The sequence below is a fragment of the Saccharopolyspora indica genome (assembly GCF_027853965.1).
GTDB classification, from domain to species: Bacteria; Actinomycetota; Actinomycetes; order Mycobacteriales; family Pseudonocardiaceae; genus Saccharopolyspora; species Saccharopolyspora indica.
Genome location: NZ_JAQGLB010000025.1, coordinates 57,672 through 110,362 on the forward strand (window position 1 = coordinate 57,672; position 52,691 = coordinate 110,362).

The 52,691-nt window shown below is 71.9% G+C and carries 51 protein-coding genes (1 of these 51 only partly in view); 12 read left to right on the top strand and 39 right to left on the bottom strand.

Going from position 1 to position 52,691, the window contains the following annotated elements; genetic code table 11:
* The 7 genes from OU416_RS35150 to OU416_RS35180 form a co-directional block, all read right to left on the bottom strand.
* Positions 1-194 carry the start of a potassium channel family protein gene (locus OU416_RS35150; protein ID WP_270931395.1) on the bottom strand. It extends 475 nt beyond the left edge of the window, so the window shows 194 of its 669 coding nt (coding positions 1-194); the start codon lies at positions 192-194; its stop codon lies off the left edge, out of view.
* Positions 187-1,548: a TrkH family potassium uptake protein gene (locus tag OU416_RS35155; protein ID WP_270931396.1), complete on the bottom strand. Its 1,362-nt coding sequence runs from the start codon at positions 1,546-1,548 to the stop codon at positions 187-189. The genes OU416_RS35150 and OU416_RS35155 overlap by 8 nt, the downstream gene beginning before the upstream one ends.
* Positions 1,549-1,573: 25 nt before the next feature.
* Positions 1,574-2,047 carry a ribonuclease E activity regulator RraA gene (gene rraA, locus OU416_RS35160; protein WP_270931397.1) on the bottom strand — a complete coding sequence of 158 codons (474 nt, stop codon included), beginning with the start codon at positions 2,045-2,047 and terminating at the stop codon, positions 1,574-1,576.
* A gap of 98 nt (positions 2,048-2,145) precedes the next feature.
* Positions 2,146-3,396 carry an RNA polymerase sigma factor gene (locus OU416_RS35165; protein WP_270931398.1) on the bottom strand — a complete coding sequence of 417 codons (1,251 nt, stop codon included), beginning with the start codon at positions 3,394-3,396 and terminating at the stop codon, positions 2,146-2,148.
* A gap of 22 nt (positions 3,397-3,418) precedes the next feature.
* Positions 3,419-3,832 (bottom strand): YciI family protein, encoded by a 414-nt coding sequence (locus OU416_RS35170; protein ID WP_270931441.1) that lies wholly within the window; start codon positions 3,830-3,832, stop codon positions 3,419-3,421.
* Positions 3,833-3,904: 72 nt separating this feature from the next.
* Positions 3,905-4,297, bottom strand: a complete 393-nt coding sequence (locus OU416_RS35175) for a YciI family protein (RefSeq protein ID WP_270931399.1) — start codon at positions 4,295-4,297, stop codon at positions 3,905-3,907.
* Between the two features lie 103 nt (positions 4,298-4,400).
* Positions 4,401-5,204 (bottom strand): alpha/beta fold hydrolase, encoded by an 804-nt coding sequence (locus OU416_RS35180; RefSeq protein ID WP_270931400.1) that lies wholly within the window; start codon positions 5,202-5,204, stop codon positions 4,401-4,403.
* 26 nt (positions 5,205-5,230) lie between these two features.
* On the opposite strand from OU416_RS35180, the gene OU416_RS35185 reads away from it, so the two are divergent.
* Positions 5,231-5,713, top strand: coding sequence for a MarR family winged helix-turn-helix transcriptional regulator (locus tag OU416_RS35185; RefSeq protein ID WP_270931401.1), 483 nt, complete (start codon positions 5,231-5,233; stop codon positions 5,711-5,713).
* A 53-nt stretch (positions 5,714-5,766) separates the two neighbouring features.
* Here OU416_RS35185 and OU416_RS35190 read toward each other — a convergent pair whose 3' ends face one another.
* From OU416_RS35190 to uvrC, 9 genes are all read right to left on the bottom strand, one after another.
* Positions 5,767-6,111 (bottom strand): RNA polymerase-binding protein RbpA, encoded by a 345-nt coding sequence (locus OU416_RS35190; RefSeq protein WP_093155466.1) that lies wholly within the window; start codon positions 6,109-6,111, stop codon positions 5,767-5,769.
* A 55-nt stretch (positions 6,112-6,166) separates the two neighbouring features.
* On the bottom strand, positions 6,167-6,400 hold the full coding sequence (gene secG, locus OU416_RS35195; RefSeq protein WP_093155681.1) for a preprotein translocase subunit SecG: 234 nt from the start codon (positions 6,398-6,400) through the stop codon (positions 6,167-6,169).
* Between the two features lie 192 nt (positions 6,401-6,592).
* Complete coding sequence (gene tpiA / locus OU416_RS35200; protein ID WP_270931402.1) at positions 6,593-7,378, bottom strand: triose-phosphate isomerase; 786 nt, start codon at positions 7,376-7,378, stop codon at positions 6,593-6,595.
* A gap of 2 nt (positions 7,379-7,380) precedes the next feature.
* Positions 7,381-8,583: a phosphoglycerate kinase gene (locus tag OU416_RS35205; protein ID WP_270931403.1), complete on the bottom strand. Its 1,203-nt coding sequence runs from the start codon at positions 8,581-8,583 to the stop codon at positions 7,381-7,383.
* A gap of 78 nt (positions 8,584-8,661) precedes the next feature.
* Positions 8,662-9,672: a type I glyceraldehyde-3-phosphate dehydrogenase gene (gene gap, locus OU416_RS35210; RefSeq protein WP_270931404.1), complete on the bottom strand. Its 1,011-nt coding sequence runs from the start codon at positions 9,670-9,672 to the stop codon at positions 8,662-8,664.
* A gap of 316 nt (positions 9,673-9,988) precedes the next feature.
* Entirely contained in the window at positions 9,989-10,975 is a 987-nt protein-coding gene (gene whiA / locus OU416_RS35215) for a DNA-binding protein WhiA (RefSeq protein ID WP_270931405.1), read from the bottom strand.
* The gene (locus OU416_RS35220) at positions 10,966-11,934 is read right to left on the bottom strand and encodes a gluconeogenesis factor YvcK family protein (protein WP_270931406.1); all 969 of its coding nucleotides are present in this window, start codon (positions 11,932-11,934) and stop codon (positions 10,966-10,968) included. Before OU416_RS35220 ends, whiA begins: the two co-directional genes overlap by 10 nt.
* Positions 11,931-12,806, bottom strand: a complete 876-nt coding sequence (gene rapZ, locus OU416_RS35225) for an RNase adapter RapZ (protein ID WP_093345882.1) — start codon at positions 12,804-12,806, stop codon at positions 11,931-11,933. The genes OU416_RS35220 and rapZ overlap by 4 nt, the downstream gene beginning before the upstream one ends.
* Positions 12,799-14,778, bottom strand: coding sequence for an excinuclease ABC subunit UvrC (gene uvrC, locus OU416_RS35230; RefSeq protein WP_270931407.1), 1,980 nt, complete (start codon positions 14,776-14,778; stop codon positions 12,799-12,801). Before uvrC ends, rapZ begins: the two co-directional genes overlap by 8 nt.
* Before the next feature lie 148 nt (positions 14,779-14,926).
* Between uvrC and OU416_RS35235 the strand changes: the two genes are divergently transcribed.
* Positions 14,927-15,865, top strand: coding sequence for an MBL fold metallo-hydrolase (locus OU416_RS35235; protein WP_270931408.1), 939 nt, complete (start codon positions 14,927-14,929; stop codon positions 15,863-15,865).
* 208 nt (positions 15,866-16,073) lie between these two features.
* On the opposite strand, the gene OU416_RS35240 is transcribed toward OU416_RS35235, so the two are convergent.
* The 4 genes from OU416_RS35240 to OU416_RS35255 all read right to left on the bottom strand — a co-directional run bounded on the left by OU416_RS35240 (position 16,074) and on the right by OU416_RS35255 (position 20,812).
* Entirely contained in the window at positions 16,074-17,153 is a 1,080-nt protein-coding gene (locus tag OU416_RS35240; RefSeq protein ID WP_270931409.1) for a glycoside hydrolase family 172 protein, read from the bottom strand.
* A gap of 98 nt (positions 17,154-17,251) precedes the next feature.
* On the bottom strand, positions 17,252-18,739 hold the full coding sequence (locus OU416_RS35245; protein WP_270931410.1) for a hypothetical protein: 1,488 nt from the start codon (positions 18,737-18,739) through the stop codon (positions 17,252-17,254).
* Positions 18,740-18,832: 93 nt separating this feature from the next.
* On the bottom strand, positions 18,833-19,660 hold the full coding sequence (locus OU416_RS35250; protein ID WP_270931411.1) for a hypothetical protein: 828 nt from the start codon (positions 19,658-19,660) through the stop codon (positions 18,833-18,835).
* A 162-nt stretch (positions 19,661-19,822) separates the two neighbouring features.
* Positions 19,823-20,812 carry a beta/alpha barrel domain-containing protein gene (locus OU416_RS35255; protein ID WP_270931412.1) on the bottom strand — a complete coding sequence of 330 codons (990 nt, stop codon included), beginning with the start codon at positions 20,810-20,812 and terminating at the stop codon, positions 19,823-19,825.
* Positions 20,813-20,993: 181 nt separating this feature from the next.
* On the opposite strand from OU416_RS35255, the gene OU416_RS35260 reads away from it, so the two are divergent.
* Both OU416_RS35260 and OU416_RS35265 read left to right on the top strand, forming a co-directional pair.
* Entirely contained in the window at positions 20,994-21,749 is a 756-nt protein-coding gene (locus OU416_RS35260) for a DeoR/GlpR family DNA-binding transcription regulator (protein WP_270931413.1), read from the top strand.
* Positions 21,742-22,893 carry an MFS transporter gene (locus OU416_RS35265; RefSeq protein ID WP_270931414.1) on the top strand — a complete coding sequence of 384 codons (1,152 nt, stop codon included), beginning with the start codon at positions 21,742-21,744 and terminating at the stop codon, positions 22,891-22,893. Before OU416_RS35260 ends, OU416_RS35265 begins: the two co-directional genes overlap by 8 nt.
* Before the next feature lie 55 nt (positions 22,894-22,948).
* Here OU416_RS35265 and OU416_RS35270 read toward each other — a convergent pair whose 3' ends face one another.
* Both OU416_RS35270 and OU416_RS35275 read right to left on the bottom strand, forming a co-directional pair.
* Positions 22,949-23,704, bottom strand: a complete 756-nt coding sequence (locus tag OU416_RS35270) for a nucleotidyltransferase domain-containing protein (protein ID WP_270931442.1) — start codon at positions 23,702-23,704, stop codon at positions 22,949-22,951.
* Between the two features lie 98 nt (positions 23,705-23,802).
* Entirely contained in the window at positions 23,803-24,717 is a 915-nt protein-coding gene (locus OU416_RS35275; RefSeq protein WP_270931415.1) for a branched-chain amino acid transaminase, read from the bottom strand.
* A gap of 127 nt (positions 24,718-24,844) precedes the next feature.
* On the opposite strand from OU416_RS35275, the gene OU416_RS35280 reads away from it, so the two are divergent.
* Positions 24,845-26,176 (top strand): aminotransferase-like domain-containing protein, encoded by a 1,332-nt coding sequence (locus OU416_RS35280; RefSeq protein ID WP_270931416.1) that lies wholly within the window; start codon positions 24,845-24,847, stop codon positions 26,174-26,176.
* 80 nt (positions 26,177-26,256) lie between these two features.
* Positions 26,257-26,631 carry an FKBP-type peptidyl-prolyl cis-trans isomerase gene (locus tag OU416_RS35285; protein ID WP_270931417.1) on the top strand — a complete coding sequence of 125 codons (375 nt, stop codon included), beginning with the start codon at positions 26,257-26,259 and terminating at the stop codon, positions 26,629-26,631.
* 53 nt (positions 26,632-26,684) lie between these two features.
* Here OU416_RS35285 and OU416_RS35290 read toward each other — a convergent pair whose 3' ends face one another.
* From OU416_RS35290 to OU416_RS35325, 8 genes are all read right to left on the bottom strand, one after another.
* Complete coding sequence (locus OU416_RS35290; protein WP_270931418.1) at positions 26,685-27,080, bottom strand: PH domain-containing protein; 396 nt, start codon at positions 27,078-27,080, stop codon at positions 26,685-26,687.
* Between the two features lie 32 nt (positions 27,081-27,112).
* Positions 27,113-27,610 (bottom strand): 6,7-dimethyl-8-ribityllumazine synthase, encoded by a 498-nt coding sequence (gene ribH / locus OU416_RS35295; protein WP_270931419.1) that lies wholly within the window; start codon positions 27,608-27,610, stop codon positions 27,113-27,115.
* Positions 27,607-28,899 carry a bifunctional 3,4-dihydroxy-2-butanone-4-phosphate synthase/GTP cyclohydrolase II gene (locus OU416_RS35300; RefSeq protein ID WP_270931420.1) on the bottom strand — a complete coding sequence of 431 codons (1,293 nt, stop codon included), beginning with the start codon at positions 28,897-28,899 and terminating at the stop codon, positions 27,607-27,609. Before OU416_RS35300 ends, ribH begins: the two co-directional genes overlap by 4 nt.
* Positions 28,899-29,546 (bottom strand): riboflavin synthase, encoded by a 648-nt coding sequence (locus OU416_RS35305; RefSeq protein ID WP_270931421.1) that lies wholly within the window; start codon positions 29,544-29,546, stop codon positions 28,899-28,901. The genes OU416_RS35300 and OU416_RS35305 overlap by 1 nt, the downstream gene beginning before the upstream one ends.
* A gap of 35 nt (positions 29,547-29,581) precedes the next feature.
* The gene (gene ribD / locus OU416_RS35310; protein WP_270931422.1) at positions 29,582-30,604 is read right to left on the bottom strand and encodes a bifunctional diaminohydroxyphosphoribosylaminopyrimidine deaminase/5-amino-6-(5-phosphoribosylamino)uracil reductase RibD; all 1,023 of its coding nucleotides are present in this window, start codon (positions 30,602-30,604) and stop codon (positions 29,582-29,584) included.
* A 74-nt stretch (positions 30,605-30,678) separates the two neighbouring features.
* Positions 30,679-31,359: a ribulose-phosphate 3-epimerase gene (rpe, locus tag OU416_RS35315; protein ID WP_270931443.1), complete on the bottom strand. Its 681-nt coding sequence runs from the start codon at positions 31,357-31,359 to the stop codon at positions 30,679-30,681.
* Positions 31,360-31,473: 114 nt separating this feature from the next.
* Positions 31,474-32,889, bottom strand: coding sequence for an amino acid permease (locus OU416_RS35320; RefSeq protein WP_270931423.1), 1,416 nt, complete (start codon positions 32,887-32,889; stop codon positions 31,474-31,476).
* Between the two features lie 155 nt (positions 32,890-33,044).
* Entirely contained in the window at positions 33,045-33,458 is a 414-nt protein-coding gene (locus OU416_RS35325; protein WP_270931424.1) for an OsmC family protein, read from the bottom strand.
* A 102-nt stretch (positions 33,459-33,560) separates the two neighbouring features.
* Here OU416_RS35325 and OU416_RS35330 point away from each other — a divergent pair, with 102 nt between their 5' ends.
* Entirely contained in the window at positions 33,561-34,886 is a 1,326-nt protein-coding gene (locus OU416_RS35330) for an APC family permease (RefSeq protein WP_270931425.1), read from the top strand.
* 255 nt (positions 34,887-35,141) lie between these two features.
* On the opposite strand, the gene OU416_RS35335 is transcribed toward OU416_RS35330, so the two are convergent.
* The 4 genes from OU416_RS35335 to def all read right to left on the bottom strand — a co-directional run bounded on the left by OU416_RS35335 (position 35,142) and on the right by def (position 38,815).
* On the bottom strand, positions 35,142-35,594 hold the full coding sequence (locus tag OU416_RS35335; protein WP_270931426.1) for a nucleoside deaminase: 453 nt from the start codon (positions 35,592-35,594) through the stop codon (positions 35,142-35,144).
* A 340-nt stretch (positions 35,595-35,934) separates the two neighbouring features.
* Complete coding sequence (locus OU416_RS35340; protein WP_270931427.1) at positions 35,935-37,350, bottom strand: RsmB/NOP family class I SAM-dependent RNA methyltransferase; 1,416 nt, start codon at positions 37,348-37,350, stop codon at positions 35,935-35,937.
* Complete coding sequence (fmt, locus tag OU416_RS35345; protein ID WP_270931428.1) at positions 37,347-38,270, bottom strand: methionyl-tRNA formyltransferase; 924 nt, start codon at positions 38,268-38,270, stop codon at positions 37,347-37,349. The genes OU416_RS35340 and fmt overlap by 4 nt, the downstream gene beginning before the upstream one ends.
* Positions 38,270-38,815 (bottom strand): peptide deformylase, encoded by a 546-nt coding sequence (gene def / locus OU416_RS35350; RefSeq protein WP_270931429.1) that lies wholly within the window; start codon positions 38,813-38,815, stop codon positions 38,270-38,272. Before def ends, fmt begins: the two co-directional genes overlap by 1 nt.
* Positions 38,816-39,220: 405 nt before the next feature.
* On the opposite strand from def, the gene OU416_RS35355 reads away from it, so the two are divergent.
* On the top strand, positions 39,221-40,129 hold the full coding sequence (locus tag OU416_RS35355) for a DUF4231 domain-containing protein (protein ID WP_270931430.1): 909 nt from the start codon (positions 39,221-39,223) through the stop codon (positions 40,127-40,129).
* A gap of 137 nt (positions 40,130-40,266) precedes the next feature.
* On the opposite strand, the gene ggt is transcribed toward OU416_RS35355, so the two are convergent.
* Positions 40,267-42,060 (bottom strand): gamma-glutamyltransferase, encoded by a 1,794-nt coding sequence (gene ggt, locus OU416_RS35360; RefSeq protein ID WP_270931431.1) that lies wholly within the window; start codon positions 42,058-42,060, stop codon positions 40,267-40,269.
* A gap of 125 nt (positions 42,061-42,185) precedes the next feature.
* The gene (locus tag OU416_RS35365) at positions 42,186-43,763 is read right to left on the bottom strand and encodes a putative glycoside hydrolase (RefSeq protein ID WP_270931432.1); all 1,578 of its coding nucleotides are present in this window, start codon (positions 43,761-43,763) and stop codon (positions 42,186-42,188) included.
* A gap of 161 nt (positions 43,764-43,924) precedes the next feature.
* Between OU416_RS35365 and OU416_RS35370 the strand changes: the two genes are divergently transcribed.
* Positions 43,925-44,941 (top strand): polysaccharide deacetylase family protein, encoded by a 1,017-nt coding sequence (locus OU416_RS35370; RefSeq protein ID WP_270931433.1) that lies wholly within the window; start codon positions 43,925-43,927, stop codon positions 44,939-44,941.
* On the opposite strand, the gene OU416_RS35375 is transcribed toward OU416_RS35370, so the two are convergent.
* On the bottom strand, positions 44,929-45,498 hold the full coding sequence (locus OU416_RS35375; protein ID WP_270931434.1) for a GNAT family N-acetyltransferase: 570 nt from the start codon (positions 45,496-45,498) through the stop codon (positions 44,929-44,931). The two genes, OU416_RS35370 and OU416_RS35375, sit on opposite strands and share 13 nt — an antisense overlap.
* Before the next feature lie 251 nt (positions 45,499-45,749).
* Between OU416_RS35375 and OU416_RS40245 the strand changes: the two genes are divergently transcribed.
* Positions 45,750-47,003, top strand: coding sequence for a bifunctional class I SAM-dependent methyltransferase/N-acetyltransferase (locus tag OU416_RS40245; RefSeq protein WP_333779675.1), 1,254 nt, complete (start codon positions 45,750-45,752; stop codon positions 47,001-47,003).
* A gap of 42 nt (positions 47,004-47,045) precedes the next feature.
* On the opposite strand, the gene OU416_RS35390 is transcribed toward OU416_RS40245, so the two are convergent.
* Positions 47,046-47,411, bottom strand: a complete 366-nt coding sequence (locus OU416_RS35390; protein WP_270931435.1) for an iron chaperone — start codon at positions 47,409-47,411, stop codon at positions 47,046-47,048.
* Between the two features lie 33 nt (positions 47,412-47,444).
* Entirely contained in the window at positions 47,445-49,469 is a 2,025-nt protein-coding gene (locus tag OU416_RS35395) for a primosomal protein N' (RefSeq protein ID WP_270931436.1), read from the bottom strand.
* 314 nt (positions 49,470-49,783) lie between these two features.
* On the opposite strand from OU416_RS35395, the gene lysA reads away from it, so the two are divergent.
* The gene (lysA, locus tag OU416_RS35400; protein ID WP_270931437.1) at positions 49,784-51,103 is read left to right on the top strand and encodes a diaminopimelate decarboxylase; all 1,320 of its coding nucleotides are present in this window, start codon (positions 49,784-49,786) and stop codon (positions 51,101-51,103) included.
* Between the two features lie 194 nt (positions 51,104-51,297).
* Positions 51,298-52,308: a LacI family DNA-binding transcriptional regulator gene (locus OU416_RS35405; RefSeq protein WP_270931438.1), complete on the top strand. Its 1,011-nt coding sequence runs from the start codon at positions 51,298-51,300 to the stop codon at positions 52,306-52,308.
* Positions 52,309-52,691: the final 383 nt, after the last annotated feature.

The following is a 52,691-nucleotide window of genomic DNA, read 5'->3' on the forward strand; positions in this document are numbered from 1 at the left end:
CGCAGGCTCTCCGGGTCGGTGGTGTCGGCGACCGCGGTGTGGGTCAGCTCGTCGGCGTGCCGCTGCACGACGGTCGGCCGCGAGTCGATGGCCAGCACCTCCGCGCCGCGCCGCACCAGCTCACCGGCCAGCGAGCTGCCGAACCGGCCGAGGCCGATCACCACGATCTGATTCGCTGCGTCGTTCCTAGCCAACGATGGGTCGCTCCTCCGGCAGTTCGTAGCGGCGGCCGCGCTCCCGCAGCGCCAGCGCCGAGGCCAGCGTGATCGGGCCGAGGCGGCCGATGAACATCAGTACCACCAGCAGTATCTGCCCGAGTGCCGGGATCTGGGCGGTGATCCCGGTGGACAGGCCGACCGTGGCGAACGCCGAGATCACTTCGAACAGCACCGCGTCCAGGCCGAACGGCGTGATCACCTGCAGCACCAGCACGCTCAGCACGACCACGCCGACGGCGATCAGCACGATGGTCAGGGCCTGCCGCTGCACGCCTTCCGGCAGCCGCCGCCCCATGACGTGCACGGTCGGTTCGCCGCGGATCTCGGCCAGGATCACGAACGCCAGCAGCGCGAACGTGGTGATCTTGATGCCGCCCGCGGTGCCCGCGCTGCCACCGCCGATGAACATCAGGACGTCCTGCACCAGCAGCGTGCCCGAGTGCATCTCGGCGATGTCGAGGTTGTTGAACCCGGCGGTCCTGGTCATGGTCGCGGCGAAGAAGCCGGCCAGCAGCTTGCCCGGCCAGGACAGCGGCCCGAGCGTTCCGGGGTTGGTCCACTCGGCGGCGGTGACCACCACCGAGCCGCCGATCAGCAGCACCACCGTGACCCACACCGTGATCTTGGTGTGCAGCGTCCAGCGGCGGGGCTGGCGCAACCTGCTGAACAGCTCCAGCCACACCGGGAACCCGAGCCCGCCCGCGATCACCGCCAGCGCGATCGGCAGGCAGAACCAGGCGTCGGTGACGAAGCCCATCAGGTTGTCGGTGCGCAGCGCGAAGCCCGCGTTGTTGAACGCCGAGACGGCGTGGAACACGCCTTCGTAGACCGCGCGGCCGAACCCGATCCCGTAACCGGTCACCAGCCGCGCGGTCAGCGCCACCGCCACCACCAGCTCGAAGACCAGGCTGAGCAGCAGGATGCGACCGACCACCCGCCGGACGTCGCCGAGCCCGAGGGTCTTGGTCTCCGCTTGCGCGGTGAGCCGCATGCGCAGCCCGAACCGGCGGAACACCAGCAGGCTCAGCAGCGACGCGAGGGTCATGATGCCCAGCCCGCCCAGCTGGATCAGGACGAGGATGATCACTTCGCCCGCGGTGGACCAGTACGTCGGCGTGTCCACCACGATCAGCCCGGTCACGCACGCCGCCGACGTCGCGGTGAACAGCGCGACGACCAGCCCGGTCGCCTCACCGGATTCGGTGGCGAACGGCATCGACAGCAGCAGCGTGCCGACGGCGATCAGCCCGGCGAAGCCCAGCACGACCGACACTGCGGGCTGCCTGCGCACCGCGGCGAGGCGCCGGCCGCTGCTCTGGAGGACGTTCACGCGTGGGACAGTACTTGACCTGCTGCTACGGCGCGTCGATCACCACAACACCGTCCTGATCGGCCACGACGTACTCGCCGGGGACGAACTGGACACCGCCGAGCTCGACGACCTCGTCCACCACGCCCTCGCCGGTCTTGGTGCTCTTGCGCGGGTTGGTGCCCAGCGCCTTGACGCCGAAGTCCATCCCGGCCAGCACCGCCGAGTCGCGCACCGCGCCGTTGATGATCGCTCCGCTCCAGCCGTTGGACCGGCCCAGCTCGGCGATCAGGTCGCCCATCAGCGCGGTGTGCAGCGAGCCCTGGCCGTCGATCACCAGCACCCTGCCCTCGCCCGGCGTGGACAGGATCTCCTTGAGCAGGGCGTTGTCCTGGAAGCACTTGACCGTGCGGATCCGGCCCTCGAAGGCCACCCGCCCGCCGATGTCGCGGAACTGCACGTCGCAGCTGCGCACCCCCGGCCCTTCCCGGTCCGCGAGGTCAGCCGTAGCCAAAGTCATGGGCGGTCCCGCCTCTCCGCGATTTTCAGTGGGTCGCGAGCGTACCCAGCGGTAGCCGTCTCCCGCGCGGTACCGCGATCAACACCACACCCGGCCGGTCAGCCGCAGTTCTCGGCGCGTTTCAGGAGCAGTTCGCGCTCGCGGGCGTTGGCGGTCAGCTCGGCGGCGCGCTCGAACTCGGCGCGGGCTTCGGCGGGCCGGTCCAGCTTGGCCAGGAGGTCGCCGCGGACGCTGGGCAGCAGGTGGTAGCCCTCCAGCGAGCCCTCGGCCACCAGCTGGTCGACGAGGTGCAGGGCGGGCTCGGGACCGAAGGCCATCGACACCGCCACCGCGCGGTTGAGCTCCACCACCGGCGACGGCGTGACCTCCGAGAGCTGCTCGTAGATCCGGACGATCCGCGCCCAGTCGGTCTCCGCCGCGGTGCGCGCCCGCGCGTGGCAGGCCGCGATCGCCGCTTGCAGCCGGTAGGGGCCGGGCGGAGCGCCGATCTCCTCCGCGCGCTGCAGCGCGGCGAGCCCGCGGCGGATCAGCAGCTGGTCCCAGCGGGTGCGGTCCTGCTCCAGCAGCAGCACGGGCTCACCGGTGGGGCCGGTGCGCGCGGCGGTGCGGGACGCCTGGATCTCCAGCAGCGCGACCAGGCCGTGCACCTCGGGTTCGCCGGGCACGAGGCCTGCCAGGATCCGCCCGAGCCGCAGCGCGTCGTCGCACAGCTCGGTGCGCAGCCAATCCGCGCCGGAGGTGGCCGTGTAGCCCTCGTTGAAGATGAGGTAGACGACTTCCAGCACCGCGGGCAACCGCGCCGCGAGCTCGTCCCCGCTCGGCGCTTCGAACGGGATCTGCTTGCGCGCCAGCGTCTTCTTGGCCCGCACGATGCGCTGCGCGATGGTCGGCTCGGGCACCAGGAAGGCGCGGGCGATCTCCTTGGTCGTCAGCCCGCACAGCACCCGCAGGGCCAGCGCCACCCGCGCCTCGGTGGACAGCACCGGGTGGCAGGCGGTGAACACCAGGCGCAGCAGGTCGTCGCCGAAGTCCGGGCCGGTGTCCACCTCGATCTCGGTGTGCTGCCGCTGCTCCAGGTCCCGGCCGATCTCCTGCTGCTTGCGCGCGAACCGCTCCTTGCGGCGCAGCTGGTCGATCGCGCGGTGCTTGGCGGTGGACATCAGCCAGGCGCCGGGATTGGGCGGCACCCCGGTCTCCGGCCACTTCTCCAGCGCGATGAGCAGCGCGTCCTGCGCCAGCTCCTCGGCCAGGCCGACGTCCTGCACGAGCCGCGCCAGGCCGGCGATCAGGCGGGCCGCCTCGATCCGCCAGACCGCTTCGATGGCGCGGTGGGTTTCGGAAACCGTCACCACGCCATCTCAGCACACCTGGTCAGGCGATTCCGCCCGCTTTGCGGACCTCCTCGCGCAGGTTCGCCTCGCGCTCGGCCTCCTCCTCGGACATCTCGAAGTCCTCGGCCTCGAACACCCGCCGCACCTCGACCGGTTCCGGGCACCGCTTGGCCCACTCCAGGGCCTCCTCGCGGGAGCGGACCTGGAGCAGCCAGAAACCGGCGATCAGCTCCTTGGCCTCGGTGAACGGCCCGTCCACCACGGACTTCCCGCCGCCGGTGGCGATCTCGGTGCGGAAGCCCTCCGAGCTGGGGTGCAGGCCTTCACCGGCCAGCAGCACACCGGCCTTGACCAGCTCCTCGTTGTAGTCCCCCATCGCCTTGAGCTCCTCCGGGGTCGGCATCGCGCCGTCCTCGGTCTCCGGGGTGGACTTCACGATCATCATGTATCGCATGCCGTTCACTTCCTGATCGTCCGCCGCTCTGGTGCGGGTCGGTGCACGAGTTCTACCAGCCGCCAACCGGTTTCAGCCGGTGAAATCGCGAATCTCCGCGGCGAGCCATTCCGCCCGCGCCGCGGCCGACACCTCGGCGGCGCCGTCCTCGATCGCCTGCACCTGCAGCACGGTGACCGGGGCCGGGCAGCGCCTGGCCCACTCGACCATCTCCTCGCGGGAGCGCACCTGGAGCAGCCAGAAACCGGCGATCACCTCCTCGTTCCCGGGAAACGGCCCGTGCACCACAGCTCGCCCACCCCCAGGGGCGAGCTCGGTCCGGAACCCCCTGGAACTGGGGTGCAGGCCGTCACCCGCCAGCAGCACGCCCGCCCGGACCAGCGCCTCGTTGTAGTCGCCCATCGCCTCGACGTCCGCCGGGCCGGGCGCACCGGCTCCGGCCATGACCGCCATCAGGAATCGCATCTCGGGGCCCTCCCCTGTCGGTGGCGGCCGGTCCGCCCGGCCGCTCACCAACGCATCGAACGAGCGACCCCGAGATCGACATGCCCCCAGGGGTTCTCGCGATTCAGCCGGCCAAGTGCCGCCGGACGAGGTCGTTGGCGCGCTGCGGTCGCTCCATGTTCGTCATGTGCCCGCAGCCGGCGAACTCGACCAGTTCCGCGTTCGGCATCCGCCGCGCCGCCTCACCCGCCATCCGGTGCAGGTCGGTGGATTCCAGCTCGCCGACCACCAGCGCGGTGGGCGTGGCGATCTCCTCCAGCCGGCTGCGCACGTCCACCTCGAGCTGGCGGCCGGTCGCGGTGTGGTGGCTGGTGATGGTGGTCATCGCCATCTCCCAGCAGCGCCGCCGGATCTCCGGGTCGACCTGGCCGGGCTCGCGGTGCGGTCCGTCCACCGAGAGGCGCATGAGGGATTCGACGTAGCCGTCGGCGTCCATCGCCTCCTGCGCCGCCGCCTGCTCCCGGTAGCGGTCCAGGACGAACGGGTCGTGGAACTCCACCGGCGGCACGCCCGGCCCGAACAGCACCATCCGGTCCACCCGCTCCGGGTGCAGCAGAGCGAGGGTGAACGCGGTGAGGCCACCCATGGAATTGCCCAGCAGGGAGGCGGTTTCGAGCTGGAAGTGGTCGAGCACCGCCAGCAGGTCCTCGTGCGGGTGCATGTCGGTCATCAGCGTGCTGGAGCGCCCGTGCGACCGCGCGTCGTAGCGGATCACCCGGTGGTCCGCGGCGAGGTCGAGCTGCTCGTCCCACATCCCGGTGCCGAGGAAACCGGCGTGCAGCATCACGATCGGCGGCCCCGAGCCCACCACCTCGGCGTGCAGCTCACCGCCGGGGACGGGGATCTTCGTGGTTTCGATGGTGTTCATGGCAACCAAGGTGTCATAATGACACCATGGTTGGCAACTCTCCGCTCCCGCCGGACGAACTGGGACCGCGACTGGCCGAGGTCTACGCCGTCCTCGGCCCGCTCTACCGCAGGGTCGCGCGCCTGGTCGAGCGCGACAGCCCCCGCGACGGCCTGTCCATCGGCGTCCGCGCGGTGCTGGAAAGGCTCGAGCTGGCGGGCACCGCCGAGACGGTCCCGCAGATCGCGCGAACCCTGGAGCTGAGCAGGCAGTTCGTGCAGCGCATGGTCAACGACGCGCTGGAGCAGGACTTCGTGGCGCTGAAGCCGAACCCCGCGCACCGGCGCTCGTCCCTGGTCGAGCTCACCGACGCGGGCCGCGCGGCGATCAACGCCCTGCAGCGGCGCGAGCACGAAACCATGGGCCGCGTCGGCGGTGACCTCACCGAAGCCGACATCGACACGACGCTGCGCGTCCTGCGGCACATGCTCGCCGCGATCCCCGAAAGCGACGGCGAAAAGGACCGCTGACGCAAGAAGAACCGGGCCGGGTGACATGATCACCCGGCCCGGTTCTTCGGTTCTCAGCGTCCCTTGCGCTCGCGGAGCTTCGCCAGCGCTTCCTCCAGGATGGCCATCCCGTCGGCGTCGCTGCGGCGCTCCTTCACGTACGCGAGGTGGCTCTTGTACGGCTCGTTGCGCCGTGCCGAAGGCGGGTTCTCCTGGTCCAGGCCCGCCGGCAGTCCGCAGCGCGGGCAGTCCCACTCCTCCGGCACCTCGGCGTCCATGGCGAACGACGGCCGGCTGTGGTGCCCGTTGCTGCACCAGTAGTCGACGCGTTTGCGCGGAGCGGCTTCCCCCCGCTCCGACTCGCCCACCGCGGGACCGGAGCCCACTCGCGTGCCGCGAATGGCGTTACCACCAGTCATCCATCCTCACCCACCAAGCGGCCCTGGGTCGTCGACCGGCTGGGGTGCCGACCGATCAACCGATCTTGATCAACAGGCCGACCCCGACGATGGAGATCACCCACAGCGCCATGACGAACAACGTCATCCGGTCGAGGTTCTTCTCCGCCACGCTGGAACCGGCCAGGTTGGACTGCATACCGCCGCCGAACAGCGAGGAGAGGCCGCCACCCTTGGCCCGGTGCAGCAGCACCAGCAGCACCAGCAGCACACTCGTCACGATCAACATGATCTGCAGGAAAAGAGTCATCACGTCCTCGTTCGCACAGCGGTTCGCCACCAAGCGTACCGGGCCGCCGACAGCGAGTTGACCACTGTCCACCGTTTGCCACCCGCACGCTCCCACACTGCTCCACCCGGGTCACCCCAGGGGTGCGGAAAGCCGGTGAAGGGCACCTTCAGGCAAGTAAGTTGCTAAAAGGTGCCCTTCACCGCGATCAGCTCACGGCAGCGGGCCGCCTGCCGCCATCGCGGAGAGCTTGGCGAACTCGTCGCCGTTGAGGCTCGCGCCGCCGACCAGGGCGCCGTCCACGTCGCTCTGGCCGACCAGGTCGCCGATGTTGCTCGACTTCACCGAGCCGCCGTAGAGCACCCGCACCTCGTCGGCGATCTCCTTGCCGTACTTCTCGGCCAGGGCCGCGCGGATCGCCCCGCAGACCTCCTGCGCGTCGGCGGCGGTGGCGACCTTGCCGGTGCCGATCGCCCACACCGGCTCGTAGGCCACCACGACCTCGCGCACCTGCTCGGTCTTGAGGCCCTTGAGCGCGTTGATCAGCTGCGTCGTGCAGTGCTCGACGTGACCACCGGCCTCGCGCACCTCCAGCTGCTCGCCGACGCACAGGATCGGCGACAGACCGTTCTTCAGCGCGGCGCGGACCTTCTTGTTGACCAGCTCGTCGGTCTCGCCGTGGTACTCGCGGCGCTCCGAGTGGCCGACCACCACGTAGGTGCAGCCCAGCTTGGCCAGCATCGGGCCGGACACCTCACCGGTGTAGGCGCCCGACTCGTGCGCGGAGATGTCCTGCGCGCCGTACTTGAGCAGCAGCTTGTCCCCGTCGACGAGGGTCTGCACGCTGCGGATGTCGGTGAACGGCGGCAGCACCGCCACCTCGACCTTCGCGAAGTACTTCTCCGGCAGCGCGAAGGCGACCTTCTGCACCAGGGCGATGGCCTCCAGGTGGTTCAGGTTCATCTTCCAGTTGCCCGCGATCAGCGGCGTCCTGGCCATGTTCAGCGCTCACCTTCCAGGACGGCCACACCGGGCAGGTCCTTGCCTTCGAGGTACTCCAACGACGCCCCACCACCGGTGGAGATGTGCGAGAAGCCGTCCTCCGGCAGTCCCAGCGTGCGCACCGCGGCGGCCGAGTCGCCACCGCCGACGACGCTGAACGAGTCGGAGTCGACGATCGCCTGCGCGACGCCGCGGGTGCCGTCGGCGAACGCCGGGAACTCGAACACGCCCGCCGGGCCGTTCCAGAACACCGTGGCCGAGCCGCGGAGGATGCCCGCGAACAGCTCGACGCTGCGCGGGCCGATGTCCAGGCCCATCCAGCCGTCCGGGATCTCGTCGGCGGCCACCACCCGGTGCTCGGCGTCGGCGGCGAAGCGGTCGGCGACCACCACGTCGACCGGCAGCACCAGCTTGTCGCCGTGCTCGGCCAGCAGCTGCTTCGTCGACTCGATCTGGTCGGCCTGCAGCAGCGAGGTGCCCACGCCGTGGCCCTGCGCGGCCAGGAACGTGTAGGCCATGCCGCCGCCGATGAGCAGCTTGTCGACCTTGGGCAGCAGCGCCTTGATGACGCCGAGCTTGTCGGAGACCTTCGAGCCGCCCAGCACCACCGCGTAGGGGCGCTTCGGGTCGCCGGTCAGGGTGCGCAGCACCTCGACCTCGGCGAGCACCAGGCCACCGGCGTAGGCGGGCAGCCGCTCGGCGACGTCGTAGACCGACGCCTGCTTGCGGTGCACGACGCCGAAGCCGTCGGAGACGAAGGCCGCGCCCGGGCCCACCAGCGCGGCCAGCTCGTCGGCCAGCGCGCCGCGCTCGGCGTCGTCCTTGCTGGTCTCGCGGGCGTCGAAGCGCACGTTCTCCAGCAGCGCCACCGAACCGTCGGTCAGGCCCGCGACCACGGACTTCGCCGAGTCGCCGACCAGGTCACCGGCCAGCGGGACGTCGGCGCCGAGCAGCTCGCCGAGGCGGCGGGCCACCGGGGCCAGCGAGAACTGCGGGTCCGGCTCGCCCTTCGGCCGCCCCAGGTGCGCGGTGAGCACGACCTGCGCACCGGCCTCGGTCAGCTTCCGGATGGTCGGCAGGGAGGCGCGCACCCGGCCGTCGTCGGTGATCTTCTCGCCGTCCAGCGGGACGTTGAGGTCGGCACGCACCAGAACACGCCGACCCCGAACACCCTCGGACAGCAGATCGTCGAGGTTCTTCACGCTCTGCTCCTCAGTTACGGGAAGACCCGCACGAGCCGGGGCTCTGCCGACGGCTCGTGCGGGTCTCCGGTCCGGATGTCAGGCCAGCTTCTTGCCGACCAGGCCGACCAGGTCGGCGAGGCGGTTGGAGTAGCCCCACTCGTTGTCGTACCAGCCGACGATCTTGACCTGGTTGCCGATGACCTTGGTCAGCGGCGCGTCGAAGATCGTCGAGTGCGGGTCGGTGACGATGTCGCTGGAGACGATCGGGTCCTCGTTGTACTTGAGGATGCCCTTGAGCTTGCCCTCGGCGGCAGCGGCCTTGAACGCCTCGTTGACGGCCTCGACCGACACGGACTCGCGGACGGTCGCGGTCAGGTCGGTGGTCGAACCGGTCGGCACCGGGACGCGCAGCGCGTAGCCGTCCAGCTTGCCGTTGAGCTCCGGCAGCACCAGGCCGATGGCCTTGGCCGCACCGGTGCCGGTCGGCACCACGTTGACCGCGGCGGCGCGGGCGCGGCGCAGGTCGCTGTGCGGGCCGTCCTGCAGGTTCTGGTCCTGCGTGTAGGCGTGGATGGTGGTCATCAGGCCCTGCTCGATCCCGAAGGAGTCGTTGAGGACCTTGGCCATCGGGCCCAGGCAGTTGGTGGTGCAGGAGGCGTTGGAGATGATCGTCTGCGAGCCGTCGTACTTGTCGTCGTTGACGCCCAGCACCACGGTCAGGTCCTCGCCCTTGGCCGGGGCGGAGATGATGACCTTCTTCGCGCCGCCCTGGTCCACGTGCTTGCGGGCGTCCTCGGCCTTGGTGAAGAAGCCGGTGGACTCCACGACGACGTCGACGCCCAGGTCGCCCCACGGCAGCTTGCCCGGGTCGCGCTCGGCGAGGATCTTGATGAGCTTGCCGCCCACCTCGATGCCCTCACCGGTGACCTTGACCTCCTGGTCGAGGCGACCGAGGATGCTGTCGTACTTCAGCAGGTGGGCCATGGTCGCGACATCGCCCAGGTCGTTGGCGGCCACGATCTCGATGTCGTGATCGCTGGCGGTCGCGGCCCGCCAGAAGTTCCGCCCGATCCGACCGAAGCCGTTGATGCCTACGCGAACGGTCACGCCGATCTCTCCTCGTGACTGACCCTGCCGACGGCGCGGCGGGTGAGGTGGATGGTCTCGACTTCACCCTATCTGCCATCGGAGCCGTCGCACGCGGGCGGGCGAGGCGCCTCACCCACCGGATCGGCGACGATCACCACCCGGCCCCCGCAACTCCCGGAAAACCCGCATCGCAGCTGCTCAAAGGCCCCAGAACGGGCCGTCCCCCGGCCGTTCGCCCGTGATCGGAATCTCTGCACCGGTTCGGGCGATCACAGTTCCCGCGGAAACTGTGGATATCCCCGCACCCGGTTCGCGGCGCCGGTGGAAACTGTGATCAAGCGTCCGCTTCGAGCATTTCCACGGTGACCGCGGATTCGGTGTCCGGGACGCCGAGCTCGCGGGCGCGCTTGTCGGCCATCGCCAGCAGGCGGCGGATCCGGCCGGCCACCGCGTCCTTGGTCATCGGCGGGTCGGCCAGCTGGCCCAGCTCCTCCAGCGAGGCCTGCCGGTGCGCCAGCCGCAGCCGGCCCGCGACCAGCAGGTGGTCCGGTGCCGTCGGGCCCAGCAGCTCCAGCGCCCGCTCCACCCTGGCGGCCGCCGCGACCGCCGCGCGCGCCGAGCGGCGCAGGTTCGCGTCGTCGAAGTTGGCCAGCCGGTTGGCGGTGGCCCGCACCTCGCGGCGCATCCGCCGCTCCTCCCAGGCCAGCACGCTGGAGTGCGCGCCGAGCCGGGTCAGCAGCGCGCCGATCGCGTCGCCGTCGCGGACCACCACCCGGTCCGCGCCGCGCACCTCGCGGGACTTCGCCGCCACCCCGATCCGCCGGGCCGCGCCGACCAGCGCCAGCGCCGCCTCCGGGCCGGGGCAGGTGACCTCCATCGACGAGGACCGCCCGGGCTCGGTCAGCGAGCCGTGCGCCAGGAACGCGCCGCGCCAGGCGGCTTCGGAATCGCAGGCCCCGCCCGAGACGACGTGCGCGGGCAGGCCGCGCACCGGTCGGCCGCGCGGGTCCAGCAGTCCGGTCTGCCGGGCCAGGCCCTCCCCGTCGCGCACCACGCGCACCACGTAGCGGGTGCCCTTGCGCAGCCCGCCGGAGGTGATCACGTGCACGTCGGACTGGTGCCCGAACAGCTCGTGGACCTCCTTGCGGAGCCTGCGCGCCGTGGAGCCGCTGTCCAGCTCGGCCTCGACCACCACCCGGCCGGCGACGATGTGCAGCCCGCCGGCGAAGCGCAGCAACGAGGACACCTCGGCTCGTCGGCAGCACGTCTTGGTCACCGACAACCGGCTCAACTCGTCCTTGACCGCCGCGGTCATCGCCACCGGTCCGTCCTCCTCTCCAGTGCGGCCCGCAGGCTCGTCGCGAGCGCCTGCGGATCGTGCCGTCCCGGCACGGCGGGTGCCGCGATCTCGTCCAGCAGGGTCCGCGCACCCAGTTCGGCAGCCGCGGCGCGGAGCCGGTCCGGGGTGGGGACCGAGTTCACGTCGGCCAGCACCGCGTCGACCCGCAGCCGCGGTGCGTGCTGCGAGAGTACGTCCAGGTGCTGTTCGGGCGAGAAGCCCGCCGTCTCACCGGGCTGCGGCACCAGGTTTAGCACCACGAACCGGCGCGCGGTGGTGCGCACCAGCGCCTCGTGCAGCTCCGGGACCAGCAGGTGCGGCAGCACGCTGGTGAACCACGAACCCGGTCCGAGCAGCACCAAGTCGGCCGAGAGCACCGCGTCGACGGCTTCCGGACAGGCTGCCGGGCGGGCCCCGCCCGCCGCCTGCAAACTCACCTGTTTCACCCGACCGGGCGTACTGGCGATGGCGACCTGCCCGCGGATGGTCCGCACCGCGTCCGGATCGGAGTCCAGCCCGACGACGTCGGCGGACATGTCCAGCGGCTCGGTGGACATCGGCAGCACCCGGCCCTGCACGCCCAGCAGCCGGCAGGCCTGGTCGAGCACCTGGACCGGATCGCCGAGCACCTCCAGCAGCCCGGCCAGCACGAGGTTGCCCACCGCGTGCCCGGCCAGCGCGCCGCTGCCGCCGAAGCGGTGCTCGAACACCGTCGACCAGAGCTGCCCGTCGGGATCGCCGTCGGACAGCGCGGCCAGCGCCTTGCGCAGGTCACCGGGCGGCAGCAGGCCGAGCTCGCGGCGCAGCCGTCCGGACGAACCGCCGTCGTCGGCCACCGTCACCACGGCCGTCACGTCCGAGGTGATCCGGCGCAGCGCCGACAACGTGGCCTGCAGGCCGTGCCCGCCGCCGAGGGCGACCGCGCGCAGCTCCGCGCTCACTCGCGCCCCAGGTCCCGGTGCACCGTCTTGACCATCATCCCGTCGTCCTCGGCCAGCCTGCGGGCCAGTTCCTCGGTGAGCGCGACGCTGCGGTGCTTGCCGCCGGTGCAGCCCAGCGCCAGCGTCAGGTACCGCTTGCCCTCGCGGTGGTAGCCGGCGCCGACCAGCCGCAGCAGCTGCTGGTAGCTCTGCAGGAACTCCTCGGCGCCCTCCTGGCCGAGCACGTAGTTGCGGACCTCGTCGTCGAGCCCGTTGAACTCGCGCAGCTCGGGGATCCAGAACGGGTTCGGCAGGAACCGGCAGTCCATCACCAGGTCGGCGTCCATCGGCAGGCCGTACTTGTAGCCGAAGGACAGCACCGTGACGCGGGTGCGGGTGCTGGCCTCGGTGCCGAAGGCGTCCTCGATCTTGGAGCGCAGCTGGTGCACCGACAGGTTCGAGGTGTCCAGCACCAGGTCGGCCTCGGAGCGCAGCCGGGACAGCAGCGAGCGCTCGGCGGCGATGCCGTCGGCCAGCCGCCCCTCCCCCTGCAGCGGGTGGCTGCGCCGCACCCCTTCGAAGCGGCGGATCAGCACCTCGTCGGTGGCCTCCAGGAACAGCACCTTCGGCTTGTAGCCGCGGGCGTCCAGGTCCTTGATCACCGCCCCCAGGTCCTCGGTGAACGCACGGCTGCGCACGTCCATCACGACCGCGACGCGGGTGATCGCGCCGCTGGAGCGCGCCCCCAGCTCCACCATGGTCGCGATCAGCTCCGGCGGCAGGTTGTCCACCACGAACCAGCCCAGGTCTTCGAGGCACTTCGCCGCGGTGCTGCGGCCCGCCCCGGACAGGCCGCTGACGACGGCGACCTCGATGCCCGACTCCTCAGTCACTGCTCTCCCCTTCAGCGTTCTCCGTCGCCGGGCCCGGCCCGGCTCCCCCGTCCGCCGCCAGCGCCGAGTGCACGGTCTCGGCGGTGCGGCGGCCGATCCCGGGGACCGCGGCGATCTCGTCCACACCGGCCTGGCGCAGCTTGCGCACCGAACCGAAGTGCTTGAGCAGCGCCGTGCGGCGGGTCTCGCCCAGCCCCGGGATCGCGTCCAATGTGGAGCTTGTCATGCGCTTGCCGCGCTTCTTGCGGTGGTAGGCGATGGCGAAGCGGTGCGCCTCGTCGCGGACCCGTTGCAGCAGGTAGAGCGCTTCGCTGGTGCGCGCCAGGATCACCGGGTCGGGATCGGCGGGCAGCCACACCTCCTCCAGCCGCTTGGCCAGCCCGATCACCGCGACATCGGTGATGCCCATCTCGGTGAGCGCGTCGGCCGCGGCGTTGGCCTGCGGGCCACCGCCGTCGATGACCAGCAGGTTCGGCGGGTAGGCGAACTTCTTCGGGCGGCCGGTGTCCGGGTCGACGGCCGATGGTTCGGCCTCGGCGGTCTTGCCGGTCTCGCTGAGGTAGCGGTGGAAGCGGCGGCGCACCACCTCGTCGATGGAGCCCACGTCACCGCCCTCGGCGCCCTCGCGGACCTCGAAGCGGCGGTACTCGGACTTGCGCGGGATGCCGTCCTCGAACACCACCAGCGAGGCGACCACGTCGCTGCCCTGCACGTGGCTGACGTCGATGCACTCGATGCGCAGCGGCGCGGTGTCCAGCGCCAGCGCCTCCTGCAGCTCCTGCAGCGCCGCCGAGCGCGCGGTCAGATCACCGGCGCGGCGCAGCTTGTACTGCTGGAAGGCCTCCTTGGCGTTGCGCTCGACGGTCTCCATCAGCGCCCGCTTGTCGCCGCGCTGCGGCACCCGCAGGCTCACCCGGCTGCCGCGCAGCTCGCTGAGCCAGCCGGCGATCGTCTCGGCGTCCCCGGGCAGCTCCGGCACAAGCACCTCGCGCGGGACCGGCGTGCCGCCGGCGTCGGCCTGGTCGGCCAGCGACGCCTGCTCGCCGTAGAACTGGGTGAGGAACTGCGAGGTGAGCGCCTCGGTGTCCATCTCCTCGACCTTGTCGATCACCCAGCCCCGCTGGCCCCTGACCCGACCACCGCGGATGTGGAAGACCTGCACGGCGGCGGCCAGCTCGTCCTCGGCGAAGGCGACCACGTCGGCGTCGGTGCCGTCGCCGAGCACCACCGCCTGCTTCTCCATCGCGCGGCGCAGCGCCTCCAGGTCGTCGCGCAGCCGGGCGGCGCGCTCGAACTCCAGCTCGGCGGAGGCGGTCTGCATCTCCTTGTCGAGCTTGCGCATCAGCTGGTCGGTGTGCCCGGCCAGGAAGTCGCAGAAGTCCTCGACGATGCCGCGGTGCTCCTCGGCGTCGACCCGGCCGACGCACGGCGCCGAGCACTTGCCGATGTAGCCGAGCAGGCACGGCCTGCCGATCTGGGAGTGCCGCTTGAACACCCCGCCGGAGCAGGTCCGCGCCGGGAACACCCGCAGCAGCAGGTCGAGGGTCTCGCGGATGGCCCACGCGTGCGCGTAGGGGCCGAAGTACCGCACGCCCTTGCGGCGCGGGCCGCGGTAGACGTGCAGCCGCGGGTACTCCTCGTGCAGCGTCACGGCGAGCACCGGGTAGGACTTGTCGTCGCGGTAGCGGACGTTGAACTTCGGGTCGTACTCCTTGATCCAGGAGTACTCCAGCTGCAGCGCCTCGACCTCGGTGCCGACGACGGTCCACTGCACCCCGGTGGCGGTGGTGACCATCTGGCGGGTGCGCGGGTGCAGCCCGGCCAGGTCGGCGAAGTACGACGACAGCCTGCTGCGCAGGCTCTTCGCCTTGCCGACGTAGATCACCCGGCCACCGGCGTCGTGGAACCGGTATACGCCGGGGGCGTCCGGGATCGTGCCGGGAGCGGGTCGGTAGGTGGACGGATCGGCCACCCCACCACCCTACGTGCGTGGTCCGACTGCCTGGATCTCGGTGCGGGAGGCACCACCGGCCCGCCCGGCGGGGCACACTGGTGTTCCACGTCCATGATCGGCCCCGGGGAGGCCGTGGGCTTCCCCGCGAGCAGGCGGGAGGTCAGCCGTGAACACCGAGAACGCCCATCCCGATCGCGCGACGCTGTCCGAGGTCGGCCCCGGGGTGCACGCCTGGGTCCAGCCGGACGGCAGCTGGTGGATCAACAACGCCGGGGCGGTCTTCGGCGACGACGGCGCGGTGCTGGTGGACACCTGCGCGACCGCGCGGCGCACACAGCGCTTCCTGGACGCCGTGCGCGCGGCGGGCGGGGACGTGCCGATCCGGTTCGCGGTGAACACCCACCTGCACGGCGACCACACGCACGGCAACGCGCTGCTGCCCGACTCGACCGTCCTCATCGGACACCCGGCGACCCGGGACGGCATCCTGGCCGACACGATCCTGCGGGACCCGCCGCCGGTGTGGACGCCGACGCCGGAGTGGGGCATCACCGAGCACCGCGCGCCCTCGGTGCTGCTGGAGGATTCGCTGGTGCTGCACGTCGGCGGCCGCCGGGTCGAACTGCACCACCCGGGGCATCCCGCGCACACCTCCGGCGACGTGGTGGCGTGGGTGCCGGACGCGGAGGTGCTGTTCACCGGCGACCTGATCTTCCACGGCGTGACCCCGCTGGTGTTCATGGGATCGGTGGAGGGCGCGCTGAAATCGCTGGACTGGCTGGCGGGATTCCGCGCGAGAACGGTGGTCCCGGGCCACGGGCCGGTGCTGCCCGGTCTGTCGTTCCCGCGCGTGCTGGAGGACCAGGCCCGCTACTACCGCTTCGTCCTGGACACCGCCCGCCAGGCCCGCACCGACGGCCTGACCCCGCTGGAAGCGGCCCGGCGCTGCGACCTGGGCGAGTTCGCGGGCTGGCCGGACCCCGAGCGCATCGTCATGAACCTCCACCGCGCCTACGCCGACGCCGACGACACCGACCTCGACCTGGCAGCGGCCTTCGCGGACGCGGTCACCTACAACGGCGGCCCCCTCCGCACCGCCGTCTGACCGGTTTTCGCGAGGTGAAGGGCACCTTTCGCCAAGTAAGTCGGCGAAAGGTGCCCTTCACACCTCCCCTGGTCGAGTCACGCCACCCGCGCGAGGCCTGGTGACCACCGGCGGCTGAAACGTGCGAACGGGGATGGGTTGAGAGTGAAGGGCACCTTTCGCCCGCATAGTTGGCGAAAGGTGCCCTTCACCGGTCATCCGATCGGGGTTACAGGGGGCGGGGGATGCGGTCTTCGACGGGGGCGAGGGTGATGGGGAGGGAGGGGAGGGTCTGGTACCAGTAGGCGGTCGAGGAGACGTCGTCGGAGCGCTTGTTGGCGTGGCCGTGCTCGATGGTGACCCTGATCGATTCGTCGAAGACCACCGGGTCCTCCACGTGGAAGCGGTAGTAGGAGACCTGGCCGCTCCAGTTCGGGCCGCCCGGCATGGTCAGGCCGTGGTAGGGGGCCTGGTACTGCTGGGTCGGGCACCACGCGGTGTTGAAGTAGTCCTCGGTGCCGGTGCCGTGCAGGCGCGGCGGCCACGCCTCGCCGTCGATGAAGAACATGTCGTCGCCCTCGCCGTACCAGTTCCAGTCGCTGGTGTGGCGGAGGTTGTGCACGTTGAGCACGGTGCCGACGTAGTGCCCGCGGCCCTCGGCCTCGAGGATCACGTAGTTGCCCTCGCCGCCGATGTTGGTGCCGCCGAAGAGGAATTCCTCGTTGGTCTGGTCGCCCTGCTCGACGCCGTCGGTGGGGTTCTGCCGCCGCCACTGCGCGTGGAAGTAGCCCAGCTCCGGATCGGCCTCGGCGTAGGTCTCGTAGTCGATGTAGAAGTAGAACGTCACCGGCTTGACGCTCATCTCGCTGATCAGCTCGAAGCGGGCGCGCCCGGCGAAGGGCATGGCGAACCAGCAGTTGAAGCCCTTGCCGTCCTGCGGGCTCATCTGCAGCGGCGCGGACACGAAGTTGGCGCTGCGCCCGTGGCCCATGCCGAAGAAGTCGCCCAGCGGCACCAGCACGGCGGGCTGCGACTGGTCGTCCCAGGTGATCTTGAGGACGAGCCTGCGCAGGTAGTCGCCCTCCAGCTCGGCGGGCTTGCCGACGTGGTCCAGCGCCACCGTGCACCAGATGTGCGTGATCACGCCGGGCCCCTGGATGTCGGCCAGCTCGCGGGTCTGCCCCGGCTCGACGCGGAAGTTGTCGGTGTTGCCCCCGGTCTGGTCCCAGCTGGACACCCGGCCGCGCCTGCTGGTCCGCAACCGGGGCAGGTCCCGCAGGCTGCTGCCGAAATCTCCGTAACCGCCCAAGACTGCCTCCCCAGAGTGATGTGCGTCTCGTCAATCCCTTCTACCACGGAGATCGACGGGGCGGCGGCTTCCCGGGAAGGGCAAGCCGATCGACCTAATCAGGGCCCGCGCACCTCTCGCGCCACGCGCTCGAAACCGCTGCCCCGCCAGCGGAAGCGGTCGAGAACCCGCACGTCAGGGTCATCCCCGGGGTAGATGAACTCGTGCCAGGCGTGCGATTCCACGACCAGGTCGGCGCCGTCGGCGGTCAGGGCGACCGGGAGCACGCCGGTGCCGAGCGGGCCGGGGTCGTCCCGGATCAGCGACTGGATCAGCCGCGGGGAATCCCTCACCGACGCGCCGTCGTGCACCCGCACCTCGCCGAGCGCCGCACCGTCCCCGGATTCGCAGAGCAGCGCGATGATCGCGTCCTGGCGGCCGTCGCCGGTCACGTCCTGGAACAGCGCGTGCGAGATCGGGCCGAACGGGTGGAAGTCCGACGCGCACCCCGCTCCCGCGGCCAGCGACGGCCAGTCCGCTCCGCCGAGCGGCCCGTTCGGGTCGGGTCCGCACTGCCGGGCCGCGACCGGGACCGCCGTGGCGCAGTGCCGCACGTAGGCGTCCCAGCCGATCCCCGCGAGGCCACCGGAGCGCACCGTCGAGAACACGGCCGCGCTGTCGCCGCGCCGGAAGCTGAGCGCCCCGTTGCGGTGCACCGCAGGGGTTTCCAGCAGCCGCGCGAGCTCCACCGGATCGCCGATGTCCACCGCTGCGGGGCCGGTGGCGAATCCGCTGTCGAGGACCAGCGGGGCGGACTGCATCGCCCGCACCAGCTCGGCCCGGCCCTGGCAGGCCATGCCGCGGATGGTCGCCAGCCCCTCCTCGGCCTCGGCAGGCACGTCCGCGGGCAGCTCGGGCTCCCGGCAGTCGCTGCGGGACCGGCCCGGCGCCAGGAAGTGCGTCCCGGTCGCCCGGTCCCAGCCGGCCAGCAGATCCGGGTAGATCCGCTCGAGCTCGTCCATCGTGCTGGTGCTGACGGCCACCAGCCAGTCCCCGGACGCGGCCAGCGACCACACCGAGCCGCCGCCGCTGACCACCGGGTCCTCCGGCGGCCCGCCGCTGTAGGTCTCCCGGAACAGCGCGGACTCCTCGCCGAACCAGGGCCGGTCGACCTTGGTCCACCACACCCGTTCGTCCCCCGTGCCCGGCCGGTCGCAGTGGCCGCTGGTGCGCAGTGCTTCGCGGACCGGCTCCCGATCCTCCGGATCCAACCGCACGACCGCGACGAGCGCGGTCGAGTCCTCGTTCATGCCGTAGAACGCGAAACTCGCCGGGGCCCGCGTCCGGAACTTCTGCACCACCGGTTCCGGCCCGCACTGCTCCAGGCTCGCCAGAATCGCGCGGGTCTTGGCCGGGCTCTGCTCCTTCGTCCGGAACGGGCCGGTGCCCGCCGCCGGGAGCAGCGCGGTCAGCTCCTCCGGCGTGCCGGGGCCCGCTTCCGGACCACCGCGGATCCACCAGATCCCGGCCGCGATGCCCAGCACCAGCAGCAGCCCGACCGCCAGCGCTCGTCCTCGGCGCCGGGGTTTCCCATCGCCTTCCGCCACCGCACCGCACCCGCTTCCGGACGGGATCACCGGGAGATCAGCGTAGGGCAAGCGCAACGGCGGGTGGGGCGTTTCGTCCGGTGCCCGCGACGATCACCCGTTCGCACCGGATCGTTCGACGCACTTGCCGACTTCGCCGGCGGGAACCGGGCTGAACTCGAGATCGCGGTACCAGTGGAACACCGAGCCGTAGCTCTCGGCCGCTCCCGTGAGCTGGTACGGCCCGTCCTCCGGCCGCACCTCGATCGTCCCGGGCTCGCCGTCGATCACCACGGCCAGTTCCAGCACCCAGGTGTAGTGGGCCTTCTCGGCTCGTGCGGCGACCTGGAACACCACGGCCTCACCATCGGCCAGGGCGATCGCGTTGTCCAGGAAGTAGCTGCCGCCCCACTCCCGCCCTTCGACCGTCCGGGCGATCGGGTTGGGTTCGTCGAGGTCGAATCCCACCCGGATGGTGGAAACGTCGCCCTGCGGCCCGACGCACGCGGCCGTACCGGCGACGTTCGGGCCCCGGTCGAGAACGCGCACCCGCATGTCGGTGATCACGACGTTGCGCGAGCTCGCCCCCTCCACCGTGATCCGGGTGCCGAGCTCGTTGAGCTTCGTGGCACCGGGCACCCGGGGGCCGGCGGCCGGGTAGTCGCCGAGATCTCCCAGCTCGGCCACGCGTTCCGGCGGGATGACTTCGCCGAACGCGTAGCTGTAGTCCTGCGCCGCCGTGTTCTCCACGACCGCGGTGACCAGCAGCGGTGGCCGGAAGAGATCGCGAACCGCGTTCCAGGTGAAGGGGCCCGCCACCCCGGCGATGGCCACCACCAGCGCACCGATGGCGATCCCGGTCTTGGACAGCGCGAACCGCCACCACGAAGGCCGCGGCGCGGAATCCGGCTTGCCGGTGGGCTTCTCGGTCCGCTCGGCCATGAACTCACCCCTGTGCCGCGATCATCCGACAGCGGCGCAGCGTACTGATCCGCAGTGCGGGTGCGAGCGGATTCCGCCCACGATCCTCCGGATGGCGGCCGAACCACCCGATCACGTGACGGCGCCCCGGCCGAGTCGACCGGGGCGCCGCGGGAGTGATCGTCAGCGGGCCGGGGGTTCGTAGTTCTCGATGCGGCGCAGGAGGTTTCGGATGCGAGCGCCGTAGAGGGGCGAGAGGGCGTAGCCCGGGTAGCTGGCGAACCAGCTGGCGCTGCCGAGGCTCACCGCGTCCGCGCCCGCCCAGAAGTACTCGCGGCAGTCGTCGAAGCTGCGGATGCCGCCGGTGGCGACGATCGGCAGGGTGACGCCCGCGTCGCGCAGCTCCTTGACCACCCGCAGGCCGATCGGCTTGATCGCGCGGCCGGACAGGCCGCCGAAGCCGTTCTTCAGCAGCGGCTGCCCGGTGTTCGGGTCCAGCCGCAGGCCCTTGACGGTGTTGATCGCGGTCAGCGCCGACACCCCGTGCTTGGCCGCCAGCCGCGCGTGGGCGACGTAGCCGTAGTCCGGCGAGAGCTTCAGGATCACCGGGTGGTTGCTGCGCGGCACCGCCTCGGCCAGCACCGACTCGATGATCTGGTCGAAGTCGAAGTTGACGTTGTGGCAGGAGACGTTGAACTCGACCGCGGCGATCTCGCCGGCGGGCACCGCGGCGTTGACCTTGTCCACCAGGGTGACGAACTCCTCGGCGGAGAACCCGCCGACGGAGATGATGGTGTTCTGCTCGCGGGTGCGCGGGTAGTAGTCGCGCAGGTAGGCGTCGATGCCGACGTTGCACCAGCCGAAGGCGTTGAGCCAGCCGCCGTCGACCTGCCGCAGCGCCTGGCCGTAGCGCTTGAGCAGGGCGGGCAGCTCGTTGAGCGCCCAGTCGTCCTTGGTGGTGAAGTGCCCTTCGCGGGGCTCGACGGTGACGGTGCGGGTGGTGACCGCGCCGAAGCGCTCCAGCCGCACGAAGTTCGAGATCGGGCTCATGCCGTAGGCCATCACCTTGGCGTTGGCCACGCCGTAGCCCAGCAGGCTGGACGAGGTCACCAGGCGGTTGCGCAGTCTGATGTCGCCGAGCCGAACGCCGGGTTCGGCCGGAACGTCTCGCACCAACCGTAGGTTGCGCTCCTGGGCCACGCTCACGATCTCCTCCTACCCCGCGTCGACGACCTGCGCGTCGCAGCGTCGGCCTCCATTGTCCCCCATTCACGACTCCCCACCCCAGCGGCCTCGATCACATGCGCTGTTCGTTCTCTTGCGTTCCGCACAACATTCATGTTCGATCGAATGCGTGGAGAGTTCGGAACGCACATCGACGATCGTCGAACGACTGCGGCTGGCCGAGCGCGTCACGGTCGCCGAGCTGGCCGAGGCGACCGGCTGCTCGGAGATGACCATCCGCCGCGACCTCGACCAACTCGCCGAGCAGGGCGTCCTGCGCCGGGTGCGCGGCGGCGCGGTGAGCTTCCTGCGCGGCCATTCCGCGCCGTTCCCGCTGCGCGAGCGCGACGAGGCGGCCGTCAAGCAGCGGCTGGCCGCCGCTGTCGACGAGCTGATCACCGACTGCGAATCGGTGATCCTCGACTCCGGCACCACGACGCTGGAGGTCGCCAAGCGGCTCGCGCACCGCAGGCTCACCGCCATCCCGCTGGACCTGCACGCGGCGAACGCCCTGAGCAACGTGCCGCAGGTGGACCTGCTGCTGCCGGGCGGGCGCACCAAGCCGGGCGAGCTGACCTTCACCGGGCACCTCGCGGAGGCCTCGCTGCGGGCGCTGCGGGTGGACACCACGGTCCTCGGCGTCTGCGGGCTGTCCGCCAAGCACGGCCTGACCGCGCACGACCTGGAGGAAGTGCCGGTGAAGCAGGCCGCGGTGGATGCCGCCCAGCGCGTCGTCGCGGTGTGCCACGGGGCGAAGTTCGCCCGCACCGGTCTGGGGCTGGTCTGCCCGGTCACCGATCTCGACGTGGTCGTCACCGACTCCTCCGCGCCGGAGGAGGTCCGCGCCGAGCTCGCGGCGGCCGGGGTGGAGGTGCGCGTTGTCTGAGACGAGCGTCGCGGCCCCGCAGCGGGCGCGCTGGGCCGTCACGGCCTACTTCGTGAGCACCGGTGCGGCGCTGGGCACCTGGACCGCTCGGATCCCGGCGATCAAGCAGGACCTCGACCTCGACGAGGGGCAGGTGACGCTGGCGCTGTTCGCGGTCGCGGCCGGTTCGGTGCTGGCGATGCAGGCCGTCGGGCACCTCGCCGACCGGTACGGCAGCGCCCGGGTGCTGGCTCCGGCCGGGCTGGCGATGGCGGCGAGCCTGCTGCTGCCGGGTTTCGCGGGCAGCCTGCCGGTGCTGCTGGTGGGCCTGCTGCTGTTCGGCGCCGGGCACGGGACCGTCGACGTGGCCATGAACACCCACGCGATGCAGGTCCAGCGCGGCTACGGGCGGCCGATCGTGAGCACGTTCCACGCGATGTTCAGCGTCGGCGGCCTGCTGGGCGCCGGGGTCGGTGCGCTGGCCGCCTACGCCTCGATCGGCGTGGGCCTGCACTTCGCCCTCGTCGGGGCGGCGCTGGCCGCGGTGCTGCTGCCCGCCAGCCGCGAACTGCTCCCGCCGGAAGCGCAGGTGTCCAGCGGTTCCGCACCGCGGCAGCGCGGGATCTCGCCGGGCATCCTGTTCCTCGGCGTGCTGGCGTTCTTCTGCTCGGTCGGCGAGGGCTCGATGGCCGACTGGTCGCCGCTGTACCTGCACGACGTGCTGGAGACCGGCCCGGCGGTCGCGGCGATCGGCTACGCGGTGTTCTCCGCGATGATGGCCGTCTTCCGGTTCCTGGGCGACTTCCTGGTCGCCCGGCTCGGCCCGGTGGTGCTGGTCCGCTGCTGCGGCGCGATCGCCGGGACCGGCCTGGGCACCGCGCTGCTGCTGCACCACCCGGTGGCGGCGATCATCGGGTTCGCGCTGTTCGGCATCGGGCTGTCGTGCATCATCCCGCAGGTGTTCAGCGCGGCGGGCAGCCGCGATCCGAGCCGCAGCGGCCGGGACCTGGCCCAGGTCAGCACCCTCGGCTACGGCGGCCTGCTGGCCGGCCCGGTGGTGATCGGCCTGATCTCCAGCTGGACCGACCTGAGCATCGGCCTCGCGGTCCCGGCGGCCCTGGCCCTGCTGGTCGCCCTCTCCGCCCCGGCAGTCCGCCCCCGCTGACCCGGAGGTCGTGAGTGCGCAACAGTGTTCGAACACTGTTACGCACTCACGACCATCAGCGGGCTGCGGTCACGGCCGCTTCGAGGTGGGCCTGAGCCTGGTCCACCGCTGCGACCAGGGACTCCGGAGCCAGGCCCGCGATCAGCTGGTCCACCTCGCGCAGGCCCGCCCGGGCGAGCAGGCGCTTCTCGTTGGTCACCCACTCCCCTCTCGCGGCCAGGACCGCGTGGGCCGACTGGCAGGCCGCCTGCGCGATCGCACCAGCGGTTTCGGCGAGCCGCCCGTGCGGCGCGTGGTTGGCCCGCGCGTAGGTGAGGGTGAGCGAGGCCTGCTGCCACCAGACCTCCGGCGCGGCTTCGCGCAGCGGCTGCGGGAATTCCGGGCGCGGCAGCTCGCCGTGCAGCACCCGGTTGATCGCCAGCTCGGCCAGCACCAGGTAGCTCGGGATGCCCGCCAGGTGGAACATCAGCGGCTGCCACTCGAAGCGCCCGGCGCGAGCTTCGTCGAGCACGTGCTCGACGACGTCGAGATCGCGGTAGTGGACGTCCACTGGGCGGTCGTCGATCCGCAGCCAGGCGCCGCCGTTGAACACGCCGCCGCCCCAGGCGCCGAGCTCGGACACCTCGCCGGGCCAGCCGACGTCGCGCAGGTGCTGCGGCTCGAACCGGCCGCGGTAGTAGATCGCGAAGTCCCAGTCGCTGTCGGTGCGGTGCGCGCCCTGGGCGCGCGATCCGCCGAGGCTCACCGCGCGCACTCCGGGCAGCTCGGCGAGGCGGTCGGCGACGTGGGTTTCGAATTCGGCTTCTGCCAGCAAAACAGCTCCTCCAGCGCAGGAAAGACCAGCGCGACCGGTCGAGTCGCGCTGCGGGACGGGGTGATCACTGCGCGGAGCCCATGCGGAGAAGGCTATCAGCCGACGAAGGTCAACCAGCGCCGGTAGCGCTCGTCCTCGCCGCTCACCGCCGCGCTGAAGGCGTCGCGGATCTTTCCGGTCATCGGGCCGGGCGCACCGATCTCCCGGTTGTCGACCGAACGCACCGGTGTCACCTCGGCCGCGGTGCCGCACAGGAACATCTCGTCGGCGGCGTAGAGGTCCGAGCGCAGGAGGTTCTCGCGCCGCACGGCGAACCCCAGGTCGGCGGCCAGCGTCGACACCGCGTCCTGCGTGATGCCCTCCAATGCGCCCGCGCTGGAGGGCGGGGTGAAGAGCACGTCGCCGCGCCGGATGAAGATGTTCTCGCCGGAGCACTCGCTCACGTGGCCGTCGGTGCTCAGCAGCACCGCTTCGTCGAACCCGGCCTCGCGCGCTTCGAGCTTGGCCAGCGCGGAGTTGAGGTAGGGACCGGTGGCCTTGGCGGCGGTCGGCACCACGGTCGGATCGTTGCGGCGCCAGGAACTCGTCATCAGCCGGATGCCCTGCTCGGCGGCCTCGCCCAGGTAGGCGCCCCACTCCCAGCTGCTGATCGACATCTGCACCTCGGCCCCGGTCGGATCGACGCCCATCGAGCCGTAGCCGAGGTGCGCGAGGTGGCGGACGTAACAGGAGCGGTGGCCGTTGGCGCGCACCAGTTCCAGCGTCGCCGCGCGCAGTTCCGCCTTGCCGCGCGGCAGCGCCATGCGCAGCATCCTGGCGCTGCGGAACAGCCGGTCCAGGTGCTCGTCGAGCCGGAACAGCGCCGGTCCGTCCGATGTGGAGTACGCGCGGACGCCTTCGAACACCCCGGTGCCGTAGTGCAATCCGTGGCTGAGCACGTGGATCCGGGCGTCCTGCCACGGAACCAGCTCGCCGTCCATCCAGATGTGGTCCGCCTCGGTCAGCGCCATCGCAACCCCTCCGGCAAAGTGGCTTGTCCCGCGATGTGGAACAAGCCACTTCGCGATCAAGTGACACGTTAGCAAGTGGATCACTCATCCACTAGAGCGTGGTCCTCCTTGCGGCAGAATGGCCCGCATGCCAACCGCCGATGTGGACCAGTTCGCCGCGTTGATCCGCGACCGGCTCCGCCACGGGCACGGCCCGCTGAGCCGCCAGCTCGCCACCGCGCTCACCGACCTCGCCCGCACCGGCGCGCTCAGCCCCGGCACCCGCCTGCCCTCCGAGCGCGACCTGGCCCGCGTGCTGGAGTGCAGCCGCGGCGCGGTGGCCGCCGCGTTCAACGCGCTCTTCGAGGACGGGATCTGCGAGCGCAAGCACGGCAGCGGCACCTACCTCACCGCATCTGTCGCGGCCTCTGCGATGGACCGGCTGCTCAGCCCCGGCGCGGTGTTCGCCGATCTGTCCACATCGGTCGTTCCCGATCCCGCGCACCTGCGCCTGCCCAAGCTCGAACCGGCCGACCTCCTGCACACCCCGAGCAGGCACGGCTACGACCGGTTCGGCGAGCCGGGCCTGCTGGAGCTCCTCGGCGACGTGCTGATCACCAGCGGCGGGCAGCAGGGCATCGACCTGAGCACCCGCTGCCTGGCCCGTCCCGGCGAAGCGGTGCTGGTCGAGGAACCCACCTACCCCGGAGCGCTGGCCGCCATCACCGGGTGCGGAGCGCGGGCGATCGCGGTGCCCACCGATGAGCACGGCATGGTCCCCGAGTCGCTGAGCGAGGCGCTGAGCAGGCATCGGCCCGCCTTCGCCTACGTCCAAGCCGTCCGCAACCCCACCGGCGCGGTCGCCGGCGCCGAGCGCGTGCGGGAGCTGGCCGGGATCGCGCGCAACGCCGACCTGCCGGTGGTCGTCGACCACGCGCTGGCCGAGGTGGTGCACGAAGGCACGCCGCCGGGCCGGTTCGCCGACACCCACCCGCACGGCACGATCGAGGTCCACTCGCTGTCGAAGGCGCTGTGGGGCGGCCTGCGGGTGGGCTGGCTCGTCGCCCCCGAGCCGCTGCGCAGCCAGCTCACCGAGCTGAAGCAGACCGGCGACCTGGCGACCAGCACGGTCAGCCAGCGGCTCGCGGCGGAACTGCTGCGGCACAACGACTTCACGTCCTGGCGCGGTGAGCTGACCCGCCGCCGCGACCACCTGTCCGCCGCCCTGCGCCGGGAACTCCCGCAGTGGACCTGGAGCCGTCCCGCAGGTGGCCTGTCGCTGTGGGTGCGGCTGCCGGGCACCGACACCGACGCCTTCGCCGAACTGGCCCGCGAGCACGGTGTCGCGGTCGCGCCGGGTTCGATGTTCTCCGCCGACCGCCGCTACCGCGATCGCCTGCGGCTCAGCTTCGCGCTGCCCCCGGAGCTCCTCGACCAAGCCGTACCGGCCCTGGCCCGGGCGTGGTCGGCCCGCACCTGACCAGCGGGCGGGTGCGCTCCACTTCGGATCGTCCGGGAGAATTCGCGGCAGCACTGGAAGCGAGACCGAGGAGAACGCTCGTGAACACCGAGAAGCCGAAGATCGCCAAGCCCACCGGCGAGCCGCCGACCGAGCTGGTCGTCAAGGACCTCACCGTCGGCGAGGGCCAGGAGGCCACCGCGGGCACCGAGGTCGCCGTCCACTACGTCGGCGTCTCGCACAGCACCGGCAAGCAGTTCGACGCCAGCTGGGACCGCGGTCAGCCGCTGCAGATCACGCTCGGAAAGGGCCAGGTCATCGCGGGCTGGGACCAGGGCCTGCAGGGCATGCGGGTCGGCGGCCGCCGCCAGCTGATCATCCCGCCGCACATGGCCTACGGCGACCGCGGCGCGGGCGGGGTCATCGCGCCCGGCGAGACCCTGGTCTTCGTCTGCGACCTCGTGGCCGCCCGCTGAACAGCGACGAGGCCCGCGACCACCGCGGTCGCGGGCCTCGCGCGCTCAGCCTGTCAGGCGTCCTGGGCCTGGCGGCGCAGTTCGCGCAGCTCGCGCATCGCCTTGATGGCCTGCTCGCCGTCGGCCGCCTGGATCGCCATGATCGGCACGTACTCGTCCTCGGGCAGCTCCAGCCGGGCCCACGCCGAACCGTCCGGGAAGGACACCGACTCCACCACCGGCCACGAGTAGCGGTGGGTGCCGATGATGTTGCGGACCTCCAGCCCGTCGGCGTCGGCGCGCAGCCGCGGCCGCGTCAGCAGCATCACCCCGGCCGCCAGCAGCACGCCCAGGAAGCCCATCGCGATCTGGTCGGACAGCGAGAAGATCACCCCGGTCGGGCTGTTCGTCAGCAGGGTGCCGACCAGCACGAACACCAGGACCAGCAGCACCGCGATCGGGATCGCCACCCGGCGGACCTTCCGCGGCCGCACCTCCACGCTCACAAGAACCCCCGCTCGCCGTCCCAGCCCCGCAGCTCCCGCAGCACGAGCGCGGTCTCCAGAGCTGCCGCGGTGGCCTCGAAACCCTTGTCCTCCACCGAGTTCTCGAACCCGGCCCGCGCCTCCACCTGCTCCACCGTGTCGCAGGTCAGCACGCCGTTGCCGATCGCCGTGGACTCGTCCAGCGCCACCCGGGTCAGGCCCTGGGTGACCGAATCGCAGACGTACTCGAAGTGCGGGGTGCCGCCGCGGACGACCACGCCGAGCGCGACCACCGCGTCGTGCTGGTGCGCCAGCTGCTGGCAGACCACCGGCAGCTCGATGGAACCGGGCACCCGCACCACCGTGGGCTCGGCGATGCCCGCCTCCGCAGCCGCCGCCAGCGCGCGGGAGAGCATCTGCTCCACGAACCGCTCGTGCCAGCGGATCGCCGCGATGCCCAGCCGGAGCTCGCCGGCTTTCGGCGCGCCGACGCGCGGCCTCCCCTCGCCACTCATGCCGTCACTCCAGCCTCGCCGTTGATCGAGGAATCCTCGCCGTCGTCGAGATTGTCCAGCACGTGGCCCATCCGGTCGCGCTTGGTCCGCAGGTAGCGGATGTTCTCCGGGTTGGGGCGGATCGGCAGCGGCACCCGGTCCACGATCCGCAGCCCGTAGCCCTCCAGGCCGACGCGCTTGGCCGGGTTGTTGGTGAGCAGCCGCATCGACTTCACGCCCAGGTCGCAGAGGATCTGCGCGCCCTGCCCGTAGTCCCTGCTGTCCACCGGCATGCCCAGCTCGACGTTGGCGTCGACCGTGTCAGCGCCGTCGTCCTGCAGCTGGTAGGCCTGCAGCTTGTGGATCAGGCCGATGCCCCGCCCCTCGTGCCCGCGCATGTAGAGCACCACGCCGCGGCCGGCTTCGGCGACCTTGGCCATCGCCGCGTCCAGCTGCGGGCCGCAGTCGCAGCGCAGCGAGCCGAGCACGTCGCCGGTCAGGCACTCGGAGTGCACCCGCACCAGGATGTCCTCGCCGTCGCCGATCTCGCCATAGACCAGGGCCAGGTGCTCGATGCCGTCGATGGTGCTGTCGTAGCCGTAGGTGCGGAAGGTGCCGTGCGCGGTGGGGATGCGGGCTTCGGCGACCCGGACGACCTGCTTCTCGAAGCGGCGCCGGTAGGCGATCAGGTCGGCGATGGTGATCAGCGCGAGGTCGTGCTCCTCGGCGAAGACCTCCAGCTCGTCGCGGCGGGCCATGTCGCCCTCGGACTTCTGGCTGACGATCTCGCACAGCGCACCGGCCGGGCGCAGGCCGGCCAGGCGGGAGAGGTCGACCGCGGCTTCGGTGTGGCCGGGCCGGCGCAGCACGCCGCCGTCGCGGGCGCGCAGCGGGACGACGTGGCCGGGGCGGGTGAGGTCCTTGGCCGTGGACTCGGCACCGGCCAGCACCTGCAGCGTCTTGGCGCGGTCGGCGGCCGAGATGCCGGTGCTCACGCCTTCGGCGGCGTCCACGGTGACCGTGTACGCGGTGCCCTTGCGGTCCTGGTTCCAGTAGTACATCGGCGGCAGGTCGAGGCGGTCGCAGTCCTCGCCGGGCATGCCGACGCAGATGTAGCCGGACGTGTAGCGGACCATGAACGCCACCAGCTCGGGCGTCGCCTTCTCCGCGGCGAAGATCAGATCGCCTTCGTTCTCGCGGTCCTCGTCGTCGACCACCACCACCGGACGCCCGGCGGCGATGTCGGCCAACGCGCGCTCGATGCTATCGAACTTGTTCGTGCTCACGGTGCCGCCAACCTCGGGGTTCATCACTGCGCCTCCCTGACGCCGCCATTGTCCCCCGAACGGGGCTGCGCACCACGGGCCCGGTGGTCCAACTGCGCGGCCGCGAGCCGTTCGAGGTGCTTGGCCAGCACGTCCACCTCGATGTTCACTTCGTCACCCGGTGCGCGGCGGCCGAGCGTGGTCAGCTCCTTGGTGGTCGGGATGAGCGCGACGCTGAACGCCGACTCGCCCGCTTCGACCACCGTCAGCGAGACGCCGTCGACGGTGATCGAGCCCTTCTCCACCAGGTAGTGCGACAGCCGCTGCGGCAGCTCGAAGCGGGTGAGCCCGTCGGCGTCGGTGCCGCGCAGCACCGCGGTTCCGTCGACGTGGCCCTGCACGATGTGCCCGCCGAGCCGGTCGCCGAGGGCCATGGCGCGCTCCAGGTTGACCCGGTCACCGGTGGCGATGCCCTTGAGCGAGGAGCGGCGCAGCGTCTCGGCCACCACGTCGACGGTGAACTGCCCGTCGCCGACGGTCACCACCGTCAGGCACACGCCGTTGACGGCGATCGAGTCGCCGTGCTTGGCGTCCTCGGTCACCACGGGCCCTCGGATGGTGAGCCTGCTGCCATCGGCCAGCGGTTCGACCGCCTCGATGGTGCCGAGTTCCTCGACGATCCCGGTGAACACTGCTGCCTCCTCGCCTTCGGCGTCCGCCGCGGCCCTCAGCTCTCCTGCGGGACCGCGCTGATGCGGACGTCCGGGCCACTCATAGTCGTCTCTTCGATCTGCAACCGCCATGCCTGCGAGATGCTTCCCACTCCGGCTTCGCCGAGCGCGGCCGGACCGGCGCCGAGCAGCGCCGGAGCCACGTAGGCCAGCACCCGGTCCACGCAGCGGGCCTGCACGAACGCACCGGCCAGCCGCGGCCCGCCCTCCAGCAGCACGTCGACGATGCCGCGCTCGGCCAGCGCCGCCAGCGCCGCCCGGGGATCGCCGCCGGGCAGGCGGAGCGTTTCGGCCGCGTCGTCGAGCACCTTCGCCGTCGCGGGGATCTCGCTGTCGCCGATGACGACCCGCAGCGGCTGCCGCTCCAGCAGCGCCCCGTCGGGAGCGCGGGCGGTCAGGTGCGGGTCGTCGGCGCGGACCGTGCCGGTGCCCGCGATGATCGCGTCCACCCGGGCGCGGATCCGGTGCACGTCGGCGCGGGATTCGGCGGAGCTGATCCACTTGCTGGTGCCGTCCGCCGCCGCCGAGCGCCCGTCGAGCGTGGCCGCGTACTTCCAGGTCACGTGCGGTCGGCCGGTGCGGGCGAAGTGCAGCCACGCGCGCAGCGGTCCGGCCGCGACCTCGTCGGCCAGCAAGCCGCTCACGACCTCCACGCCCGCCGCGCGCAGCCGCTCCGCACCACCGCTGGCCAGCGGATTCGGGTCGGAGGCGGCGTGCACGACGCGCGCGACACCGGCTGCGATCAGCGCCTCGGTGCACGGCGGCGTGCGGCCGGTGTGCGAGCAGGGTTCCAGCGTGACGACGGCGGTGCCGCCCCTGGCCCGCTCCCCCGCCGCGCGCAGCGCGACGACCTCCGCGTGCGGACCACCCGGTGGCCGGGTCGAGCCGACCCCGACGACCTCACCGCCGGCGCCCACGATCACGCAGCCGACGGGCGGGTTCGGGCTGGTGGTGCCCCGGACCTGCTCGCTGGCCGCGACCGCGGCACGCATCGCCTGCTCTTCGCCACGAGCGACCATCGTCGTCCTCCCGCTCCCCGGACCCGTGAGTGTTTTGTGGCGCTATAGCACCACAAAGCACTCACGGGAAACGATCACTGCCGGGCGTGGGCGAAGTTCGGGGCTGCCTTGGCGCGCAGGGCTTCCAGGGCCTTGGCCGGGTCGTCGGCGTTGTAGATCGCCGAGCCCGCCACGAAGCAGTCCACGCCCGCCTCGGCCGCCTGCTCGATGGTGTCGGCGTTGATCCCGCCGTCGATCTCCACCACCAGCTTGAGGTGGCCGGTGTCGACCAGCTCGCGCGCCTTGCGGGCCTTGTCCAGCACGTCGGCCATGAACTTCTGGCCGCCGAAGCCCGGCTCCACCGACATCACCAGCAGGGTGTCGTAGTGCTTGAGCACCTCCAGGTAGGGCTCCAGCGGGGTGCCCGGCTTGATCGACAGGCCCGCCTTGGCGCCGGCGGCGCGCAGGTCCTTGGCGATGGCGATCGGGTCCTTGGCGGCTTCCACGTGCACCGTGACGTTGTAGGCACCGGCCTCGGCGTAGCCGACGGCCCAGCGGTCCGGGTCCTCGATCATCAGGTGGCAGTCGACCGGGATGTCGGTCGCCTTCAGGATCGACTCGACCACCGGCAGGCCCAGGGTCAGGTTGGGCACGAAGTGCGCGTCCATCACGTCCACGTGCAGCCAGTCGGCCCGCTTGCCGGGCTCGCCGTTCACGGCGGAGATCTCATCGGCGAGGCGGGCGAAATCTGCGGAGAGGATGGAGGGCGCGATCATCGGCTGGTTCGACACATGCGGGAGTGTAAATCCCGCGCATTCCCCAGCTCAGATCACCCTCGCCACCCGATCGGGTGAGCGGTGGTCCCGGGGGCCGCGCGCCCCCGGAACCGGCTACTTCGCGCTCTCGGTCTCGGAGTCGGGTTCGGCCGCGCGGCGGCGGTGGATGACGTAGTACGCCACGCAGAGGATGACGACGAACGGGACGCCCGCCTTCCACGCGGTGTTGAACTGCTCGGTGAACGGCGTGGTCAGCAGGACCGCCGCGACGAAGAGCATCGCCATCACCGTCGTCACCGGCGCGCCCGGCAGCCGGACCGGCGACGGCGGCAGACCTTCCGCCGCGCGGCGGCGGCGGAACACCAGCTGGCTGGCGAAGATCATCAGCCAGGTGATCAGCGCCCCGAACAGCGCCAGGCCCAGCAGCATCGGGAACGCCGAGTCCTCGGCGAACACCGCCAGCGCCGCGGCCAGCGCCAGCCCGGCCGCCGAGAGCACCAGCGCCCGGCGCGGCACGCCGTTGCCGCTGACCTTGGCGAACCACCTCGGCGCATAGCCGTCCATCGCCAGCGAGTGGGTCATCCGCGCGGTGATGTAGAGGTTGGTGTTCATCGCCGACAGCGCCGCGGTGAGCACCACGAAGTTCATGATCCCGGCCGCCGCCGGGATGCCCACCATGCTGAACAGCCGCACGAACGGGCTCTCGGTGACCTCACCGGAGGACGACACCTCGTTCCACGGCAGGATCGAGACCACCACGAGCATCCCGAGCACGTAGAACAGCGCGAGCCGCAGCACCATGCCGCGCGCCGCGCGCGGGACGTCCCGGCCGGGGTTGCGGGACTCCGCGGCGGTGATCGACACCGCCTCGGTGCCCAGGTAGGAGAAGGTGACCACGGTCAGCGCCAGCCACACCGCGCCGATGCCGTTGGGCAGGAACCCGCCGTGCTCGGTCAGCGCCCCGACACCGGCGGGCTGCTGGCCCGGCAGGCCGAAGAAGATGTAGAACACGCCCAGCCCGATGAACACCACGATCGTGACGACCTTGATCATGGCGAACCAGTACTCGAACTCGCCGAAGAACCGCACCGCGGCGAAGTTGACCGCCAGCATCAGCAGCGAGAACGCCACCACCGGCATCCACAGCGGCAGCTGCGGGTACCAGAACTGCACGTAGAGCCCGGCCGCGATGACCTCGCTGCCGATGTTGACCACCTGCGCGGCCCAGTAGATCCACCGCGACACGAAGCCCGGCAGCCCGCCGAGGTAGCGCTGCACGACCGCGCCGAAACCACCGGCCTCCGGGTGCACCACGATCATCTCGGCCAGCGCGAAGGCCAGCGCCAGCGCGGCGAACGCGGCCACCGCGTAGGCGATGATCACGGCCGGTCCGGCGATGGAGATCGCCAGGCCGGAGCCGAGGAACAACCCGGTGCCGATGGCACCGCCGATGGCGATCATGCCGACCTGGCGGCCGGACAGATCCCGGCGTAACCCGGACTGCTGCTCCGGTGCGGTCTCCTGTGCCACTACGCCTCCCACTCGTCGCGCACCGCTCAGTGCGCGACGAGCACCTTACGACGCGGAGGGCACCGCGGGCGGCCTCGGTTGCGCACTTGTGGCCCAAACTGGCGCGCGAGGTCAATTTCGTACGAAATTGACGCGGTCCCGGGTGACGGCGGGGGTCAGCGGGGCAGGGTGAGGTCGATCGGGGTGCCTTCCTCCACGGAGCGGCTGACCGTGCAGTACTTGGTGATCGCGCGCTCGACGGCTTCGAGCAGCTTGGTGCGGTCGTCGCCCTCGATCGCGCTGAGGTCGACGTCGAAGCCCACCTGGACCCGGGCGAACTTGTGCTTGTCCTCCGGAACCTTGGTGCGGTCCGCGCGGACGGTCAGCTCGGCGTCCTCGCCGAGCCGTCGGACCAGCAGGTTCTCGCTGGTCACCGCGGAGCAGGCGGCGATCGCGGCGAGCAGCAGCTCACCGGGCGTGAACGCGTCGGGGGCGTCCTCCCGGCCGATCGCGACCTGGCCTCCGCGCGGGTTCGTCGCGAGGAAGGCGTGCTGACCGGTCCGGGTCACTTCGACCGGAGTGGAAGACATTCGTACCACCGTTCGTTGGAGTTGCCGGTCCAGCCTCGGTGCTGCGACCGTGCAAGGTCAACCACCGCGGGCACCGCGTTGTTCCGAACCGGGATCGAGGCCATGACCACAACCGAGGAAGGCTTGCAGCGCCGCCTGACGCTGCGCGACCTGATCGTCTCCGGGCTGCTGTTCATCGGCCCGCTCGCTCCAGTGGGCGTCTTCGGCGTGCTCGACGCGCGCAGCGGCGGTGCGGTGGCACTGGTGTACGTCGTGGCGACGATCGCCATGGGCTTCACCGCGTGGTCCTACGCGCGGATGTCGGCCGCGGTGCCCAAGGCCGGGTCGGTGTTCGCCTACGCCTCGGCCGGGCTGGGGCGTGCGCCGGGCTTCGCCGCCGGGTGGATGATCATGCTGGACTACCTGTTCATCCCGAGCGTGGCCTCGCTGTTCGTCGGCATCGCGACCAACTCGCTGGTGCCGCAGATCCCGGTGTGGCTGGCGACCGGCGCGGCGATCGTGGTGGTCACCGCGCTGAACCTGACCGGGGTCAAGGTCGCGGCGATGGTCGGCACGGTGGTGCTGGTGGTGGAGATCGTGCTGCTCGTGGTGTTCGTGGTCGCCGCGCTGGTGGTGCTGGCCGGGGAGGGCCCGGCGCGGCCGTGGCTGTCACCGCTGACCGGCTTCGCGGGGTTCGCGCCGCTGGCGGTGCTGGGCGCGGTGTCGGTGGCGGTGCTGTCGTTCCTGGGCTTCGACGCCATCGCGTCCTTCGCCGAGGAGAACACCGGCTCCACCCGCCAGGTCGGCCGGGCGCTGCTGTTCTGCCTGGCGCTGAGCGGCGTGCTGTTCTTCGCGCAGACCTACCTGGCGGCCCTGCTCAGCCCGCTGACGCCGCAGGAGCTGGCGCAGAACCCGAACGCGCAGGACTCCGCGTTCTACGACATGCTGCGGGCCGCGCTGGGCGGCTGGCTGGCGGTGGCCGTGACGGCGGTGAAGGCGATCGCCCCGGCGTTCTCCGCGATGATCGCGCAGGCGGCGGTGAGCCGGTTGCTGTTCGGCATGGCCCGCGACGGGCAGCTGCCCGCCGGTCTCGCCCGCATCGACCGCCGCACGCACGTCCCGCGCAACGCGACGCTGCTGGCCGCCGTGGTGACGCTGCTGGTGTCGGTGTGGGCGGCGTCGGCCGAGGACGGCCTGGAGGTGCTGTCGTCGATGGTGACGGTCGGCGCGCTGACCGCGTTCGTGCTGCTGCATGCCTCGGTGATCGGCTACTTCGCGGTGCCGGGCCGGGAGCGCAGCGCCTCGACCGTGGTGATCCCGGTGATCGGCGGCCTGATCTCGGTGGTCGTGCTGATCACGGCCAGCGGCCTGGCCCTGGCGGTGGCGGCGGTGTGGCTGCTGCTGGGCCTGATCACCTACACCGTCCGCAACCGCACCACCACCGACTAGCCCGGCTCACTGCAGGGGGCGGGGCCAGGATTCCGGCAAGTCCGGCCGGGCCGGGGCGGGTGGCAGTTTTGCCGGAAACTGGCACCTCGCCGGGCCCGGAATGTCCGGTCGGTTTCAGGCAAAACTGCCGCGCGAACCCAGCCTGGACGACTTTGCCGAAACTCTGGGGGCGGGGCGTCAATTTCGTACGAAATTGACGTTCGCCCGGGTGATGGTCAATTTCGTACGAAATTGACCACCGCCCTGGCGAGGTGGTCAGTCCTGGCCGATGTCCTCGTACCAGAGGCCGGGGTGGGCCGCGATGAAGTCGGCCATCATCCGGGTGCAGGCCGGGTCGTCGAGGAGCACGACCTCCACGCCGTGCTCGGCCAGCCAGTCGTGGCCGCCGTGGAAGTTGCGGGCCTCACCGATCACGACGCGGCTGATGCCGAACTGGCGCACCAGTCCGCTGCAGTACCAGCACGGCGACAGCGTGGTCACCATCGTCGTGCCCGCGTAGGAGCGCTGCCGCCCGGCGTTGCGGAAGGCCGCGGTCTCGCCGTGCACCGACGGATCGTCGTCCTGCACGCGCCGGTTGTGCCCCTTGCCGAGCACCTCGCCGTCGCGGCCGATCAGCGCGGCCCCGATGGGGATCCCGCCCTCGGCGAGCCCGGCCTCGGCCTCGGCCACCGCCACCGCCAGCCACCGCTGGTAGTCCACTTCGGACATTCCGAACCACCCACTTCTCAACCCACGCCACCGACACACCTACCGCACCCACCCCACCACAACGAGCCCCCGACACACCGGCAACCCGCGCAACTTCAATTGAAATCAGACATCCAATTTCAACTGAACTTGCGGACCACGTCGGCGACTCGGGCACCCGGCACGCCGACACCCGCGGGCAACCGCCGCAAGTTCCATTGAAATCAGGCGTCCGATTTCAATGGAACTTGCGTCCCACACCGGCGTGCCGGACCCGACACACCGGCGGCGCGTCGGGTTCCACGCGATTTCAATGGAAGTCGGACGTCCGATTTCCATTGAAATCGCGGGAGGTCCGGGCTCAGCCCGGGATCTGCAGGAGGGCGCAGAACATCGCGTCGGTGCCGTGGCGGTGCGGCCACAGCTGGACCGACGGCCCGTCGCCGAGGTCGGGCACGTCCGGGAAGTACGGGCGGGCGTCGAGCTGGGTCACCCCGGTGCGGCGGATCGCGTCGGAGACCACCCCCTCGGTCTCCGGCAGGTGCGGCGAGCACACCACGTAGGCCACCACGCCGCCGGGGCGGGTCAGCCCGATGGCCGAGAGCAGCAGCTCCCGCTGCAGCTTCGTCAGGTCGCCGACGTCGGAGGGCTGACGCCGCCAGCGCGCCTCCGGGCGCCGCCGCAGCGCGCCGAGCCCGGTGCACGGCGCGTCGACCAGCACGCGGTCGTAGCCGGGCTCCAGGCCCGGGTCGCGGCCGTCGCCGACGTGCACGTTCACCGACAGGCCCTCGGTGGCCTGCCGGATCAGCTCCGCGCGGTGCGGGGCCTGCTCGACGGCGTCGAGCGTGCCGCCGTCCATGGTGATCAGCGCGCCGAGCAGGTTGGCCTTGCCGCCGGGGCCCGCGCACAGGTCCAGCCAGCGCAGGTCGGGGCCGGTCAGCTCCGGCCGGGTCAGCGCGAGCGCGACCAGCTGGCTGCCCTCGTCCTGCACCGCCGCGAAGCCCTCGCGCACGGGTTCCAGGTCGCCCGGGTCGCCCGCGCCCGCCTCCAGCCGCACCCCGTACGGCGAGTACGGCGCCGGGTCGCCGCCGGTGATCGCGGCGAGCTCGTCGGCGCTGATCTCACCGGGGCGAGCGGTCAGGTGCACCGCTGGGCGGGCGTCGTCGGCGGCCAGCGCCGCGTCCAGCTCGTCGAGGCCGACCGCGTCGGCGAAGGCCTGCGCGATCCACCGCGGGTGCGCGTGGCGCATCGCGAGGTGGCCGATCGGGTCCTCGGAGCGCGGCGGGGCCAGCTTCTCGACCCAGCCCTGCTCGTCGAGCTCGGCGGCGCTGCGCAGCACCGCGTTGGCGAAACCGGACAGCTTCGAACCGGATTCGAACCGGACGATGTCCACAGTGGAGGCCACGGCGGCGTGCGCCGGGATCCGGGTGCGCAGCAGCTGGTAGACGCCGATGCGCAGCGCGTCGAGCAGCTTCGGGTCCATTTCGGACAGCGGGCGGTTGCTGCAGGCGTCGATGACGGCGTCCAGCAGGCCCTGCGCGCGGCACGCCCCGTAGGTCAGCTCGGTGGCCAGCGCGGCGTCCCGGCCGCTGATCCGGCGCTGCTTGAGCAGCGGCGGCAGCGCCAGGTTGGCGTAGGCGTCGCGCTCCCGGACGGCGCGCAGCGTCTCGACCGCGACCAGGCGCACCTGGTCGACGTCCACCGGTCGCGGTGGACTGGCCTTGCGGCGCGGTGGGCGGGCCTTGCCCGGCCGGGACGGTCGACGGCGTTCGTTCACTTGAGCCGTTCTCCTTGCTCGATGCGTGTTCCGCGGGCCCAGTCGGTGGCGGCCATCCGCTTCTTGCCCGGCGCCTGCACCTCGCCCAGCGCGACGGCCGAGGTGCCGGTGCCGACCAGCACCCGACGCTTCTCCACCCGGATCTCCCCCGGCGGCAGTTCATCGTCCACGATGGACACCGGGCCCAGCTTGAACCGCCCGTCGCCCAGCAGCGCCCACGCGCCCGGTTCGGGCGTGACCGACCGGATGAGCCGGTCCACGGCGGTCGCGGGCGCGGTGAAGTCCACCTTGGCGTCCTCGACGGTGACCTTCGGCGCGTAGCTGAGCCCGTCGGCGGGTTGCTCCTCGGCGCGCAGCGTGCCGTCCTCGACGCCGTCGAGGGTCGCCGCCAGCAGCCCGGCGCCGGAGACCGACAGCCGGTCCAGCAGCTCACCGGCGGTGTCGGTCGGGCGAACCTGCTCGGTGACCACGCCGAAGACCGGGCCGGCGTCCAGCTCGCGCACGATGCGGAAGGTGCTGGCCCCGGTGATCTCGTCGCCGTGCCGGATCGCGGCCTGCACCGGCGCGGCACCGCGCCACGCCGGGAGCAGCGAGAAGTGCAGGTTGATCCACCCGAACTCCGGGACGGCCAGCGCCTCCTCCCGCAGCAGCGCGCCGTAGGCGACCACCGGGCAGCAGTCGGGGGCGAGTTCGCGCAGCCGGGCCAGGAACTCCGGTTCCGACGCGCGAGCGGGCGTGAGCACCTCGATGCCGTGCTCGTCGGCGAGCGCGCCGACGGGCGAGCGCACCAGCTTGCGACCGCGCCCGGCGGGCGCGTCCGGGCGGGTGACCACGGCGACGACCTCGTGCCGGTCCGATTCCAGCAGCGCGCGCAGCGCCGGGACGGCGGGCGCGGGGGTACCTGCGAAGACCAGGCGCATCAGCGGCCTCCGAACAGCGGGTGCGGGCTTTCCTTGATCACCGGGACCTCGCCGCCGAACCACTCCGCGCTGCGGATCTCGCGCAGCGCCGCCTTGCGGGTCTGCTCGTCGAGCCGGTCGACGAACAGCACTCCGTCCAGGTGATCGGTCTCGTGCTGGATGCAGCGCGCCAGCAGGTCGGTGCCCTCCACCTCGATCTGCTCGCCGTGCATGTTCCAGCCGCGCGCCACCACGTGCTTGGCGCGCACGCACTCCCAGAACAGGTCGGGGATGGACAGGCAGCCCTCCGGGCCGAACTGCTCGTCGCCGCCGACCGCCGTCCAGGTCGGGTTGATCATGTGCCCGGCGAAGCCGTCGCAGTGGTAGGTGAACACCCGCAGCCCGACACCCAGCTGCGGCGCGGCCAGCCCGGCCCCGCCCTGCTGCTCCATGGTGTCCCACAGGTCCTGCACGAGCGTGCGCAGCTCCTTGTCGAAGTCGACCACCTCGTCGGCCCTGGTGCGCAGCACTGGGTCGCCGAAGAGTCTGATCGGCTGGACGGTCACACGGGCCCCCTGGGGAGATCGGCGGTGGTGCTTGGCGACCCGCAGAGTTTAGATGGCTTTCCAGGCTCGTTTTGCGTGGCGGTGCCGGTAGCGGAACCTCAGCGCCCGCCTGGACTGCGGGTGCCCTGACTCATGTATGACCAATACACAGCGTCAGGGCCGTCCTCGCCAGGCGAACGCTGAGAACCCGCGGCGGTGCAAGCTGCGAGGGTGGGCTATGCGCCTACGGCGCATGCGACCACTTCCACGGCCTGAGCACGTTGATCGTCGCGGCTGCGGCCATTAGACCGAGTTAACGAGCTCAGCGGCCGTGCCGCCTCGCGTGGCGGCAGTTGTGCCGATTTGGCCGATTCGGATCACCCGGTGGACGCGATTCACTGGGGAGCCCCGAGCGACGGAGTGGCCATGTCGAGCACCGAGCAGATGCAAGCGCTGACCCCCGCCGACCACCCGGGCCTGTTCCAGGCGGCCGACGCCGCCGCAGCCCGCCAGCGGCACGCCTACCTCAGAGCGGCGCGGTCCCGGTTGATGCTGATCGTGGCGGCGGGTGTGCTGGCCACCCTGACGCTGCGCCTCGGCGACACCGGCATCGACCTGTTCGCGGTGGGCGCCGCGCTGACCCTCGTCGGAGCGGTGGCGGTGGAGCTGGCGCTGGTCAGCACCCGCCCCGACCGGCTGTGGGCGGAAAGCCGCGCCCTCGCCGCCTCGGCCAAGACGCTGACCTGGCGCTACGCCGTGTGCGCGGCCCCGTTCCCGGCGGGGAGCGCGCAAGCCGACGAGCGGTTCGCCGCGCGCCTGCGCACCGTGCAGCAGGAACTCCCCGACGTCCCGCTGACGCAGCACACCGCCGAGACGATCACCGAGCGGATGCGAGCGCTGCGCGGCGCGCCGCTGGCCGAGCGCAAGGAGGCCTACCTGATCGGCCGGGTGCTCGACCAGCAGGACTGGTACGAGACCCGGGCCCAGCACCACCTGCGGCAGGCCCGGTTCTACCGGACGGCGATGGTGGTCATCGAGGTGCTGGGCGTGGTCGGCGCTCTCGGCGAGGCCTTCGGCATCACCGGCCTGAACAGGGCGGGCGCCGTCGCCGCCGTGGTGGCCGCGACAGTGGTCGCGGCGATCGCGGCGTGGGGCGCCACCCGCAGGCACTCGGCGAAGGCGGCGGCCTACCGCCGGGCCACCGCCGAGCTCGGCGCGGTCCGGGACCTGCTGGACAGCGACCTGGACGAGCAGCAGTGGTCGGCGGCGGTGACCGACGCGGAAGCCACGATCGCCCGCGAGCACGCCACCTGGCGCGCGACCCGCACCACCTGACCGGCCCGGCACCGATCGGCGTGACGGTTTCCCCAGTTCAGTGCCCGTGAGTGTTTTGGGGTGCCATAGCACCACAAAACACTCACGGGCCATCACCTGCCGAAACGTCACGCACTACCGAGGGAGAGGTGCCCGGGTCAGGGAGCCGGGGTGACCACCGCTGCCGCGCCGCCGCCGCGGCGTTCGCGTTCGGCTGCCGCGGCCCAGCGGCCGTCCGGGAGGCGTTCCACCCCGGTTGCCGCGCCGATCTCCGCGGTCTTCTTGAACTCGTGGCCGATGGCCTCGAGCTTCTCCGCTTCCGGCTGGGCGAGGAAGGCCGGTTCCGCGTCGGTCTGCGCGGTGTTGCGCTGGGAGGCGCGGGGCTCGGCGATGGCGTCGACCAGCGACATGCCGCGGTCCAGGCGCCCGGTGAGGCTCTGCAGCACGGTGGTGATGATCGTCGCACCGCCGGGGCTGCCGACCGCGAGCAGCGGCTGACCGTCCTGCAGCACGATCGTCGGGCTCATCGAGCTGCGCGGCCGCTTGCCGGGGCCCGGCAGGTTCGGGTCCGGCTCGCCCGGCGTGACCGGGGTGAAGTTGAAGTCGGTCAGCTCGTTGTTGAGCAGGAATCCGCGCCCCGGCACCACGATGCCGCTGCCGCCGGTCTGCTCGATGGTCAGCGTGTAGGCGACCACGTCGCCCTCGGCGTCGGCGACCGTCAGGTGCGTGGTGTTCGGCCCCTCGTACGGTTCGGCGCCGTCGGTGGTGCGGGCCGTGCAGTCCTGCGGCTGCTTCGGGTCGGCCGCGGCCACCGGGGTGGGCAGCACCGCGTCGTCGCCGATCAGGCAGGCGCGGGAGTCCGCGAAGTCCTGCTCCAGCAGCGCTTCGGTGGGCACCTCGTTGAACGCCGGGTCGCCGACCCAGCGGTTGCGGTCCGCGAAGCCGATCTTGCTGGCCTCCAGGTACCGGTGCAGGTACTGGGTCTTGTCGGCCGCGGTGAGGTCGGTGCCCTCCAGGATGTTGAGCGCCTCGCCGACGGTGGTGCCGCCGGAGCTGCCCGGCGCCATGCCGTAGACGTCCAGGCCCCGGTAGGTCAGGTGCGTCGGGTCCTGGTCGATGGTGCGGTAGCCGCGCAGGTCGTCGGTGGTCATCGCGCCGGGGCGGACCTCGCGGCCCGCGGCCGGGTCCACCGGCGGTTCGTTGACGGTCTTGACCACGTCCGCGCCGATCTCACCGGCGTAGAGCGCGTCCACGCCGCGCTCGGCCACTTCGCGGTAGGTGTCGGCGAGGTCGGGGTTGCGGAGCTTGCTGCCGACCTCCGGCAGCTCGCCGCCGGGCAGGAACAGGTCGCGGGTGGCCGGGAACGCGCGGAAGCGCTCCTCGTTGTCGGCGGTCTGCTCGCGGAAGGTCTCGTCGACCACGAAGCCTTCGCGGGCCAGCTGCTCGGCCGGGCGCAGCACCTCGGCGAGGTCCTTGCGGCCCCACTTGTCCAGCGCGTGCTGCCAGGTCATCGGGGTGCCGGGCACGCCGACGCCGAGTCCGCTGGTGACCGCCTGGTCGAACGGGATCGGCTTGCCGTCCTCCAGGAACAACTCCTCGTCGGCGCTGGCCGGCGCGGTCTCCCGGCCGTCGATCGTCTCGACCTTCCCGGTCTCGGCGTCGTAGTGCACGAAGTACCCGCCGCCGCCGAAGCCCGCCGAGTACGGCTCGGTGACGCCCAGCGCGGCCGCGACGGCGACGGCGGCGTCCGCGGCGCTCCCACCGTTGCGGAGCACGTCGATGCCGATCTGGGTCGCGTAGGGGTCGACGCTGGACACAGCGCCGCCGGAGCCGACCGCCTCGGCGTCCTTGGGCGGTTCGGGCGGACCACCGGGGGCCGCCTGGGCCATCGGCGCGATCACGGAACCGGTCACGAGCACTGCGAGGGTGAGCCGAACGGGCCTCGCGCGCATTTCCACACCTCCAACATCGACAACCCCGCCAACTCTGCACAGTCGACGCCCGGAGGACAACACCGTTCGGCCGCGGACCGGAAGGGCCAACGGACCGTTCACCTCACCGAAAGCGGATCGTTCACTCAGCGCGGCGGCACCAGGGCCTCGGCGTGGTAGCGGCAGTTCGGCGCCCACAGCAGGAACGAGCCCATGCCGTTGGCGCGGGCGGCGTCGATCTGCGCCGCCACCTCCGCGGGGCCGTAGCGCACGCCGAGGCTGAAGTCCTGCAGCCACGGGATGATCTGCACGTCGGTGCCCTCCACGGCCTCGCGGAACTTCGCCAGCGAGCGCACCACGATGTCGTAGGGCTGCGCGTTGGGATCGGCCACGCCGAACTCACCCGGGGCCCAGTGCGACGGGTAGACCATCGGCGAGATGTAGTCGACGTGCTGCGCGATCTGGCTGATGTCCTGGGCGATCTCGGTCGGGCGGTCCACCGCGATGCCGAACACCGAGGCGCCGAGCAGCGCCCCGCGCGAGCGCACCTCGGGCTGGGTCCGGCGCAGGAAGTCGGCGATGGCCGCCTCCGGAGTGGTGGTCAGGCCGGGGATGCGCATCCGCCCGAGGTCGCCGTCCGGCCGGCGCACGTAGTCGTAGAGGACGTCGTCGAAGCCCAGCTCGGCGGCTTCCGCGGCGATGTCGACGTTGTAGCGCACCACGGTGGGATCGGCGAAGTTGGTGAACGCGTAGCCGCCGTAACCACCGGTCCACGGCCGGCCGTCGGCGGTCTGCACGACCCGCTCCGGGTGCCCGCCGCGCCAGGAAGCCTCGCCCAGCACCGGGTCCTTGAACGCGACCAGCCTGCCGACCACGCGAACGCCCATGCCGTGCAGCTGGTCGAGCACCTGCCGCGCGTCGTAGTAGCCCTTGACCGCGCCGATCTCGTGCGCCAGCGGCACCGCGGAGTCGTAGACCACTTCCCCGCTCTCGTCCTTGAGGTCCAGCTCGACGGTGTCGATCTGGCCCCGCCGCGCCAGCTCCAGCACCGGTTCGCGCAGCGCGCCGCTGGTCCAGGCCAGCCCGGTCAGGTGCACCGCCCGCATCCCGGGGTGTCTGGTGTGGACGGTCACGGAGCGTTCGGTGCGGTTGCCCGCCGCGTCGGTGGCCACGACCGGCACCTGCCGCTGCGGCCGCTCGACGACCGCGCGGAACCCACCTTGCGGATCCGGCACCGCGGGCCTGCCCGCGACCAGGACTTCGGCGGCGCCGCGGGCAGTTCCCGCCACGGTCACCGGCGCGTCCGGCGCCTCCGCGCGCAGCGAGTCCCCGACCTGCAGCTCCGGCGGGGAGTCGTCCACTGCGAACGTCCGGATCGTGGTGGCCGAACCGATCCAGGAGGGCACCACGACGCGCAGTTCGTGCGGCCCGTCGGCCAGCTCGACCGGCAGCACCCGGTGCGCACCCGCCACGCGGACCACCGGGACCTCGCGGCCGTCCACCACGACCCGCACACCGTCCTCGGCAGCGGAGCGGATCTGAATCGACCCCACGTCCGCGGACGTGATCGGGCGATCCGGCAGCCCGGCGATCTCGACGTCCTCTGTGGACAGATTTCGAACCGGCAGCACGCCGAGCAGCAGCACCAGCGCGGCGCCCACTGCGACCACGACGAACCTCGGCAACCCGGCCGGCAGCGCCCGCACGCGGGCAGCATCCGTCATCGCTTTCGCCTCCCCGACTAGGCGAACTCGCGCGGCAGCACGAAACTCGTGCTCTTTCAAGCGGAATGCGTGCGGCCCACCATCCCAGCCGGAACGCGGCGGATCAATTGACCAGTTGGAGTATCGCCAAGCCGCGAAACCGGAACCTACCGTTGGTGCTGATGCTGCCAGCAGTGCGAGCCGGGTGCGCCATCGCCGCGGTGACGGCGCTGGCGACCCTGGCCGGGTGCAGCGCGCCGCCGCAGCCACCGCCACCACCGCGCCAGGTGGCCGAGCTCCCGCCGCCACCACCGTCGCCGGAATCGGTGGGCGCCAACGAGCTGGGCGAGGTCCCGGTGCTCATGTACCACCGGATCACCAGCACGCCGACCAGCGCGTACGACCGCACTCCGGAGGACTTCCGCGCGGAGCTGGAGCGGCTGGCGGCCGAGCGCTACGTCCCGGTGACCGCCACCGAGTACGCCACCGGGCGGTTCGACCTCCCGGCGGGCGCGCACCCGGTGGTGCTCACCTTCGACGACGGATCCGCCACCCAGTTCACAGTGGACACCTCCGGCGAACCGGCACCGGGCACGGCGACCCGCATCCTGCTCGACGTGGCCGCCGAGCACCCGGGGTTCCGCCCGACCGCCACCTTCTACGTCTTCGACCCGCCGTTCGGGGAACCCGCTGGTCACCGCAGCCTCAACTGGCTGCACGAGCACGGTTTCGAGATCGGCAACCACACCCTGGACCACCCGAACCTGGGCCGGATCCCCGGCGCCGAGGTGCAGCGGCAGATCGCGGGCATGCAGCGGATCATCACCGATGCCGTGCCGGGCGCGGAGGTCCGCTCGATCGCGCTGCCGCTGGGCGCGCGCCCGGACGACGAACGGCTGGCGACCGCGGGCTCGGCCGACGGGACGACCTACCGGCACGACAGCGTCCTGCTGGTCGGCTCCAACCCGGCGCCCTCACCGTGGTCGGCGGACTTCGACCCGGCTGCTGTGCCGCGCATCCGATCCCAGGCGGCGACCGGTGCGGACGCCCAGTTCGGCTCCACCGCCTGGCTCGACCGGCTGGCGGCCGAACCCGCCCGCCGCTACACCTCCGACGGCGACCCGAACCGGATCTCCGCCCCGGCCGAGCACACCGCGCAGCCCGCGCCCGCGGTCGCCGGGCGCGTCTACCGCTTCTGAGCCAGCCACTCGTCGCGGGTCAGCTCGTACTCGACGTCGCCGTGCTCCTCGCCCTCGATCGGATCGCCCGGCCAGTCCTCCTGGAGGAAGGTCCGCACGTACCGCATCCCGGCCTTCTCCATGACCCGCCGCGAACCGGGGTTGACGACCATCGCCTGCGCGAAGATCCGCCGCAGGCCGAAGTCGGCGAACCCCTTGTCCAGCAAGGCGATCGCACCTTCGGTCGCGTACCCCTTGCCCCAGGCCGAGCGGTGGAACCGGTAGCCGAGCTCGGCCTCGTCCGACGGCCTGCCCGCCGCGGGCTGCAGGATGAACAGCCCGACGAACCGCTCGGTGGCCCGCTCCAGCACGGCCCACCTGCCCAGCCCGCCGAACTTCTCGTAGCACGAGAGGTATCCGGGCAGGATCTTCTCGACGACCTCGCTGCGCGTCAGCGGCGGCCCGGCGAAGACGTACCGCATCACATCGGGATCACCGTTGAGCTCGAGGACCAGATCGACGTCGTCGGCCCGGAACTCCCGCAGCACCAACCGCTCGGTCGTCAGAAAGGCGTCCACCCGCCCGATTCCAGCACTCCCCCGCACTCCCGGGCAACCGATTTTCCGCCGCACGGCGGGGTCTGCTACCGTTGCCGGGAGACCGCTCGCGAACTGGGAGGTGAGTTGATGATTGCCGCGGAGACCACTGCCACGCGCAGTGCCCGGATCGTCCTCACATCCCGGGTCCCGGTCTGATCCTCTTCCTCCCCGCTTCGCGCGGCGAGTCGTGCTGAGCGCATTCCGGGACCCCTCGAACAAGGGTCTCCACGTTGTCCCACATCGCTGAAGCGTTCTTCGCCCTGCACCGCGGCCTGCCGCGGCAGGGCGCCGGTTCCGACACCACCACCCGGCACCTGCTGGGCCAGGTCGGGCCGCTGCCCACCCGTCCGCGCATCCTCGACGCCGGGTGCGGGCCGGGCCGTTCCGCCCTGCTGCTGGCCGAGGAGACCGGTGGTCACGTGACCGCCGTGGATCTCCACCAGCCCTTCCTGGCCGAGCTCGACCGGGCGGCGGCGCACCGCGGGCTGTCCGACCGGATCACCTCGCTGCACCTGTCCATGGCCGAACTCCCCTTCCCCGACAACACCTTCGACCTGATCTGGGCGGAGGGCTCGGTCTACAACATCGGGTTCGACACCGCGCTGCGGCGCTGGCGCCGGCTCCTCGCTCCCGGTGGCACCGTCGTCGTCACCGAGATCGAGTGGACGGGCACCCCGTCAGCACCGGCGCGGTCCTTCTGGGACGCGGCGTACCGGCTCCGCGAGCACGCCGCGAACGTCGAGGCGGCCCGCGCCGCCGGTTACCGGACCACCCACCACTGGCCGCTGCCCGACAGCGACTGGTGGGACGAGTACTACAACCCGCTCGAAGCGCGCATCACCGAGGCCGATCTGGACCGGCCGGGCATGCGCGAAGCGGTCGCGGCCACGCGCGCGGAGATCGCGCTGCGCCGCGAGCACGGCACCGACTACCAGTACGCCGGATACGTCCTGCGCCCCGAGAACGGAAAGAACCGCATGAACTGGAACACCCGCCCGGAGACCCCCGCCGATCTGCGCGCCATCCGCGAGGTCAACCTCGCCGCCTTCCCCGCCGCCGGGGAAGCCGACCTCGTCGAGGCGCTGCGCGCCGACCAGGACGCGTGGATCGACGGGCTCTCCTTCGTCACCGAGGCCGAGGACGGCAGCATCGTCGGGCACGCCCTGCTCACGCGCTGCCACATCGGCGGTGCACCCGCACTGGCCCTCGCCCCGTGCGCGGTACTGCCCTCCTACCAGCGCAAAGGCGCCGGTTCGGCGGCCATCCGGGCGGCGCTGGAGGCGGCGCGCGCCCTGGGTGAGAACACCGTGGTCGTGCTCGGGCACGCCGAGTACTACCCGCGGTTCGGGTTCGTCCCGGCTTCGCGCCTGGGCATCCGCGCGCCGTTCGAGGTGCCCGACGAGGCGATGATGGCCCTCACCCTCGACCCGCAACGCCCCGCGCTCACCGGCACCATCCGGTACCCGGCGGCCTTCGGCGTCTGATGTCCGCGGCGGCGCGCCTCGCTCGCGGGGCGCGCCGCCCGCTCAGCAGATCCGGCCGCGCGTCGCGGCCGTGGCCTTCAGCAGGTCCCGGACGAGGTCGAAGTCGATCGCCTCGACCTTGCGGAAGCGCAGGCAGCCCTTGCCCACGTCGTGCCCGGCCAGCCGCTCCGCGAAGGCATCGCGCACGTCGGTGCGCATGAGGTAGAGCGAGATGTACTGCTTCTGGCTGGCGAAGGCGATCTCGGCGACGCCGTCGCGCTGGTAGGCGGGCATCCCGTAGTTCATGACCTCGTCGAACCCGCTCAGCTCGGTGCGGCACAGCTCGCGGAGCCGGGTCAGCGCGTCCCGGCGCACCGCCGGGACCTCCGCCAGGTACTCGTCCACATCGCGGGCCGCACTGCTCACCATGCCGGAAGCGTAACCGGGAACCCGCGGGCTCCGTCAGAGCATTTCCAGCGGGTCGAGGCGGACCTGGAGCTCGGCTGCTTTGCGGGCCGCGCGGATCGCTTGGGCCGCGTGCAGCGAGCTCGCCAGGGCGCGGCCCTCGGCCCGGTCGACGCGGACGATCAGGCGTTCCCGCTCGGAATTGCCGTCCTCGTCGACCTCGCCGAGCGGCACCGGGCCGAGGATCTCCGCCGAGCCCGGCAGGTCCGCCGACTCCAGCAGCGCCTCGATGGCCTCCGGGGTGCCGTCGACGGCCGCGACCCGGCGCGCCGGGGGGAAGCCGAGCTCGGCGCGCTCGGCGAGTTCCAGCGAGGCGAACCAGGCCGGATCCCACCGCACCAGCGCCTGCACCGGTTGCAACGAGGACTCCGCCATGACGACCACCCGCCCGCCGTCCCGGGCCGGACGCACCAGAGCAGCCGCGTCGAACCACAGCCGCAGCGTCGTCTCGGCCGCGCGCAGCTCGGGCCGGGCCAGCAGCGTCCGGCCGTCCAGCAGCAGCGCCGCGCCGTAGCCGCCCTCGGCCACCGGCTCGGCTCCCGGCGTGCACACGATCAGCGCGGGCTTGGCCGGAACCGTCGCCAGCACCTCGCCCGCCCCGGAGGTCCGCACCGTCACGTTGCTGAAGGCCCGCCCCAGCTCTTCCGCGGTGCGACCAGCACCGACGGCGATCGCCCGCAGCCGCCGCGACCCGCAGTTGCCGCACTTGAACGCCGCTTCCGCGGCTCCGCACCAGCTGCACGCCGCAGGCTTCGGCGCGCCGCCTTCGCTGCCTCCCGGCAGCGCCAGCGGCCCGGCGCAGCGCCGGCACCGCGCCCGCTCGCGGCAGTCGCCGCACGCCAGCGCCGGCACGTAGCCGCGCCGCGGCACCTGCACCAGCACCGGCGCTCCCGCGCCCAGCGCGGCTCGCGCCGCTTCGAAGCCCACCGACGGCAACCGCGCTGCGCGCGCCGCCGGGTCGCGGGCCAGCTGCGTGTCGTCCTCGCCGATGGCGGTCACTCGCGGCGCAGCCGCTCGCACCTCCGTGCGGTGCGCGACGAGTTCGTGCGCCCAGCCCGACTCGGCGAGCAGTGCGGCTTCGGCGGTGCGGGCGAAGCCGCCGACGATCAGCGCCGCTCCTGCCACGTGCGCGCGCTGGGTGAGCACGTCGCGGGTGTGCGGGTAGGGCACCTGGGGGTAGCTGTGCAGGTCGTCACCGTCGTCCCACACCGCCGCGAAGCCCAGGTCGTGCACCGGGGCGAACATCGCCGCACGCGTCCCGACCACCACTCGCGACGCACCGCGCAGGACCGACAGCCAGCGCCGGTAGCGCTCGGCGGGCGCGAGCTCGGCGGCGAGCGCGACGACCTCGTCGCCGAGCAGGGCTGCGCAGGCGTCGTGCACGCGCTGCAGGTCGCGGTGGTCCGGGACGACGATCAGCGCTCCGCGCCCGGCGGATGCGGCGGTCGCGGCGGCTTCGGCGAGGCGGGCCGGCCAGTCCTCGCCGGGCAGCGCCTGCCAGACCGCCCGCGCCGAGCGGCCCGCGTGCAAGGCGTCCAAAAAGGACTGGCCGTGCTGGTAGCGGGCCCAGCCCTCGGTGCCGGGCCGGGCCGGTGCCGGGCCCGGTTCGCGCGGGGCCTTCTTCTCCGCTCCGGCGTGCCGCGGCGGGATCGCCAGGCGCACCACGTCGGCGAGCATGCCGCCGTAGCGGGTGGCCACCGCGCGGGCCATCTCCAGCAGCTCCGGGGTCAGCACCGGCTCGGCCGACGGCACCCGCTCGACCCAGGACAGGGTGCCCTGGAAGTCGGTGGTCTCGTTGCGCTCCAGCAGGTAGCCGTCGACGAGCTTGCCGCGGAAGCGCACCCGCACTCGGCAGCCGGGCACCGCGTCGGCGTCCAGCCGGTCGGGGACGAGGTAGTCGAACGGGCGGTCCAGGTGCACCGGCAGCGGGACGTCGACCAGCACGCGGGCCACCGGTCGGTGCGCCGCCGCGGTCCGCTCTTCCGTCGCCCCCTTCCGCTTCCGGGGTTGTGCACCTGCCATGCCTCTTCTCTACCAGAAGCCCCGGACCGCCCATCAACAGCACGTCAGGACATGCGGAGCCGCTGTCAGGACCGCGCTCGGAAGCGACCCACCCGGCCCGGGCCCGGCGTAGTCCTGGAGGCACCCGGCGAGGAGAAGAGATGAGCGACCCGGTGCCAAGAACCCCGGCAACGAGCAACCCGATGACCCCAGTCCTGCTCAACCGCACCTCAGGGGACCGTGACGCAACCCAGCCACAAGAAACCCCGAAAACGCAAGATCAACCCACAGACGCAACCACCTCTGCGAATCGCGGAGAGGCGGGACAGATCCCCATGACCCTGGCCGAATTGCTGCCGACCTACCGCCGGAGCCTGCCGGAGAAGCTGCCCGCCGAGATCTGGCCGGACGCCGCGGTGGCGATGCCTTCCGGCGACCTGGTGGTGAGCGGTGTCTCGCTCACCGAGCTCGCCGACCGCTTCGGCACGCCCGGCTACGTGCTCGACCTGCCGACCCTCCGCGCGCAGTGCCGCGCCTACCGCGCGCTGGACGCCGAGATCGCCTACGCGGGCAAGGCGTTCCTGTGCAGGCGGATGGCCCGGCTGATCGCCGAAGAAGGCCTCTCGCTGGACGTCTGCTCGGGCGGGGAGCTCACCACCGCGCTGTCCGCGGGCTTCCCCGCCGAGCGGATCTTGTTGCACGGCAACGCGAAGACCGATGCGGAGTTGCGCGCGGCGGCGCACGCCGGGGTGGGCCGGGTGGTGGTCGACTCGCTCGCGGAGATCGACCGGTTGAGCGGTGCGCAGGACGTCCTGATCCGGGTCACGCCCGGCGTCGACGGGCACACCCACCGGGCGGTGGCCACCGGGGTCGAGGACCAGAAGTTCGGCGTCTCGCTGGCGGGCGGCCAGGCCGCGGTGGCCGTGGCGCGGGTGCTCGCCCGCCCCGAGCTGCGGCTGGTGGGACTGCACTGCCACCTCGGCTCGCAGATCACCGACATCGCCGCGTACGAGGAGGCGGTGCGGCGGCTGGTGGCCTTCCTCGCCGAGATCGCGGTCCGCCACGGTGCCGCGCTGCCGCAGCTCAACCTGGGTGGCGGGCACGCGGTGGCCTACTGCCCCGGCGATGCGGCGTTCGACCTGCGCTGCTTCGCCTCCCGCATCCCGCGCGTGCTGACCGACGAGTGCCGCAAGCACGGCCTCCTGCCTCCGCGCCTGACGCTGGAACCGGGCCGGGCGATCGCGGCCCGAGCGGGGCTGACGCTGTACCGGGTGGTGACCGTGAAGCACAGCAGCGCCCGGACCTACGTGGCGGTGGACGGCGGCTTCAGCGACAACCCGCGCGCGGAGTTGTACGGCGCCCGCTACACCGCACGCCTGGTGGGCCGGTTCAGCAACGCGCAGAAGCGCGCGATGCACGTCGTCGGTCGCCACTGCGAGGCAGGTGACGTGCTGATCCCCGACGCGCAGCTGCCGTCGGACATCCGCACCGGAGACCTCCTGGCGGTCCCGTGCACCGGCGCCTACCACCACTCGATGGCCTCGACCTACAACCTGGTCCCCCGGCCCCCGGTTCTCACCGTGGACGACGGCGAGGCCGAGCTCTGGGTCCGCCGCGAGACCGAGGACGACATCCTCCGCCGCGACACCCCCTAGGCAAGGTTTCCGCAGGTGGTGGCCCGTGAGTGGTTTGAGGGGCTATAGCACCACAAACCACTCACGGGCCCTGACCAGCGGAAACGGAGCGTCCGACGGTCCTGCGGCGCTCGGGGAGGCCACCTGACCGCGCGGGGTTCCCGGAGGTGTGCGGGCGTAATAGCCTGAGCGGCGGTCGAGGATGAGGAGATTCGATGGCGGGCCAGATCCGGCCTACGATCGCCGACGTCGCGCGGGCGGCCGGGGTGTCGCGCACGACCGTGTCGCACGCGCTCAACGGCATCGGCAAGGTCGACCCGCGCACGCGCGAGCGGGTGGTGCAGGCCGCCGCCGAGCTCGGCTACCGCCCGAGCCTGCGCGCGCAGCGGCTGCGCAGCGGCCAGTCGCGGACCATCGGCCTGGTGTCGTCGATGCCGGTCGCGGTGGCAGGTGGCCCGTCCAAGCTCGGCTTCTTCATGGAGGTCGCCGCCGCGGCGGCCGAGACCGCGATGCTGAGCGGCTTCGCGCTGGTCGTCGTGCCACCGCTGGACACCGATCCGCCGCTGGACGCGCTGGACATCGACGGCGCGATCGTGATCGAGCCGGACCAGGACGATCCGACGACCAAGCGCCTGCAGTCCCGCGGGGTGCCGATCGTGACGATCGGCCCGCAGCAGGGCATGGACCTGCCGCACGTCGACCTGCGCGCGCCGCAGGTCGGGCGCCTGCTGCTGGACCACCTGCGCGAGCAGGGCGCGCGCCGCATCGCGCTGCTGATGGGCAGCGGTCACCGCAGCTGGTACGTGGACCTGGCGGAGGTCTACGCGCAGTTCGCCCGGGAGCACGACATGCCGCCGCTGGTCGTGGAGGCCGACGAGTCCGGCGGCGAGGAGACCGGTCGGGAGGCCTGCGCGGAACTGCTGGAGGAGCACCCCGACGTCGACGCGATCTGCGCGGCGGTGGACGCCTTCGCGCTCGGCGCGGTGCGCGCGGTGGCCGAGCGCGGCCTGCGCATCCCCGACGACGTGCGGGTGGCCACCCGCTACGACGGCGTGCGCGCCCGCACCAGCACTCCGACCCTGACCGCGGTGGACCTGCACCTGGCGCAAGCGGCGGCGAGCGCGGTCGAGCTCCTGCTGGCGAACCTGAAGGGCACCGAGGTCCCGCAGGTGGTCAGCAATCCCGACCCGCGCCTGGTCGTCCGCGAGTCGACCTGCCAGGAGTGACACCGCGGCGAATTCCGGCCACAACTGGTTCTTGTGACGTATCCGTGGGTGAGCGGGGTGGGGCCGGGTGCTTCGGCGGTGGTAGCGGGGTCGGGTTGGTGGAGTGACGGGGCCGGTCGGGTGCGAGGCCGGGTTTGGGTTCGAAGCGGTGGGTGGTCGCCTTGGGTGGGGGCAGTTTTGCCTGAAATTGCCCGCGTTTTCGACGAAACCTGCGGTGGTGACCGGAGGCAATTTCAGGCAAAACTGCCCGTGTCACCACCCCGGGTTCCGCCGCACGAGCGGGGACCCGCACCCCGGGGATCGCGCCAGCCAGACCCAGGTCTTGTGTCGCCACCGTTCGCGCGGTGGCGACGTCCGGCGATTTTTCCAGAAAAAGGCACCCC

Excerpts from the sequence above, each read along its gene's own strand:
- rraA (WP_270931397.1), bottom strand. The coding sequence starts at position 2,047 with ATGACTTTGGCTACGGCTGACCTCGCGGACCGGGAAGGGCCGGGGGTG.
- OU416_RS35170 (WP_270931441.1), bottom strand. The coding sequence starts at position 3,832 with ATGCGATACATGATGATCGTGAAGTCCACCCCGGAGACCGAGGACGGC.
- OU416_RS35175 (WP_270931399.1), bottom strand. The coding sequence starts at position 4,297 with ATGCGATTCCTGATGGCGGTCATGGCCGGAGCCGGTGCGCCCGGCCCG.
- OU416_RS35180 (WP_270931400.1), bottom strand. The coding sequence starts at position 5,204 with ATGAACACCATCGAAACCACGAAGATCCCCGTCCCCGGCGGTGAGCTG.
- OU416_RS35185 (WP_270931401.1), top strand. The coding sequence starts at position 5,231 with ATGGTTGGCAACTCTCCGCTCCCGCCGGACGAACTGGGACCGCGACTG.
- OU416_RS35190 (WP_093155466.1), bottom strand. The coding sequence starts at position 6,111 with ATGACTGGTGGTAACGCCATTCGCGGCACGCGAGTGGGCTCCGGTCCC.
- secG (WP_093155681.1), bottom strand. The coding sequence starts at position 6,400 with ATGACTCTTTTCCTGCAGATCATGTTGATCGTGACGAGTGTGCTGCTG.
- tpiA (WP_270931402.1), bottom strand. The coding sequence starts at position 7,378 with ATGGCCAGGACGCCGCTGATCGCGGGCAACTGGAAGATGAACCTGAAC.
- OU416_RS35250 (WP_270931411.1), bottom strand. The coding sequence starts at position 19,660 with ATGGCCGAGCGGACCGAGAAGCCCACCGGCAAGCCGGATTCCGCGCCG.
- OU416_RS35275 (WP_270931415.1), bottom strand. The coding sequence starts at position 24,717 with ATGGCGCTGACCGAGGCGGACCACATCTGGATGGACGGCGAGCTGGTT.
- OU416_RS35280 (WP_270931416.1), top strand. The coding sequence starts at position 24,845 with ATGCCAACCGCCGATGTGGACCAGTTCGCCGCGTTGATCCGCGACCGG.
- ribH (WP_270931419.1), bottom strand. The coding sequence starts at position 27,610 with ATGAGTGGCGAGGGGAGGCCGCGCGTCGGCGCGCCGAAAGCCGGCGAG.
- OU416_RS35300 (WP_270931420.1), bottom strand. The coding sequence starts at position 28,899 with ATGAACCCCGAGGTTGGCGGCACCGTGAGCACGAACAAGTTCGATAGC.
- ribD (WP_270931422.1), bottom strand. The coding sequence starts at position 30,604 with ATGGTCGCTCGTGGCGAAGAGCAGGCGATGCGTGCCGCGGTCGCGGCC.
- rpe (WP_270931443.1), bottom strand. The coding sequence starts at position 31,359 with ATGATCGCGCCCTCCATCCTCTCCGCAGATTTCGCCCGCCTCGCCGAT.
- OU416_RS35325 (WP_270931424.1), bottom strand. The coding sequence starts at position 33,458 with ATGTCTTCCACTCCGGTCGAAGTGACCCGGACCGGTCAGCACGCCTTC.
- OU416_RS35330 (WP_270931425.1), top strand. The coding sequence starts at position 33,561 with ATGACCACAACCGAGGAAGGCTTGCAGCGCCGCCTGACGCTGCGCGAC.
- OU416_RS35335 (WP_270931426.1), bottom strand. The coding sequence starts at position 35,594 with ATGTCCGAAGTGGACTACCAGCGGTGGCTGGCGGTGGCGGTGGCCGAG.
- fmt (WP_270931428.1), bottom strand. The coding sequence starts at position 38,270 with ATGCGCCTGGTCTTCGCAGGTACCCCCGCGCCCGCCGTCCCGGCGCTG.
- OU416_RS35355 (WP_270931430.1), top strand. The coding sequence starts at position 39,221 with ATGTCGAGCACCGAGCAGATGCAAGCGCTGACCCCCGCCGACCACCCG.
- ggt (WP_270931431.1), bottom strand. The coding sequence starts at position 42,060 with ATGCGCGCGAGGCCCGTTCGGCTCACCCTCGCAGTGCTCGTGACCGGT.
- OU416_RS35365 (WP_270931432.1), bottom strand. The coding sequence starts at position 43,763 with ATGACGGATGCTGCCCGCGTGCGGGCGCTGCCGGCCGGGTTGCCGAGG.
- OU416_RS35370 (WP_270931433.1), top strand. The coding sequence starts at position 43,925 with ATGCTGCCAGCAGTGCGAGCCGGGTGCGCCATCGCCGCGGTGACGGCG.
- OU416_RS35390 (WP_270931435.1), bottom strand. The coding sequence starts at position 47,411 with ATGGTGAGCAGTGCGGCCCGCGATGTGGACGAGTACCTGGCGGAGGTC.
- OU416_RS35395 (WP_270931436.1), bottom strand. The coding sequence starts at position 49,469 with ATGGCAGGTGCACAACCCCGGAAGCGGAAGGGGGCGACGGAAGAGCGG.
- lysA (WP_270931437.1), top strand. The coding sequence starts at position 49,784 with ATGACCCTGGCCGAATTGCTGCCGACCTACCGCCGGAGCCTGCCGGAG.
- OU416_RS35405 (WP_270931438.1), top strand. The coding sequence starts at position 51,298 with ATGGCGGGCCAGATCCGGCCTACGATCGCCGACGTCGCGCGGGCGGCC.